Source organism: Streptomyces sp. SP18BB07 (genome assembly GCF_036322545.1).
Lineage (GTDB): Bacteria > Actinomycetota > Actinomycetes > Streptomycetales > Streptomycetaceae > Streptomyces > Streptomyces deccanensis.
Genome location: NZ_JAQYWT010000226.1, coordinates 56,850 through 113,504, shown reverse-complemented (window position 1 = coordinate 113,504; position 56,655 = coordinate 56,850). Strand labels below are relative to the sequence as shown.

Below are 56,655 nucleotides of genomic sequence, written 5' to 3'. Positions count from 1 at the left end.
TGCGTCTCCTGCTCCACGACCGTGGGGTCACGGTCCCTGACGGTGCGCCGACGGAGACCGTCCACGGCGACCTGTGCGATCCGGACTCCCTCCGAGGCCTGTGCGACGGCGTGGACACGCTGGTCCACCTCGCCGCGCAGGTCGGCGGCGACATGGAACGGTGCCTCGCCGTCAACGTCGGGGGCACCGAGGCGTTGCTCGCCGAGGCGACCCGGGCAGGCGTCCGGCGAATCATCCAGTTGGGCACCGCCGCCGTCTACGGCGACGGCCCCCACCGGGGCGAGGCGGAGTCCGTGCTGCCGACCGCCCCGGTCTCCCCCACCAGCGTGACGCGGCTCGCCGCCGAGAAAAGCGTGCTGGCGGCGGGCGGTCTGGTACTCCGCCCTCATCTGGTCTACGGGGAGGGGGACACCTGGGTGATCCCCTCCCTGGTAGCCCTGCTGCGCCGCGTCCCCCACTGGGTGAACGCCGGGCGGGCGCGCACGTCCGTGATCGCCGTGGAGGATCTGGCCGCCGCCGTGGCCGCGCTGGTGCGCAGCCGGGCGCCCCTGCCGTCCGGTCGGGTCCTGCACGCGAACCAGCCCGAGCCGGTGCGGGTCCGGGACCTGATCACCACCGTGACACAGGCGCTGGACCTGCCCCTGCCCCGGGGCGAGATCTCGACGCACCGGGCGCTGGAACTGCTCGACGCCCTCGGCGATCCCGCCGGGGCGCGCCGGTTGTCGCTTCTCGCGGTCGACCACTGGTACGACGGTTCGGCGCTGTGGCGGCTGACCGGCACCGACCCGGGCCCGGGATTCGCGGCACGATTCGCGCACCACGCCCCCTGGTACCGGGCCGCCCTGGCGGCGGCCGCGTCTACCACGAAGACCCGGCCGGCGTCCTGAGCCGTCGGACCGGGGCGGCCGACGGCTCAGGACTACCGTCAGACGAAGGCCGCCTGACGGCTCAGGACGACCATCAGATTCTGGTGGCCGTTGGAGATGAACGACCGCTGCGGCTCGGCCTGCCGTTCGGGATGGGCGAGCGCCAGGTCCGGGAACCGCTCGAAGAGGGAGCTCAGCGCGATCGACGCCTCCAGCCTGGCCAGCGGTGCGCCCAGGCAGTGGTGGACGCCGTGGCCGAAGGAGATGTGCTCCCGCCGAGTGGGCCTGGTGATGTCGAAGCGGTCCGCGCTGTCACCGTGCCGTGACGGGTCCCGTCCCGCCGCGGCGTAGGAGATCATGATCGCGTCCCCCTTCGGGATCACCACGTCACCGAGGTCGATGTCCTCGACGGCGTAGCGCAGGATCGCGTGGGCGCCCGGCGGTTCGTGGCGCAGCGTCTCCTCGATCACGTCGTCCCAGTCGGCCTGCCCCAGCCGGACCAGCTCGAGTTGCTCCGGGTGACGCAGCAAGGCGTGGACAGCGTGGTCGAGGAGGTTGACGGTGGTCTCGTAACCAGCCGTGTACAGCAGGATGAGATTGTCCGCCAGTTCCTTCTCGGTGAGGCTGGCGCCGTCCTCGTCGCGCACGGCGATCAGATCGCAGGTGAGGTCGTCACCCGGGTTCTGGCGCTTGTGGACGAGGAACTCGGAGATCGTGGTGTAGAGGGCGTATCCGTTGGCCTGCGCCTCCTGCGCGGAGGCAGAGGTACGGAAGAAGCCCTTGATGATCCCGTGGAGTCCGGCGCGGTACTCCTCGGGGATTCCGAACAACTCGCACATCACGTCGTTCGGCAGTGGGTGCGCGAACTTTTCACGCAAGTCCAGCGGTCGGCCGGGCGGCTCGGCGGCCAGAGCGTCGAGGAGGTCGTCGGCGATGCGCTGGATGCGCGGTCTCAGGGCGGCGATCCGGCGCTGGGTGAAGGCCGCGGCCACCGGCTTGCGCTGCCGGGTGTGGTCGGCGCCGTAGGCGGTGACCACGTTCTGGACGGACACCCAGATGCCCAGGGGCCAGTCCCCGGGGATCTCACCGTTGATCCAGGCCGGCCAGTGCCGGTAGGCGTCCTTGGACACCCGCGGGTCCAGGAGGAGGCTCCGGATCAGTTCGCCGTCGGTGACCGACCAGACGACCACGCCGCCCGGGAGCTCCACCTGTGCCGCCGGCCCCCGAGCGCGTATCCGGGTGATCTCGCCATGGATGTCGCTCCCGTCGGCATCGATGACGAAGGGGCACTGCCCTCTGCGGTCCATGTGTCGTCTCCAGGTCCTGCCGGGTCGGTCCGACCGCCCGGGTGATCCAACTCTGCCGGAACGGATGACCGCCATCACCACGAATCCGGCTTTCCGTGGCGGAGGACCGGCGTCCCACCGCTCCCGGACGGGGGTGGGGCGGGACGCCGATCGGCTCACCAGGCGGGCGGGGTGTCTACGAGGTGGTCGCAGCCGTCTCCGCGCGGCGCCGCGACGAGGCACGGAGCGCCGCGACGAGCGTGAGCACCATGGTGGCGACGGAGATGGCGGTGACCACGTAGAGGCCGGAGTGGTAGTCGGACAGCGTCGCGGACGTCTCCTTCCCCTCGCCGTCGGCCGCCATGGTGGCGGTGACGATGGCGAGGACGATCGCCGCGCCGACCTGGTAACCCGTCTGCAGCACACCGGCCGCCAGGCCCTGTTCGGAGTCCTGCACGCCGTTGGTCGCCTGGACGTTGGCGGCGGGGAAGGAGAAGGGGAAGGCGATACCGATGAGCACGATGCTGGGCAGGATGACCCAGAGGTACGAGGAGGTCTCGTCGATGCGCAGGAAGAGCAGGTACGACGCGGTGTAGGCGACGAAGCCTGCGAAGATCATCCACTGGATGCCGAACCGGGCGATCAGCTTTCCGGCGCGGGGGGCGATCGTCATGATCAGCAGGCCGATGGGCAGGAAGGCCAGGGCCATCTCCATCGGCGACCATGCGCGCAGCGACTGCAGGTACAGACCGCCGATGAACTGGAAGCTCATGTAGGTCCCGAGGATGGCCGCAGCGACCAGGCTCGCGCCGACCAGGGCGCGGTTGCGCAGCAGGCCCAGGCGGAGCAGAGGCTGGGCGGCACGGCGCTCGACGACGACGAAGAGGCAGAGCAGGACGATCGCGGCGGCGAAGGTGCCCAGGGTGCGGGGGGAGGTCCAGCCGGCGTTGGGCGCCTCGACGATGCTGTACACGAACAGCAGCATCGCGGCGGTGACGCTGACGGCGCCGGTGACGTCGAACTTGCTGCCGCTGAGGTTCGTGCGCGGGTCACGCGGCACCAGCACCAGCGCGCCGACGAAGGCGAGGATCGCCACGGCGACCGGAAGCAGGAAGGTCCAGCGCCAACTGATCTCGGTGAGGGCACCGCCGACGATGACACCGGTGGAGTAACCGACTGCGCCGCACGCGGTGTAGATGCCGACCGCACGGTTGCGCTGAGGGCCCTCGGCGAAGTTGGTGATGATGATGGACAGGCTGGCCGGTGCGGTGAACGCGGCACCGATACCCATGACGAACCGGGCGATGATCACCACGAGTCCCTCATTGGTCAGACCGCCGACCAGGGATCCCACGGCGAAGATGGCCACACCCATCAGGAACATGCGGCGTCGGCCCAGCAGGTCCGCCATACGTCCGCCGAGCAGCAGGAATCCGCCGAAGCCCAGGACGTAGGAACTGACCACCCACTGCACGGACTCGGTGCTCATTCCCAGGTCCGACTGGATCGGCGGAACCGCGATGCCGACCATGATGTTGTCGAGGGCGTCCAGGAAGAATGCCGCACACACGCTGACGAGCAGACCCCACTCGCGAACGCCCCACTTCCCTCCGTCCGTTCGTCCTCCGCCGGTGGGTGTTGCGTCGACTTCTACTTCACTGGAAGTTGCCATGAGATGTCCTCATCTAGTCAATGGCCGGTCATTTTGCATCCGATGCCGGCGGTGCGGTCGATGAGCGGAGCGCGCCCCGGGTCATCGACCGCCGTTCACCGTGCCCGGGTTATCCCTTGAGCCCGAGGGGGAAGGGAGCCTGCGGCGTTCCGCCGAGGAGATGGGCCCCCGCCGACTGCACGATCTGCTCCTGGGCGAGGATGTGCTGGCACATCGTGTGGAGGTCGCGGAGCCAGCGGTCGAGCGGGGAGGTCTGGTAGATCGAGGCCGTTCCGACGAGGTCGGAGAGCCGGGAGACGATGGAGCGGGCCGTCCGGAAGGCGTTGACGCGGGCGAGCGCGGACGAGACCTGCTGGTCAGGGGTCGGCTGGACACCCGACTCCAGTCGCTCCCACAGCTCCTCGAGCGTGCCGTAGACCGCGTAGCGGGCCGCGGACAGCTCCATCTCGGCCTGCCCGATGGTGGTCTGCACCCGGTAACTCTCCGACCACGGTGTGCCGGTGGCCCGCTCCACGCGGTCGACGGCCAGCTCGCGCACATGGTCGAGCGCGGCGCGGGCGACGCCGAGCGGCACACCTGGCACATTGCCCAGGAACGCGTCCGGGGCGGACAGCGGTCCGGAACCGCGCGGGGTGGTGAAGTCGAACGACCGCTCTTCGGGCACGAACAGGTCGGTGGCCTGGTAGTCCATGCTGCCGCTGCCGGCCAGGCCGGTGGTGTGCCAGGTGTCGACGGTCTCGAACTCCTCGCGACGGGCCATCACCAGCCGCCAGTTCACGGGGGCGCCGCCCACGCCCGGCTCGGGCTTGCCGTCGGAGTGCACCACACAGCCGCCGACGACCCAGTCCGCGTGTGTGACACCGCTGCCGAAGGGCCAGCGGCCGTTGACCCGGTAGCCGCCCGGAACCCGGTCGGCGCGGCCGACCGGGAAGATCAGGCCGGCGGTGATCGCGTCCGGGTTGGCGAGCATCTCCTTGACGACCGCCTCGTCCAGGTAGCCCGCGTAGATCCAGGTGTCCATGCCGATCATCGCGCACCAACCGGCGGCCGAGTCGCCGTAGGAGAGCGCCTCGATGACCTCGGTCTGCTCCGCGAAGGTCAGTTCGGGACCGCCCCATTCCTTCGGCATTCCGATGCGGAAGACGCCGGTGCCGCGCACCAGTTGGACCACGTCCTCCGGCAGGCGCCGGTTGCGCGCTATCTCCTCGGAACGCTCGCGCAGCAGCGGGGCCACGGCCCGTGCCCTCGCCAGGATCTCCGCCGCGGAGGCAGGGGCGTGCTCGCCACCCGTCATGGGATCGAGAGTCTCCGTCACAGTCATTGAAACCCCTCCTGTACCTGCGTGCTCGTCATCTCTACGGGCGCGACGACCGGCCGCCGTCCGCACGGGCCGCCGGTCAGGCGGTACCCGGGCAGCGCCGCGACGGACGATCCGGACGGTCTCGCGTCGTCCTCACGCTAGGGACGGTGGCCTCTCGTCTCTCGTGTGAACGCGCACGCAATGTGGTACGTCCGCACACGATCGAGCTAACCAACGAAAGCGACTTTAAGGGTTAGTCGCGACTGCTGCAACCAGTCACGTAGGCTTTAGGGGTTAGAACTGGATCGGATGGAGGATGTTGCGATGACCGAGGTCGACCCTCGTCCGTTCGTCGGCGAACCCCTCGCCCTCGATCTGCTGAACACCAGATGGCAGGAGGACGGACGGCAGAAGGATCTGCTGGACACGCCAGGCGGCCTGCGAGTGTGGCTGGGCGGCCACGGACTGGCCGAACACTTCCCCGCGGACGCCGCGTCACTGGAGGCGGTCCGCGCCACCCGAAGCGCGCTGGCCGCGGCCGTCACCGAACCGGACTCGCCCGAGGCGGCCCGGCAGGTCGACGAGATCCTGGACCACGGCCGTATCCGGCCGACCCTGACTGCCGAAGGGCCCGGTGAGCACGCCGAGTTCGCGGATCCGGTCTGGGGTGCGGCGTGGACGGTCGCCCACGACTATCTGCGCCTGTTGGCCACGGTCCCGGATCGGATCAGGCTCTGCGACCAGCCGGACTGCATCCGGTACTTCCTCGACACATCCCGCAACGGCACCCGGCGTTGGTGCTCCATGGCCCTGTGCGGGAATCGTGCCAAGGTGGCCCGCCACTACGCCCGGAACCGCGAGTCTCGTGCGTGACCGGGGCGACACCGCTGCCGGACCACGCCCCGACCGACACCACGCTCGGAGTCCACGACCACATCGCCGACCCGAAGTCGGCGGCGCGGACCACCAGTTGCTTCGCCCCCGAGGGCGCGCACGCCATCCCCCCCGGGGCGAGGTGGGGACGCGGAGGGCACGGCCCGCGTTCCTGCGGACCGGCGGTGCCGGGCGGGTATCCGTCCGGCACCGCCGCCGATGTTCCGGTCCGCGACGTCAGGCGCGCGTGGCCGACATGTCGGTGTGCTCGGCCTCCCGTGACTCCTCGAACCGCTGCCGCAGTTGCGCCCTGCGGAGCTTGCCGATGCCGGTCTTGGGCACGTCTTCCTTGGTCACCGGCACGACGTGCGCGAGACCGACCCCAAAGGCCTCCGCCACCCGGCCCCGCACCAGCCCCTCGGCCTCGGCGGAGTCCACACCCTCGCGCGGATGGAAGAAGACCGCGAGCTCCTCCCCCTTCCCGCCCGCCGCGCTCACCGCGCACGCCACGGTGTACGAAGGCGCGACGCAGTCGAGTTCTTCCACCACAGCCTCGATCTCGTGACCGTGATAGGTGACGCCGTCGAGCTGGATGACGTCGTCGGCCCGCCCGGTCACCGTCAGGATCCCGTTCTGGACGTAGGCGAGATCGCCGGACTTGAACCAGCCGTCGGAGGTGAACGACTGCCGGTTCTGCTCGTCGTTGCGGTAGTAGCCGGAGGTCACGGTGGCGCCGGCGACCTGGAGCCGACCCGTGACACCGGGCGGCACCAGTTCGTTGCGCTCGTCCACCACCCGCAGCGAGGTGCCGGGCTGCGGCCGCCCCACGGGAACATAACGCTCGTCCCCGGCGTCGACAGCGGAGAACTCGCAGTCGGCCACCCCGGCGGAGGTCTCCGACATTCCCCAGCCCGGGTACATGGCGTCCGGCCGCAGTCCGAAGGGCGCGAGCACCTCCATGAAGCGGCGGACCACGCCGCTGCGGACAGCCTCACCGCCATTCATGATGTAGCGCACGCAGGACAGGTCCCAGGACTGCTCCTCGACCCTGTTCGCCTGGTCGTTGATGAGCCCGAAGGCGAAGTTCGGCGCCCAGGTGGTGTCCGAGCGGTGTCTGTCCATGGCGGTGAGCCAGCGCAGCGGGTCGTCGAGGACCCACTCGAAGCGGGCGTGCACCTGGTGGCAGCCGAGGTAGACGTCGCGGGCGTGGAACATGACCAGGCCGCCCACATGGTCCAGGGGCATCCAGTTGAAGGTGCGTGTCCGGTCGTTCAGCCGGTTCACCCGGGCAGTAGCCGCGGTGCGGCTGAGCACGTTGCGGTGGGTGAGCACCACGACCTTCGGCACGCCGGTGCTCCCCGAGGTCAACAGCCGCACGGCCGGATCATCGGCGTCGGCCCGGTGCCGGTTCCGATCGGGAGCGTGCGTGAGCAGGTCGCGGGTGGTCCCGAGCCACGCACCCTCCCAGCGCGGATCGGCCGTGACCTCCGGAGCCAGCCGCTGGTCGACTCCGGTGACGACCCGGGGCGCGCCGTAGCCGTCCCACACACGCCGCAGCAGTTCGGGGGCCGCCGCGCGTTGGTCGGCGGTGGCACCGGCGTTGACGGGCATCGGGACGAATCCACCCAGGACGCAGGCCCAGAAGGCGGTCAGCAGCTCGGGGTCGTCGGCCACCTGGAGGACGACGGTCTCCCCTGCGCGGACGCCCGCCGCGCGGAGGCCGGCGAGCATGCGCGCGGCGTCGTCCAGCAGCCGCCGGTACGTCGTTCCCTCCTCCCTGCCGTCCACGCCGATGAACCGGATGCTCTGCTCGGTGTCATCGTCGCGCTCCGCCGCCCGCACGAGCGCCTCGCCGAGGTCGGCCACCTCGGCGGGAACGGCGGGCCCGCCGTCGAGGAACGACGTGCCGCTCGCGGTCATCGCGATGTCGGAGGTCGTCATTTGGACTCGTCCCCCTTCGCGGTCGCCACGATCACCAAGGGGCCGCGCCCGTGGAACGGCACCGGTTCCTTGCGGAAGCCGCCGTACTCCGCGATGATCCGGAGCCCGGCGTCGGCCAGCAGCTCCCGCACCTCCGGACCGGTGAGGACCGCCTGGTCGAAGAAGTTGTCGTACATGGACACCTGGCCGTCGCGCTCGCGGACGAGCAGGGTCTCCTCGTTGCGCCAGTTCGCCGCGTGCGGGTTGATCGACTGACGGGCGAGCCGGGTGATCAGCACTCCGTCGTCACTGCGGTGGTGGGCCACCGTGTGCTGCTGAAAACCTTCCACGAAGTTCAGCAAATGGCCGAACTCCAGCACCACATGGCCGCCGGGCAGGAGTAGATCCCGCACCTTCCGCAGCACGTCGCGCAGCTCTGCGCGCGGCAGATAGTTGAGCGTCATGAAGATGCTGTAGATGAGATCGAAGCGGTCGTCGGTGGTGAAGGTCTCGGCCCGCTCGTGCACATACTCGACGCCCTCACCACCGACACCGCGTGCGTACGCGGTGAAACGGGCACTCTGGTCTGCTCCAAGGCACGTGAACCCCCGCGCGCCGAGCTCCCGGAGGTTGGTCCCCGTCCCGCAGCCCAGATCGAGGACGCGTCCGCCCGCCGGCGCGAGGGAGGACAGGAATTCCGTTTCCGCAGCAAGGTTGCGAAAATCGCCCCGCATGATCTCGTAGTACTCTCCGGGAAATTCGAAGCTGGTCAATGCATTGCCTTCCCGTAAGGGTTTGAATTAACTGAATGGAAACAGTGCATCGCACATCAGTCGGCGAGGGCCATCCCCCGGCTCTTGCGGAATTCCCGAGGCGTGATGCCGTACCGGTCCCTGAAGAGTCGGCTGAAGTGCGAGGCCCCGTAGAAACCCGAACGTTCACCGATCGCCGCGATGGAAAGATGGTCGAATCGTGGATCGGCCATCTCGGACCGGCAGCGTGCGAGCCTTTCGTCCCGGATCCAGCGGGCCGGGCTGGTGTTGTGCTCGTGGAAGATCTTCTGCAGGTAGCGCAGCGAGACGTTGTGCCGCTGGGCGACGACCGACGGGCAGAGGTCGGGATCGGCGAGCCGCTCCCTGATGAAGGCCTGGATGCTGAGCATCAGCGTCGGTCGGCCGGTCCCGGACTCCTCGACCATCGAGCGCAGTCGCTCCGAGAAGAGTGCCGCCGCGAGCCCGGCCACACTGCCGCCGAGCAGGTCGATGCCGGTGTCGACGTACTCTCCGTGCTGTTCGAGACCGATGAGCAGATCGGACAGCAGAGCCCCGAGGCCGTGCGACCCGTCCCACACCCTGGCGGTGAGCATCTCGGTGCCCTTCGCCGTCAGACCCAACAGGCGGCGCGGCATCATCAGCGTCACCACACGGAAGTTCTCCGTCATGATGACCTTGTACGGACGCGAACTGTCATAGCAGACGAGTTGCGCCCCGCGGGCCGTCGCGTGCTTCCCGTCCTGGAACACAGCTATCTCACCGACCAGGGGGCGGCATATGCTCAGATACCCTTCCTTGTGCGTGTCCAGCAGTCGGCCGGGTCTGATCATTTCGCGTGGACCCCCCTCGACAAGAAGGATCCGCACTTCGCCGAAGCGATTGCTGACCAGGGTTCCGCGTGGTTCTTCGTCATGGTCTCGGACGATCTGCACACAGTCATGGGACCGTGCGGTCACGTTGAATCGGATAACGGTCTTGGTTTCCGTACGAACGCCGACGCCTGCCATCGACCAATCCCCCGTCTAATAAGAATTCAGGGGCTTTCCTCACCACCCGACCGCGCCGCTACGACGCCGCAGCCACGAGGGATGTGGAGGTACCCCGTGCATCCGTTAGGCGAGCCCATTGGAACATACCCGGATGCTGGTTTTCTACAGCCCTTTCGAACACACGGTGTCGCTCACGACACACACCGTGGCGCCCATGTCCCGCGCTGGCTGCGCCGACGTGCCCGGGGCCGCCTCCCCGACCGGCCCGGTCGGGCCCCGGACAGAACGCAACTCAGCCATGGCTCGTGCGTGATTCGTCAATCGGGGTGGCCCCGGGCTCCCTAACGTCGGGCCGTGGTGGGCCGGTGGTGCGGTGGCCGACCCATGACGAGAGAACCGAGGCCGCACGCGACCGTGGCACTTCACAAGGAGAGCGATGACGAGGACGCCGTACCACGAGGGTGAGCAGGCCGTACAGCGGCGGGCGGGCGAAGGGCACCCGGGCTGGGGCACCCCCATGTTCGGCGATGTGATCGAGCCGCCGTTCGCCCGCTTCCTGGAGAGGCAGCAGATGCTCTTCCTGGGAGGTACCGACGCCGAGGGCGCCGTCTGGGCGTCCGTCGTCACCGGAGACGCCGGCTTCGTCGCCCCGGTCGACCGGCACCGCCTGGTGGTCGACGCCGTACCGGCTCCCGGTGACCCGCTGGACGACGTCTACACGACGGAGCAGGACATCGGCATCGTGGCGGTGGACCCGCACACCGCCCGCCGGATCAGGCTGAACGGAACAGCACGGCGGCACGGGGACGCGCTGCACTTCCGGGCCGGGCAGGTCCTGGGCAACTGTCCCAAGTACATCCAGCGCCGCGTCCTCGTGGACTCCCCCGGCGGCCGGGCCGCCGGTCCGGCCCCCGCCGAGACCCGCGACAGTCTCACCCCTGAGCAACAGCACCGGACAGCGCGGGCGGACACCTTCTTCATAGCCAGCCACTCCCCCGACCACGGCGCGGACGTCTCACACCGCGGCGGCACACCGGGCTTCGTGACGGCCGGCCCGCGTCGGCTCTCCTGGCCGGACTACGTCGGCAACTCCTTCTACATGACCCTGGGAAACATTCACCTCAACCCCGCCTGCGGCCTGCTCTTCCTGGACTGGGAACAGGGCCACACCCTCCAGCTCACCGGCACAGCCCGCGTCGACTGGGACCCGGGGCGCACCGCGGCACTGCCGGGCGCGCTGAGGTTCGTCGACTTCGACATCGAGCGGGTGGTCGAGATCCCTCACGCGACCCCGCTCCGCTGGGCCCTCGCCGCCCCCTCCCCCTTCAACCCTCCGCTCACTCGGACCCGCCCTTCCCATTGATCGCGTTCTCTTTCCCTCCCCACCACCCGCCGCGCTCTCGGCGGTGGTCGAGCTGGGTTCGGGCGCCCGCTCAGGCTTCTTGAAGGTGAGGTTGCAGGGCTGCTGCGGAGCCGCTGCAGGCATGCTGAAGGGCCGCGCCGGAGGCTGTGGCCATGACCACAACAACGGGCCCGAAGCCCGCTCCCGTACTCGCAACCACACCCGCACCCACACCCACCGCCCTGATCGCCCGCACAGCCCGACTGGTCGTCAACCTGGCGATCGCACTCGCCGTGATGACCGCAGCCCTCGTCATGGGTACCGGCACCAGTCACGCCGCCACCCGGGCCCAGATCGCCGCCATTGCCGAAGCGGAGGTCGGCAATGCGGAGAGCAACGGCTCGTGCCTGAAGTACGGGCCCTGCACCACCACACCCTGGTGTGCCTACTTCGCCTCCTGGGTGTGGAGATCCGCGGGCGTGTCCCCCGTGCCCACCACGGCTGTGGCCCGCGGAGTCGGGCTCTGGGGCCAGCAGCAAGGCCTCTTCAGCAGCCGGCCCGCGGGCGGAGTCGGCAACCCCGAGCCCGGTGACATCGCCGTCTACGGCGCACCCGCCAACGCCAGTGGCGGGCACGTCTCCATCGTCACGGCCGTCCACGCCGACGGCACGATCACCACCGTCGACGGCAACTACGGCGACAAGGTCGCCCGTCGCGTCATCGACCCGCGCACCGCGCGTTCGGGCGCCGACAGTCTGCTGATCTCCGGGTATGTGAAGCCCAAGGGAGCGGAGGCGCCGGGCGGTGATCTCCATGTGACGACGACGGTCGGCGGCCGGCCGTTCCACAACATGCGGTACGCGAACGGCTCCTGGAGCGGGGCGAACGTCTCCGACCCCAGTGGCGGCATCACCGACACGGCGGAGGCCGGCGCGTCCAACGGTGACATGCATGTGCTGACGGTGGCCGGCGGACAGCTGTTGCACACCCTCCGGTACGCCAACGGCTCCTGGAGCGGGGCCCAGGTGGCCGACGGCAACGGCGCCATCAGCAAGGTCGCCGCAGCCACCACCCCGGGCGGCGACCTCCACGTACTCACCCTCGTCCAGGGCAAGGTCTTCCACAACATCCGCTACGCGAACGGCTCCTGGAACGGCGCCCAGCTGGCCGACGGCAACGGCGCCATCAGCGAGATCGCGGCCGCCACCACCCCGGGCGGCGACCTCCACGTACTCACCCTCGTCCAGGGCAAGGTCTTCCACAACCTCCGGTACGCGAACGGCTCCTGGAGCGGAGCCGGGTTGGCCGACGGCAACGGCGCCGTCACCGACATCGCCGCCGCCGGGGTGTTCAACGGTGACGTACATGTCCTGACGCTGGTCGGCGGCCAGGTGTTCCACAACGCCCGGTACGCGAACGGTTCGTGGATCGGAGCGCAGCTGGCCGATGGCAGGGGCCTGGTCAGCAGGGTCGCGGCCGCCACCGCCCCGAACGGGGACCTGCACGTGCTGACGCTGGTCAGTGGCAAGGTGTTCCACGACATGCGGTACGTGAGCGGTGCGTGGAACGGGCCGCAGGTGGCCGACGGCAACGGCGCCGTCGACACGATCGCGGCCGCTGTCACCCCGCAGCGCTGACCTCCGCCGGGCGGTTCCAGCCCGCTGATCACTGACTCCCGCGGTGGCGGGCCGGTCCCTGACCGGCCCGCCACCGGGGCATGCGCGCGAGAGGGTACGGAAACTCTCGGCGCGAGCGGGGCCTATGCGTCGAGGTACCGGTGTCTGATGTCGGCAGGTGTGATGAGGAGTCGACCGTCGCGGACCTGCCATTCGGCCGTCCCCTCGACTTCGTGGCCGACCAGGAACAGGCCCTGGACGAGATCTCCGTCGGCGTCGGATGCGGGTATCCGGGCGATCGCCCTGATCTGGTCGGTGAACCAGTCCAGCGCCGAGTCCCGGATGTCGGCGCCGTAGAAGAGGTAGTGGGTCCAGTTCACATGCCGGCGCGGTGCACCCCATCCGTGGGTGTAGTGGTTGTCGTCGTGTCTGGCGATGATCTCCTGGACGGCGGCGAGTTGTGTCTCGTCGCACTCCAACCACCCTCTGACCGACACGTAGGCACCCATGAGCCTGTCCCCTCTCTCATCTCTCTCGTCTCTCTCGTCCTCAGGTCTTACTCCATCCGAGCGAACCGTGCCGTCGTCGGTGCACGGGGGTGGAAGGGCTGTCGTGCCGGTGGCGCATGGCTCCGGTGCGTCGAGGTTCCGCCCAGGGGCTGCCCGCCGTCGACGGCCCACCAGTCGTCGCCTGTTCGGGCAGGACGAAGCGACCGTCGAGGCGCAGGCCCGGGGGTGGGGATGCGACACCGTCCGCCACCACGAGACCCGGTTCACGCCGCCGTTCCCGTTGCAGGACACGCAGGCCTACACCATGGCCGGCGACGACATGATCGTCATTGAAGAGGACCCACGCCGAGCTACGCACCAACGGGCAGACCGTGTGGTTCACCGGCCACAGCCTGGGCGGTGCGCTCGCCATGCTCGCCGGTGCCCGTATGTGTACCGGTTCGTGAACAACAACGACATCGTCCCCGAGATGCCGCCCGCCCCCGCCTACGCGCACGTCGAGGCGCTGCGCTACATCGACTCCCGCGGCAAGGTCCGCGACACGATGCCGCTGATCGGCGGTCTCACCGACCGGGCCGCCGGTCTCCTGGCCGACCCGCTGGCGCCCGCGAGCGACGGGTCCGCGACCACTTCATGCAGAGCTACCTGACCGCGCTGGAGAAGAACCTCACCTGAGCCCCTGGGCGCTGCCTTACGGGGGGCTTGCGCGGTCGTGAGGACCGCGCAAGCCATCCGCGCAGGGACCGGCGGTCAGGACGACTGCGCGGTCTGGTAGAGGTTCTGCGCGTCGGCGCCGAAGTACGGCCCGTACATCCGGTTGGGCAGGAAGTTGTACTTGAAGCTGTTCACCGACGACAACAGGCCGGTGCCCGTGGACTCGTTGAACTGGGTGAACCAGGGGCCTCCGCTGGAGCCGCCGGTCATGTTGCAGTTCATGCCGTGGTCGTTGGAGAGCAGGAAGTCACGGTTGGTCGTTCCGCTGCAGTAGATGAACTTCTCCCCGTCGTACGGGGCGGCGGCGGGGAAGCCGAAGGCGTACATCGCCTTGTTGTAGCCGGTGTTGAAGGCCAGCCCCTGCCCGCCGACGACGTCCGTCAGCAGCTTCCCGTCCAGCGGGGCGACGACGGCCGCGCCGATGTCGTAGTTGATGTCCTCGCTCGCGGTCCACTGCGGAGTGGACAGTGTCTTCGTGGCACTCCACCTGCCGTACGGCGCCTGTCCGTCGTGGTATCCGGGCACGAAGACCCAGTTGGTGTGCCAGGAGCCCTCCAGCTTCACGCAGTGCCCGGCGGTGATGACGGTGCTCTTGTTGGAGCTGGTGACGGCGTTGCCGGAACACGAGGCCGTACGCCCCTGGTAGGTGAAGAAGACGCGTCCGGCCGTGGACACCACGGCCCCGCCGCCGCTCCAGGCTCCACCGCTGTGGGGGAAGGCCAGCACTCCCACGTCGTTCAGGGCGCCCGGAAGGGTCGGGGCGACCGTCTTCTCCTTGCCCTTGCCGACGGAGGGAGCCTTCACCCGGGATCGGTCCACGGTCGGCAGATCGAGCGGGGTGGCCTGACGCATCCGCTCGGCGGTCCAGAACGAGGCGGGGTCGGCCGCGGCCGTGGCAGCCCCGGCGGGCGACGCGAACACACCGGTGCCGAGCAACGCGGCGGCACCCAGCAGGGCGGCGAAGACGGGGCGGGACTTGCGCGGGGAGCGGGACGAGCGGCGTATGTCTCTCACGCGTACTCCTTGTGCGGTGGGGGACGAGGACGATCTCGCGCAACGCAGCGTGCCACCCCACCCGCGACTTGGACAGGTACACGTCACAATGGGCGCAAAATCTACCCCTTGAAGCCCGGGCCCGACCGCCCGCCCGTGGACCGCCCGTCGATCACCCCTACGTCGCGACGATCGGGGAAGTCGGGGCGATGGGGGCGATGGGGCACGTCCGTTGGAACTCACGTGGCGCCTTCCCGGGGATCTTAGCCCGCGGTCGGGAGATCGCCCGCAGGCGTCGCGGTCACCCGCCGATCACACAGGGAGGAGATATTGCTCCCTATATGCGAACAAGGAACTGCTCAGTGTCCCGTCGACGCCCCGCCCAACGCGCCGCCACCTGCTGGTGCGCGGTGTGACCGATGCGGCTGTCCTTACCGCCACGCCCGCGTCACGCCCCCCTGATCTCCCACGAAAAAAAGGGGGGGAGGGGCCGCTTCGACCTCCCCAGGTGTCACGGCCCCTCCCCGGCGGAATCCGCCTACCCGGAGACTCGCCCTTCATGCTCACGGAAACGGTCCACGCCCCTCGGTCGTCGCCCCCTGCCGCTCACTCGCTGTCGGGGAACTCGCCCGCGAACGCGCCGGCCATCCGCAGCCAGGGCTCCGCCTCGCCCGGACGCCCCTGACGCTGCAGGGTGCGCCCGAGCATCAGATGCGCGTAGTGCTCCACCGGATCACGCTGGACGATCACCCGCAACTGGTCCTCCGCGCGGCGCAGTTGCGCGGAGTGGTAGTAGGCGCGGGCCAGCAGCAGCCGGGGGCCCGTCTGCTCCGGGACCTCCTCGACCACGTCGACGAGGAGCTTCGCGGCACCGATGTAGTCCCGCGCGCCGAACAGCAGTTGGGCCCGCTCCCAGCGCTCGGCGGTGGTCTCCTCGTGCGGCACTCCGACGCCGTTGTCGAACAGGTGCAGCGCGCTGGCCCAACGGTCGGGCGCGACCCCGTCGGTGGCCGGGTACGCGTTGAAGTCGCCGGTCATGGTTCCCTACCTCCTTCTCCCGGACGCGTCTTCACACGGTCCGGAGTACGGCGTGCCGATGCTCGAACGGCACGCCGGACGCCGCCTGCCCACCGGCACATGCCGGGAGCCCTCGTGCAGCACACTGCCGCGCCCGGTTATTCCACATGGACGAGCACCCGGTAAGTCGGCTGGGACAGACAACACACCCTCCAGCCGGCGCAGCACGTCAGGCGTCACCGGGTGGGTGATGTCGGCGAATTCGTCGTGCCGCTCGTAGGAGGACCGGGGCGGCTCGTGGCGGTGGCGGACTGAGGGCCGCGTTCGGTGCGTCCGGCGGTGAGTCGGATGAGCAGGCATCGCGAGTGAGCCGGTATCTCCGGTGAGCCGGCGGTACGTGATGGCGCATCCGGCGCTCAGGACGCCTGAACCTCGTCGAAGAGGGCGAGGGCCTGGGCGGGGTCCGGGCTCACCAGGCGTTCCAGACCTGCCGTCGTGATCTTCGCCCACCTGGTGGCCCGCGTCCACATCCGTTCCTCGAAGGCGCGGACGGCCTCGTCCAGATCTCCGGGGCCGGCAGCGGCGGCGATGGCCTCGGCGAGTTCCGCGCCCTCCAGCATCGCGAGGTTGGCGCCCGCCCCCAGTGGGGGCATGAGATGCGCGGCGTCGCCCAGGAGCGTCACCCCGGGGACATGGGTCCAGGTGTGGGAGACGGGCAGGGTGTACAGGGGGCGGTGGACGAAGGCGGTGCCGTGCCGGAGGAGGTCGAGAACGGGATCGGCCCAGCCGTCGAACAGAGCCAGCAGGTCCGACCGTACGGCCTCGACGTCGGCCGGGTCCGGGTGCGCGTGCCGGTCCAGCGGCGCGCGGAACTGGGCGTACACCTTGACGTGGCCGCCGCTGTTGCGCTGGGCGACGAGGGCTCGGTTCGCACCGTGGACGGCCAGGGAACCGTCGCCGATCAACCGGGCGAGGTGGGGGTGGCGGGTGTCGACGTCGTCCAGGGAGGTCTCGACCGTGGTGACGCCCGTGTGGTGCGGGGTCACTGACGAGAGTGCCGGGCGGACCCGGGACCAGGCACCGTCCGCGCCGACCACGAGGTCGAACGTCTCCTGCCGCCCGTCTTCGAACGAGACCACGGCGCCGTCACCCGTCCCCGCGGCCACCTGCGTCACACCCCGCCCCCACCGGACGTCGAGAGGGCCGAGCAGCAGGTCACGCAGTTGCCCGCGGTCGATCTCGGGGTTGGCGCGGTCGTCCGGGCGGGGCCGCCAGTCACGCAGCACGGTCCCTGCCGGGTCCAGGATGCGCATGGCCTGCCCTTCGGGGCGGGACAGCGCCTCGAACTCCGCCAGCAACCCGGCCTTGTCCAGAGCGAGTTGGCCCAGCCCTTCGTGCAGGTCCAGCGTGCCGCCCGGCGGCCGGGCGTCGGGGCCGGGGTCGCGTTCGAAGAGGGCGACGGGATGATCATGGCGATGGAGGACGCGGGCGAGGGTCAGGCCGGCGGGACCGCTTCCGACCACTGCGATGCGATGTCTCATGTCGATACACTGTATTGACACGATGCAATGTATCGCAACAGTACGATGTGGCCATGACTGTGTGGGACCGACCGGAGCCGCCGACCCGCCCCGTGCCGCTCGACCGGGAGCGGATCGTCGCCGCCGCCGTCGCGCTGGCCGACGAGGGTGGGCTGGAGGCGGTGTCGTTGCGCAAGGTCGCCGGCCGGCTGGGCGCCGGGCCGATGCGGCTGTACGGGTTCATCTCCACCAAGGAGGAGCTGTTCGACCTCATGGTGGACGAGGTCCACGCCGAGATCCTCCCCGAGGAGCAGCCCGGCGACTGGCGGGAGGCGCTGAGCGTGCTCGCTCACCGCACCCGGCGGACCGCGCTGCGGCACGAATGGCTGGCCGACCTGCTCGGCGGCCGCCCGGCCCTGGGCCCGAACAGCCTCGCCGTGACCGAGGCCACGCTGGCCCCCCTCGACGGTCTCGCCGACATCGACACCGTCATGCGCGCCGTGGAGACGGTCAGCGCCTACTTCACCGGCGCGATCAGGCGCGAGGTGGCGAACCTGCGGGCCGAGCGCGCCACCGGCCTGTCCGAGCTCGACTGGCAGCGCGCCTCCGGCCCGCACGTGACGAAAATGCTGGCCACGGGCCGCTTCCCGGCGCTGGCCAAGGCCGTGTACGACGGCACGGACGTGGACGCCGAGACCTCCTTCGCGACCGGCCTCGACTGGGTCCTCGACGCCGTGGCCACCAAGCTCACCCCGCCCCCGGCGTGACGCCCGGCGCTCCGCACCGCTAGAAGTTGCCGCGCTTCTCCTGCTCGCGCTCGATCGCCTCGAAGAGGGCCTGGAAGTTGCCCTTGCCGAAGCCGAGGGAGCCGTGGCGTTCGATGAACTCGAAGAACACGGTGGGCCGGTCGCCGATCGGCTTGGTGAAGATCTGCAGCAGGTAGCCGTCCTCGTCGCGGTCGACGAGGATGCCGCGCGAGGCCAACTCCTCGATGGGGACGCGGACATGGCCGATGCGGGCGCGCAGCTCCGGGTCGGTGTAGTAGCTCTCCGGCGTGGCGAGGAACTCGATGCCCTTGGCCCGCAGCACATCGACGGTCCTGATGATGTCGTTGGTGGCGAGGGCGAGGTGCTGGGCGCCGGGGCCGCGGTAGAAGTCGAGGTACTCGTCGATCTGGGAGCGCTTCTTCGCGATCGCCGGCTCGTTGAGCGGGAACTTCACCCGGTGGTTCCCGCTGGCGACGACCTTGCTCATCAGCGCCGAGTACTCGGTGGCGATGTCGTCGCCGATGAACTCGGCCATGTTGGTGAAGCCCATGACGCGGTTGTAGAAGTCGACCCACTCGTCCATGTGCCCGAGTTCCACGTTGCCCACGACGTGGTCGAGTGCCTGGAAGACGCGCTTGGGCTCGTTCTCGGGCTTCACGTAGCCCGAGGTCCGGGCCACGTATCCGGGCAGATAGGGGCCGGTGTAGCGGGAGCGGTCCACCAGGGTGTGGCGGGTCTCGCCGTACGTGGCGATGGCCGCCGTCCGGACGGTGCCGTGTTCGTCGGTGCTGTCGTGCGGTTCCTCCAGCACGGTCGCGCCCTGTGCGCGGGCGTGCTCGACGCACTTGTCGACGTCGGGCACCTCCAGCGCGATGTCGATCACGCCGTCGCCGTGGCGGCGGTGGTGGTCCAGCAGCGGGCTGTCGGGGTCGACGCCGCCCTTGAGCACGAAGCGGATCGCCCCGGAGCGGAGCACGAACGCGTGGTGGTCGCGGTTGCCGGTCTCCGGGCCGGAGTAGGCGACCAGCTCCATCCCGAAGACCGTCTGGAAGTACAGCGCGGACTGTGTCGCGTTGCCCACCGCCCAGACCACCGCGTCCCATCCGGTCACCGGGAAGGGGTCGCCCGCGGCGTCGTACTCGACGAGCCCGACCAGCTGCTTGAGCTGCTGCAGGTCGAGGTCCGCAAGCCGTTCCTGGCTCGTGAGGGTCTGATCGATGCTCATGCGTCATCCCTTTCGGTGTGCCTGCCTGCCGGCGCGTGGCGGTAGAACACACCGGCTCCCCCGGCCTGCACAAGAGTCACCTTCCGAGCTGCTCAAGCTGCTCAGTTTGTCTCCCTTCTGCGGGCTTCACCTGGACAATCTGTCCAGTCGCGTGGCCGCCTCCTTCACCTGTGCGGCGACCGAGCCGATGTCGAACGTGTGCATGGCCACCACGCCGACCGAGGCGCCCACCGCGCCGGGCACCTCGAACCCCACCGCGATGCCGGTGGCGCCCTGCTGCAGTTGTCCCGAGGTGACGCTGTAGCCCGACTCCCTGGCGCGCGCGACCTCTTCGGGCTCGTCGGGCCGGGGCGGCTGCAACGCGAGGATGGCGATCCCGTTCGCCCCTCGCTCCAGCGGATGCCGGACGCCGATGCGGTAGCCCACCTGGACGGGACCGTGCTGCACGGCCGGCTGCGCACCCGCCACGGGAACGCACTCCCCCGCCCCGTGCGCCACCGTCAGGAAAGCGGAGGTGCCGGTGCCGTCGGCGAGTTCCTGCAGAACCGGCTGGGCCGCCAGGACCAGCTGCTGCTGGAACCGCCCCGCCAGCGTCGCGGCTCCGGCACCGAGCCGCACGCGCTTGCCCTGCCGGGAGACCAGCGCGTGCTCCTCCAGCGTCCGCACGATCCGGTACGCGATGGCCCGGTCGATCCCCAACCGCGCCGCCAGGTCCGCCACCGTCAGACCGTCGGCCGTCAGCGAGATCAGGTCCAGAGCCCGAAGCCCACGATCCAGGCCTTGCAGGGTGGCCATCGACACCTCCGAGAGAACCGACAGAGCTTCTTCGGGCGCCACGTTAGGGCACGTCAGACGCGCAGGCGGTGCCCGGGAGCGCGGGCGGAACCTTGACTGGGCCGTCGCCCCGGACCTACCGTCCGCTTGTCGCTTCGAACGCACAAACATGTGCGCTGAGCGCACAAAGGAGAGGGACTTGCCGTACTACCACCGGGCGGGCGCGGTTCCGCCGAAACGCCACACCCAGCACCGGGACCCGGACGGGAACCTCTACTACGAGGAGCTGATGGGCGAGGAGGGTTTCTCCTCGGACTCCTCGCTGCTCTACCACCGGCACATTCCGTCGGCGGTGCGGGAGTTCCGCGTGTGGGACCTCGGCGACCAGTCCCTGACCCCCAACCACCCCTTGATCCCCCGCCACCTCTCCACGCACAAGCTGTTCGCGGACGGCGGGTCCGGCATCGACGCGGTGACCGGTCGCAGGCTGCTGCTGGGCAACGAGGACGTACGGCTGGCGTACGTCGTGGCCGACACGGTCAGCCCCTACTACCGCAACGCCATCGGCGACGAGTGCCTCTACGTCGAGGACGGCCGGGCCCGCGTGGAGACGGTCTTCGGTGACCTGGAGATCGGAGACGGGGACTATGTGATCGTCCCCCGGGCGACCACGTACCGGATCGTCCCGGACGGGCCCGTACGGATCTACGCGATCGAGGCCAACTCGCACATGGGGCCCGCGCGGCGCTACCTGTCCAGGCACGGCCAGCTCCTGGAGCACGCGCCCTACTGCGAGCGCGACCTCCGCCTCCCGGATGGGCCCAAGCCCGTCGACGGCGAGAACGTCGAGGTGTACATCAAGCATCGGGGACCGGGCGGCGTCGTGGGCACCGTCCACACGCTGCCGCACCACCCCTTCGACGTCGTCGGCTGGGACGGTTGTCTGTACCCGTACGTGTTCAACATCCGTGACTTCGAACCGATCACGGGCCGGGTCCACCAGCCCCCGCCGGCGCACCAGGTCTTCGAGGGCCACAACTTCGTGATCTGCAACTTCGTCCCGCGCAAGGTGGACTACCACCCGCTGTCCGTGCCGGTGCCGTACTACCACTCCAACGTCGACTCCGACGAGGTGATGTTCTACTGCGGCGGGGACTACGAGGCCCGCAAGGGCTCCGGGATCGGACAGGGCTCGATCTCCCTGCACCCCGGCGGCCATCCCCACGGCCCCCAACCGGGCGCGATGGAACGGTCGATCGGGGCGGAGTTCTTCGACGAACTCGCGGTCATGGTCGACACCTTCCGTCCCCTCCAGCTCGGGGAGGCCGCCCGCGCGACGGACGACGGAACGTACGTCTACTCCTGGGAGCAGAACCGATGAGCGCCCCACGCCCACCGGAGATCCCCCCGCTACTCGCCGGCCTGTTCGACGACGCGGCGGTCTTCCCGCCCGGCAACCTGCCCCTTGAGGAGGCCGTCCAGGCCCACGTGGCGCACAAGCAGAGCGCCCATGCCCGGCTGGTCGGCGCGTTCGTCCTCGCCGCGCAGGACCTCGACCGGCTGGCCGGGCTGACCGCAGGCCTCCCCGCGGGCTCGTTCGACCTCTCCGTGACCGTGCCGCTGTCGGGTGTCTCCGACGCCCTCACCGCCGCGCGCCGGATCCCGGCCGTACGGCTCGTCGGGGTGGAGGTCGCCGTCCCGGACGGAGTCGCCGCCGGCACGGTCGTACCCGCCCTGACCGAGGCGATCGACGACGACACCGATCTCACCGTCCACGTCGAAGTGCCGCGCGACGCCCGGCGCGAGGCGCTGCTCGCCGCACTCGCCGGGACCCCTTACCTGGCCAAGTTCCGCACTGGAGGCATACGCGCCGACCTCCACCCCGACGAGCGCGAACTCGCCGCGTCCGTCCTGGCCGCGACACGGTCCGGGGTGGCGTTCAAGGCGACCGCGGGGCTGCACCACGCGCTGCGCAACACCGACCCGAAGACCGGCTTCGAACAACACGGGTTCCTCAACCTGCTCGTCACCACCGACGCCGCCCTCCGGGGCGCCGAGGAGGCGGAGCTGGTCCGGCTGCTGGCCGACCGTGACAGCGACCGGGTCGCCGCGCGGGTGCGCTCCCTGTCGCCCCGGGTCCGTGACCTGTTCCGCTCCTTCGGCACCTGCTCCCTCGCCGAACCCGCCGTCGAGGCGGCCCAGTTGGGTCTGCTGCCCGCCACGACGACCGCCGACCTGACCGAGGTGTCCGCATGACCAGCACCACCCAGTTGACCGTCCCGGCCGAGTCGCTGTTCGGCCTGGCCAATCTGCCCTACGGCGTCTACTCGGTGCCCGGCCACGCACCCCGCGTGGCGACCCGCTACGGCGACCATGTCATCGATCTGGCCCTGCTACTGGACGACGACGTCTTCGCCCGACCGAGCCTCAACGCCTTCATGGCGCGGGGCCACGCCGACTGGATGGAGACCCGGGCCGAGATCACCGAGCGGCTCCGGGGCGAGATCCCCGCCGAGGCCGTCCATGGGCTGGGCTCGGTGACCCTGCACCTGCCGTTCGAGGTCGCCGACTACGTCGACTTCTACGCCTCCGAACACCACGCCTCGAACCTGGGCCGGCTCTTCCGGCCCGACAACCCCGACCCGCTGATGCCGAACTGGAAGCACCTTCCGGTCGGTTACCACGGCCGGGCCGCCTCCGTCGTCGTCTCAGGCACCGACATCGTCCGGCCCTTCGGGCAGCGCAAGGGCCCCCAGGACCCCGCTCCGGTCTTCGGGCCCTCGACCCGCCTCGACATCGAGGCCGAGCTCGGCTTCGTCCTCGGGACCGGCAACGCCATGGGCGAGTCCATCGCCGCCGAGGACGCCGAGCGGCACATCTTCGGGGTGGTGCTCTTCAACGACTGGTCCGCGCGCGACATCCAGGCCTGGGAGTACGTCCCGCTCGGCCCCAACCTGGGCAAGTCGTTCGCCTCGACGATCTCGCCGTGGGTGGTGCCGCTGCTCGCGCTGGACGCCGCCCGGGTCCCGGTCCCGCCGCAGGAGCCGGCCGTGCTGCCGTATCTGCGGATGGAGCGGCCGTGGGGCCTCGATGTCGACCTCACCGTCGCCTGGAACGGTCAGGTGGTCTCCCGGCCGCCGTACTCCGCCATGTACTGGTCGCCCGCCCAGATGCTGGCGCACCAGACCGTCAACGGCGCCCCCTCACGAACCGGCGACCTGTTCGCCTCCGGCACCGTCTCGGGCCCGGAGAAGGAGCAGCGCGGTGCCTTCATCGAACTGACCTGGGGCGGCCGGGAGCCCGTCACCGTCAACGGTCGGCAGCGCACGTTTCTGGAGGACGGGGACGAGGTCGTCCTGACCGCCACCGCCCCGGGTGCCGACGGAACCCGGATCGGCTTCGGCAAGGCCCGCGGCCGGATCACCGGCGGAAAACGCAAGGGGTACTGAGCAGGACTGCGGAAAGGAGGGAATTCCTCGCACGTTTGTCATGCGAGGGGCGCCCTGCGTGTTTCGTGGCGGTGCCGTCCGCGGTGCGCGACCATACGGACGCCGAGATCACCTTCATCGGCATGGTGCGCGGAAACACCGAGACAGAAAGTAGGACGACGTGTCCGGCAGCGAAAGCGAAAACCCGGCAATCGCCTCCCCCACCCCCACGCCGACTCGGCCCAGGACGAACCGGGACTGGTGGCCGAATCAGCTGGACCTTCAAATTCTCCACCAGCACTCGTCCCGCTCGAACCCCCTGGACGAGGACTTCGACTACGCGGCCGAGTTCGCGACCCTCGACGTCGACGCGCTGAAGCAGGACGTCTTCGACGTGATGACGACGTCGCAGGACTGGTGGCCCGCCGACTACGGCCACTACGGACCGCTCTTCATCCGGATGAGCTGGCACGCCGCGGGCACGTACCGCATCGCCGACGGCCGGGGCGGAGGCGGCAGCGGCGCCCAGCGCTTCGCCCCCCTCAACAGTTGGCCGGACAACGCGAGTCTCGACAAGGCACGCCGTTTGCTGTGGCCGGTGAAACAGAAGTACGGACTGAAAATCTCCTGGGCCGACCTTCTGGTTTTCGCCGGTAACTGCGCCATGGAATCGATGGGGTTCAAGACGTTCGGGTTCGGATTCGGGCGAGAGGACATCTGGGAACCCGAGGAAATCTTCTGGGGGCCCGAGGACATCTGGCTCGGGGACGAGCGTTACAGCGGCGACAGGGAACTCGCCGCTCCCTTCGGTGCCGTGCAGATGGGACTGATCTACGTCAATCCGGAGGGGCCGAACGGAAATCCGGATCCGCTGGCCGCCGCGCGGGACATTCGTGAGACGTTCGGGCGCATGGCGATGAACGACGAGGAGACGGTCGCACTCATCGTCGGCGGCCACACGTTCGGCAAGTGCCACGGCGCGGTCGATCCCGAGCACATCGGCCCCGAACCCGAGGCCGCGCCCGTCGAGCAGCAGGGTCTCGGCTGGCGGAACAGATACGGCACCGGCAAGGGCTCCGACACGCTCACCAGTGGCCTCGAAGGCGCGTGGACGTCCGCGCCGACCCGGTGGGACAACGGCTACTTGGACAACCTGTTCGGGTACGAATGGGAGCTGACGACGAGCCCGGCGGGTGCCAAGCAGTGGACGCCCACGGATCCCGCGGCCCGGGGCACGGTGCCCGACGCCCATGATCCGTCGCGCAGTCACGCTCCCATGATGCTGACGACGGACCTCGCACTGAAGGTGGATCCCGTCTACGGCCCGATCTCCAAGAGCTTCCACGAGAACCCGGAGAGGCTCGCGGACGCCTTCGCCAAGGCGTGGTACAAGCTGTTGCACCGTGACATGGGGCCCGTCGCGCGGTACCTCGGCCCGTGGGTCCCCGAGCCGCAGCTGTGGCAGGACCCCGCCCCCGAGGTCGATCACGAACTGGTCGGAGACGCGGACATCGCCGCGCTGAAGAGCGTGATCCTCGCCTCGGGGCTGTCCGTCTCCCAACTGGTCGCCACCGCCTGGGCGTCCGCGGCGAGCTTCCGCGGCACCGACAAGCGGGGCGGGGCCAACGGGGCACGGATCCGGCTCGCGCCGCAACGGGACTGGGAGGTCAACCAACTGCCCGAGGTGGCGGAGGTGTTGCAGAGGCTGGAGCGAATCCGGGAGGACTTCGCCCGCTCGCAGACCGGCGGTACCAGGATCTCGCTCGCCGATCTGATCGTCCTCGGCGGATGCGCGGCCGTCGAGCAGGCCGCGAGGAATGCCGGGCACGCCGTCACCGTCCCGTTCGCGCCGGGGCGCACGGACGCCTCGCAGGAACAGACCGACGTGGAGGCGTTCGCCGTGCTCGAACCCCGGGCCGACGGGTTCCGGAACTACCTCCGGGCGGGAGAGAAGCTGTCGCCGGAGACCCTGCTGCTGGACCGCGCCAACCTGTTGACGCTGACGGCTCCCGAGATGACGGTGCTGATCGGCGGCATGCGGGTCCTCGACACGGGCTTCGCGCGATCCCCGCACGGTGTCTTCACCCACCGGCCGGAGACGTTGACCAACGACTTCTTCGTCAACCTGCTGGACATGGGCACCGAGTGGAAGGCGTCGACTTCGGACGAGAACGTGTTCGAGGGCCGGGACAGCGCCACGGGCGAACCCAAGTGGACCGCCACCGCGGTCGACCTGGTCTTCGGTTCGCACTCCCAGCTCCGAGCGCTGTCGGAGGTCTACGCGGCGCAGGACGCGGGCCGCAAGTTCGTACGGGACTTCGTGGCCGCGTGGGACAAGGTGATGAACCTCGACCGGTTCGACCTGGCCTGAGCGGAGGTCCCGGGGGGGGTGAGGCCCCCCGGGACGCCCTCAAGCCCCGCCCGTCAGTTCTCCTGGAGCACGGAGAGGACGTTCCCGGCGGGGTCGGTGAACCAGGCGATCGCCGCGGGACCTCCGTCGCCGACCCGGACGATGCCCTTCTCGTCGTGGTCGAACTCGGGATAGCGCTCCAGGCTCACGCCGCGCCGCTCCAGTTCGTCGACGGCGGACTCGATGTCGTCGACGGGGAAGTTGAGCAGCGTGAAGGTCGCGGGGGTGTGCGTCTCCTTCGGGTAGACGAAGACCCGCGCGCCGCTGCCCAGTGTGAGGGTCAGCATCCGCATGTCGCCCTGCCCGCTCTCCTCCACCCGCAGACCGAGCGTCTCACCGTAGAACCGGCGGGCCTCGCCGAGGTCGTCGACCGCGAAGCCGCTGAACGCCTGAGTCTGTCCGAACATGTTGTGTGCCTCCTTCATGCGTGGGCCGTCCCGAGAACGTCAGGGCACACCACGCCGGCCAAGGTCGCGGGCGCGCCACGCGATCGGCGTCCGGATGGTCGCGCGCCCTTCACCCGCGCGAAGCGACGGTCGACCACCGGCGGCGCACAAGGGCACCGGCCGTCCTTACGCAACACGAGTGAATCCGCTGACTTCCCCGCTCGGTTCGGGCGTGAGTTTCGTACGGTCTGTGTCGGGATCCGGCGGCCGTGGGGAGGGTGGATGCTGTTGTCCCTCGGACCGTCCGTCGGCTGCTTGGTGCTGACCCTCTCCCTCGCGCTCCGGGCCTGGGGCACGTGCGGGCGGGTGCGGACCCGTCTGCTTCTGGTGGCGGGTTCCGCGATCGCCGGAGGCGTCTACCGGGCCTCCCTCGTCGCGCTGTCGACCCCACCGCAACCGGCCCCGGACGCACCGGGGTTGACCGATCTGGCGGTGACCGCCGGGGTGACGGTCACGGTCGGGCTGGGGATGGCCGGTCTGGTGATGGCGGCCGATGCCGGTACGGGGTGGCAGGCGTGGCTGCGGCGCGTGCTCGACGGGGCCGTCATGGCGGGGGCGGTGTTCATGGCGGGGTGGGTGCTTTGGGGCCGGTCCGGTGACGGCTGGCGGCCGGAGACGGGGATGCTCGGCGTCCTGTGGGCCTCGGAGGTCGTGTTCCTCGGTTTTCTGCTCGCCCTGCGACGTCTCGTCCGGGGCGACCAGCAGGCCACCTTGTGGACGGCGATCGTCGGGGTCTTCCTCATGCTGATCGGCGACACCCTGCGCCTGTCGCGGGTCGGTGCACCCGGCGACGAGGCGCTTTCCTCCCTGGCCGACGTCTGCGACACCGTGGGCCTGCTGGTCGTCGCTGTCGGCCCCTGGGTGCCCGGCGGGGCCAGCGTCCTGGGAGCAGGCCGGCCGATGTTGCGATCGGGCATGGAGGGCACCGCGGCGTTCATCCCGCTGACCGTCTGCACGGTGTCGGCGCTGGGTTACGCGCTGGCGCCGCTGGCCGACGACCCGGTACCGCTGTTGGTGGGCGGCATGGCACTCCTGGGCCTCTGGGCCCGCCGGATCTGCCTGCCGAGCGAGACCACCGGCAAGGACGACTGAGCGGTGCGGCGGTGCCGTTCCGTGCCCGGACGACGTACCGTCCGGGACACGGAACGCACCTCGCGTTTCAGCGCGACGTGGTGGCCATGGCCTGGGTCGGTGTGTCGAGGGAGTCGAGGCCACGCAGGATGTCCTCGACCCGCTGCTTGGCGTCGCCGAAGAGCATCCGGGTGTTCTCACGGAAGAACAGCGGGTTCTGCACGCCCGCGTAACCGACGGCCATGGACCGCTTGAAGACCACCACCTGGCCCGCCTCCCACACGTGCAACACCGGCATGCCGGCGATGGGGCTCGCCGGATTGTCGATCGCGGCCGGGTTGACGGTGTCGTTGGCGCCGATGACCAGGACCACCGAGGTGGCGGGGAAGTCGTCGTTGATCTCGTCCATTTCGAGGACGATGTCGTAGGGCACGTTGGCCTCGGCCAGCAGCACGTTCATGTGGCCGGGCAGCCGGCCCGCGACCGGATGGATACCGAAGCGCACCTCCACACCGCGCTCACGCAGCCTGCGCGCCAGCTCGGCCACCGGGTACTGGGCCTGCGCGACCGCCATGCCGTAGCCGGGCGCGATGATCACCGAGGTGGCGTCCCGCAGCAGTGCGGCGGTCTCCTCGGCGTCGATCTCCCGGTGCTCGCCCTGCTCACCATGCTCGCCGTCCTCGGCGGGGGTGCCGAAGCCGCCGGCGATCACCGAGAGGAACGAGCGGTTCATCGCCTTGCACATGATGTACGAGAGATAGGCGCCGGAGGAGCCGACCAGCGCGCCGGTGACGATGAGCAGGTCGTTGGCGAGCAGGAACCCCGAGGCCGCCGCGGCCCAGCCGGAGTAGCTGTTGAGCATGGAGACCACCACCGGCATGTCACCGCCGCCGATGGAGGCGACCAGGTGTGCACCCAGGGCGAGGGCGACCACGGTGACCGCGATGAGCAGGCCCATGCCGGGCCGGGCCACGAAGGCGATGGTGAGCCCGACGAAGGCGACGAGCGCGCCGATGTTGAGGATGTGTTTGCCGGGCAGCGTCAGGGGGCGGGAGTCGATGCGGGCCGCGAGTTTGAGGTAGGCGACGACGGAGCCGGTGAAGGTGACGGCGCCGATGAACACGCCGATGAACACCTCGGCGTGGTGGATGCCGAGCAGGGATCCGGTGAGTTCGGCGTCGACGTCGAGGTAGCCGTTCCAGCCGACGAACACGGCGGCGAGGCCGACGAGGCTGTGCATGATGGCGATCAGCTCGGGCATGCCGGTCATCTCCACGACCCGGGCGCGCCACAGTCCGATGCCCGCGCCGAGCGCGGTGGCGACGGCGATCAGGACGAGACCGGTGGCGGTGATGCTGCGGGAGGCGAGCCCGATGGTGGCGGCCAGGGCGATGACCATGCCCGTGATGCCCCAGACGACTCCTGAGCGGGACGTCCGGTGCTGGGAGAGACCCGCGAGGCTGAGGATGAACAGCAGCGCGGCGACGACGTAGGCGGCCTGGGCGGCCGTGACGGTGGTCATCCCTGATCAGCCCTTCGAGAACATGCCGAGCATGCGGCGCGTGACGGCGAATCCGCCGAAGATGTTGATGCTCGCCAGCAGGATCGCCGCGAACGACAGCACGGTCACCGCCGTGTTCCCGTGCCCGATCTGCAGCAGCGCTCCGACCACGACGATCCCGGAGATGGCGTTCGTGACCGACATCAGCGGCGTGTGCAGCGCGTGGTGCACCTGACCGATGACGTAGAAACCGATGACGATCGCCAGCACGAACACCGTGAAGTGGCCGATGAGTTCGCTCGGTGAGAACGCGGACACCAGGAACAGGGCGAGCGCTCCGGAGCCGACGAGGGCGTAGGCGGACCAGGCCGGGCGCGCCGGCTTCGCCGCCGTCCCGGAGGAGGACGGCGTCACGGGGTTCGGTCCTTCGTCAGGGGCCGTGGCGGGCGCGGCCGACACCTGGACCGGGGGCGGGGGCCAGGTCTTCTCCCCGTCGCGGACCACGGTCATCGACCGCTGCACCACGTCGTCGAAGTCGAGGACGAGGCGGCCGTCCTTGCCAGGGGTGAGCAGCGTCATCAGGTTGACGAGATTGGTGCCGTACAGCTGTGAGGCCTGGGCGGGAAGCCGACCGGGCAGGTCCGTATAGCCGATGATCGTCACATCGTTGTCCGTGACGACGGCCTTGCCCGCGACCGTCCCCTCGACATTGCCGCCCTGCGCCGCCGCCATGTCGACGATCACACTGCCGGGCTTCATGCGCGCGACATCGGCAGCCTTGATCAGCCTCGGTGCGGGCCGGCCCGGGATGAGCGCGGTGGTGATGATGATGTCGACGTCGGCCACCTGCTCGGCATACAGCCGCTCGGCCAGCCGGTTGTAGTCGTCCGAGGTGGCCCTGGCGTAGCCGTCGGTGCTCACCTCCTGCGCGGCGGAGACGGTGAGGAACTCGCCGCCCAGGGAGCGGACCTGCTCGGCGACCTCGGGTCGGGGGTCGGTGGCGCGGACCACCGCACCGAGACTGCGGGCCGCGCCGATCGCCGCCAGTCCGGCGACCCCGGCACCGGCCACCAGCACCTTGGCGGGCGGCACCTTCCCGGCGGCGGTCACCTGCCCGGTGAAGAAGCGGCCGAAGGCGTGCGCCGCCTCGAGCACGGCCCGGTAACCGGCGATGTTCGCCATCGAACTGAGGACGTCCAGCGACTGGGCCCGGGAGATGCGGGGCACGGCATCCATGGCGAGCACGGTGATCGGCCGCCGGGCCAGCTCCTCGACCAGTGCCGGGTTGAGCGCCGGGCTGATCAGCGCGATCAGCGTGGCCCCGTCACGCAGGCGGCCGATCTCCTCGCCGGAGGGGCCGTTCACCTTGAGCACGATCTCCGCCGCCCAGGGGTCGCCGAGCCGGGCACCGGCCTCCTCGTATGCGGCGTCGGAGAACCGGGACGACTCCCCCGCCCCCGGCTCGACCACCACGTCGTACCCGAGCGCGACGAGTCGGCCCACGGTCGTCGGGGTCGCCGCCACCCTGGTCTCGCCCGCGGTGGACTCGGCCGGGACGCCGATGCTCTGGGGTTCGGGTTCCTCTTGGACCATCCTGTGTCTCTCTTCCCGTGGACGTCGTGGTGTCGGGCCTCTCCGCCCGGCGCTGGGTCTGCTTGTCCGTTCATCGGTGCTCATGCCTGGGCGCCCGCCCCTGTGGTTCCTGTTCCCCCTCGCGGACCCCACTTGTTGACCCATGCCCCGTGAGTACGAGGTGGATACGAGGCGGGGGCACTCAATCGCCGCTCGGCAGCCGAGGCCGATGCCGCCGTGGGGCGGGGCGGGGTGGCGGGACGGGGGCGGGGGCGGGGGCGTGAGGACGCTGTGGAGGAGGACGAGGAGTGCCATGGCCCAGGCCGGTCCGCCAGGGGCTCCACCAGGCGTAAGCCGTCCGAGGACCCGCGAGGATTATCCCGCTCCCGCTCCCGCGTGCGGTGGCAGCCGTACATCCCGGGGCCAGCCGTTCAGGCGGGTGAACTGGCGCATGAAGCGCTCGCAGCGTGCGGGGAAGTCGTCGCCCCGGTCGCGCAGCCGAGTGAGCTCGATCATCCGCGCGGGGTCGGACTCGGCCGATTCGAGCATGGAGATCTCGGCACCGAACTCGCCACCGCCCAGGCTGCCCGCGGCCAGCGCGAGGGCCGTCGCGGTCACGACGCCGACGCATGTCCTCGTGGGACTGAACACCGCGTGCACCGGTTCGCGATGCTCCTGCCGGGCTTCCTGGTCCGCCGGCTCGCAGGGGTCCCACATGATCAGTCCGACCGTGTCCTGCGCACCGGCGACGCGGAAGGCGAGGTCCCGTTCGGTCGGGGAGCCGGCGCCGCATGCGCCGACCAGCACGGCGCCCAGTTCCCGGGGCCCGAGACGCCGACCCTCGTCGACGAGACACCCCTGATCGAAAACGCGGTCGGCGATCACGTGGATGACGGGGAGCGTTCCCATACCGAGCAACCGCGCCAACGTCTCCCGAGCGGTGGCGACGAGCCCGTCCACGGGCACGGGAACGCGCATCGTTGCCACGAGGTCGACAGACATGCCGACGAAGATAGCCGCTCGCGCCGGACTCGACGGGCGTCGAAGCCCGCCCGGTCACTCGTGCGGGACGACCGCGACGGGGCAGCGTACGTGGTGGATGGCCGCGTGGGCCACGTGATCCAGATGGTGGGTCATACCGTGCTGGTGCACACGCCGTCCGACCACCAGCAACGCGGCACCCTCGGCGGCGTGCACGACGGCCTTGGCGGGGCTCGCGAGACGGATGCTGTCCTCCACCTCCACCTGCGGGTACTTCTCGCGCCATGGCTTGAGCGCCTTGCCCAGCTTCTCCCGCGCGTCCTTGGTCAGCTCCTCGCTGACTCCGTGGTCCACCCCCCAGGGCATGCGCGCGTGGAACGGCACGCTGCGCCCGTGGACGGCGAGCAGGGGGAGGTCCCGGGCGGCGGCGCTGTGGAACGCGAAGTCGAGCAGGTCGTCACCGGATCCGTGCAGATCCATCGCCACGACGACCCTGTCGCCCGGGGTGGCGACCGGCTGCTCCTTGGTCGGGTCCGCGCGGACCAGGGTCACGGGCCGCCGGGCCCGTGCCACGACCGCCATGCTGACGTCACCCATGAAATAGCTCTCGGTGGATCCCAGCCGCCGTGAACCCAGCACCAGCATCTCGGAGTCCGAGGCGGCCCGGAGCAGCGCCTCCTGCGCGTCGTCGGCCACCAGACTGCCGACGACGGAGAGTCCCGGATGGCGTGCGCTCAGCTCTGTCTGCGCGGTGTGCACCAGGCGCTTCGCCCAGTAGTTCTGGTCGACCTCGGTTGGGGCGCCGGGCGGTTCCGGCGCCAGCAGCGGCCACGCGTGCAGCAGCCGCAGGGTGAGCCTGCGCTTCTCGGCCTCCTCGGCGGCCCACCGGGCCGCGGCGAGGCTCTCGGGTGAGCCGTCCAGGCCCACGGTGACTACTTGTTCCATGGCGGCGGCCTCCGTCTCGTACGAAGCTCGGTGCGCCGGTGACGGGCGGCGAGGGCGCCCGTCGGTCCTCTGGCCCGGACCTCGCCGACGTGCCGGGCGGCTGCTGCGTTCCCTCCTTCGAGAACTACCCCAATCCGCTCGGCCTCGCATGTGGACCGGATGGCGTACGAGGCCGGTACCTGATCGTGCTCGCCCTCACCGGGGTCGCGGCGGAGTTCACCGAGGACGCCACCCAGGGTCGGTCCGACGGGGTCAGTGGGATCGTGTCCGGTAGCGGCTGCGGAACTCGGCCAGTAGTTCGTCGGTCACCTGTGCCCCGGCGCTGACCGCGGCGTGGACGTCGCGGAAGTAGTTCTCGTACCCGGCGGGGGTGTAGAGGCACAGGGCGCGGACGCGGGCCGGGCCCGCGTTGCGGAAGCCGTGCGGTGTGCCGCGGGTCGCGGCCAGCAGATGCCCGGGGCCCACGGTGACCTCGCCGTCACCGGTGTGCAGTGTCAGCTCGCCCTCCAGGACGTAGAAGTACTCGTCGTGCCCGTCGTGCACGTGCGGTCGGGCGCCCACGGTGCCCGCCTCGAGGCTGAACTCCTCGAAGGCGAAGCGTCCTTCGGTGTGTTCACCGGTGAGCCGGAAGAAGTGGGTCACCCCGGCCACGTCGAGGCGCTCCCCCTCTTCCGGCCGGCGCAGCAGCGGCTGGGAGGTGGCGGCATTTTCATGATCAGTCATGGGGACATCCTGTCCCCATCTTGGAGGGCCGCCTCGGTCAGGGGGTCACCGCGTCGGCGCCGACACCCCCGGCCGCATCAACTCGTCACGCGGAACGTGGCGTCGGCGCGCCCTGTCGCGGTGGTGATCGGGTCGAGCCGCAGTTGGAATCCGTAGTGCCGGAGGTAGCGGTCGGGGTGGTTGTACGACTGGAACGACGACCATGCCGCGTCGGCCAGGCCGGCGACCTGACGGAAGCTCGCGTCCCCGGCGAACTGAGCGGTGCCGTCGTTGTGGGCCAGTTGGAAGTCGAACCCGGCGTGTCTCAGGAAGTGGCCCGGGAAGTTCACCGACTCGAAGGAGACGGTCCCGGAGCCCGCCAGACCGGTCCGCAGCCGGAACTGGGCGTCCGGCCCGGTGATGTTCGGGTCGATGCGCACGTCGAAGTTGGCGTGCCGCACGTACCGGTCCTGGAAGTTGTACGACTGGAGCCGGTTGACGGCGGTGCCGGGCCAGCGTGCGAGGACGCGGCTCTCCTCGGCCGCCGTCAGGTTCAGGATCCAGCCGTGGCGCTTCTTCGTGCCGCCCATGCCGTAGCTTCCCGACGCCTGCCCCTGGTACGCGGCCGGGTCGGCGGGGTCGGTCGTCAGGACCGGCATGTAGCCGCCGCCCGAAGCGTACTGGTCGAGAGGTTGCCGAGGGTGGTCCAGGTGCCGAGGATCGAGTCGCTGCCTTCGAGGGTGATCTGCCCGTCGCCGGAGGCCCGCACATTGCGGTGGGTGCCGACGCCGTCCGGCACCTCGATGATCTGGGTGTCGATGATGCCCTGGGTGCCGGGACGGTCGATAGAGCCGCGGGGTGGTGACGGTGCGGAAGTCCGATGTGCGGGCGTAGTAGATGCGGTGCTTGAGCACACCGTTCAGGGTCGCGTTGGTCGCCCAGTACAGGACGTAGTCATTGGTCTGGGGGTCCCAGATCGCCTCGGGGGCCCAAGCGTTGCGCCCGTCGGGGATCGCGCCCGCGACGTTCAGCAGCCACGGCTGCGACCACGTGACCAGGTCCGTGGACTCCCAGACGACGAGGTTGCGGCTGCCGTTGTTCTGGGCGGTGCCCCAGTTCTGCCCGCAGCCGATGCACAGGTCGGTCGCGACGATCCAGTACTTGTCGCCGCCGGGGGCGCGGACCAGGGCGGGGTCGCGCACCCCGCGCGCTGGGCATGCGGGTTTCCTGTCGCTGCGCGGGTGCGTACGTACAGGAGACGCACGGGCGGCCCGCCCATAACGGGAAACGGGGAACGGAATTCTTCTGAGCGACCCCCGGGGAGTCCGTCGGTTTCATCCCTGACACACTGTCGCCGCTCGGCACATCAGAGGGGCGACGGGACAGGTGGGGCGGGGTGCGTTCGCGGGACACACGGGAACAGCCGGACGTGGCCGTCGTGGTGGCGGCGCGAGCCGGGGACCCCCATGCCTCGGACCAGTTGCTACGGGCTTGTCTGCCGTTGGTCTACAACATCGTCGGGCGGGCGCTGGACGGACACGGCGACGTCGACGACGTGGTCCAGGAGACCATGGTGCGGGTCCTGGACGGTCTGCCCGGACTGGAGCACCCGGACCGGTTCCGGTCCTGGCTCGTCGCCATCACCGTGCGTCAGATCCGCGACCGATGGCGCGGCGGGCGTACCCGGTTCACCGCGGTTCCCCTGGAGGAGACCGCCCAAGAGGCGGACCCGCAGGCCGACTTCGTCGATCTGGCGATCCTTCGACTGGCGCTCTCGGGGCAGCGCCGCGAAGCGGTGGAGGCGACCCGCTGGCTGGAGGACGAGGAACGCGAGGTGCTCGCGCTGTGGTGGATGGAGACCGCCGGTGAACTGACCCGCGGCGAGCTCTCGGCGGCCTGCGGCCTCACACCGCAGCACACCGCGGTCCGGGTGCAGCGGGTCAAGGAACGGCTGGAGAGCGCACGCACCGTGGTACGGGCCGTGACCGCCTCGCCGCGCTGCCCGGTACTGGCCACCGTCCTCACCTCGTGGGGCGGGCGGCCGTCCGCGCTGTGGCGCAAACGGCTCGCACGCCATGTCCGCGACTGCGCGCGGTGCCGGTCCAGCACGTCCGACCTGATCCCCGCGGAGGGACTGCTGGGCGGCCTCGCGCTGGTACCGGTACCCGTCGGCCTGACCGGCCTGGTGCTGACCAGGGTTTCGGAGGCGGGCTCGGCGGCGGAGACCGTCGAGGCGGGCGTGCGTACGACGAGCGGCGCGGGAGGAACGACGAGCGGCGCGGGCCGTACGGCGCATACGTTCGGCGGACTGGCCGCCAAGCCCGTGGTGGTGGCGGTCGTGGGTGCCGTGACGCTCGCGGCTGCCGGCGTGGCCTGGTACACCGCGACGCGGTCCCCCGATCCGGCTCCGCGCCCCGCCGCCGTGGCCCCGTCCTCGCCCGCCGCCCCGTCCGTGTCACCGTCCTCGACGACGCCCGCCTCACCGAAACCCACCCCCACACCGACGCGGACGCCCACACCCACGCCGACTCCGACGCGGACAACAGCTCCGACGACAGCGCCGACCGCGGCTGCGGCACGCTTCTCGGGGCCGCAGGCCCTGCGGTCGGTCGACGTGCCCGGCTCCTACGTCAGCCGGTCCGGTCGATTCGGCGCCCTGAACCCGGTCGGTGCCACCAGCTCCGCGGCCGCCCGGCGGGCGGCCACCTTCACCTTCGTGCCGGGCCTCGCCGACCCCCGCTGCTACTCGCTCAGGGACGGTACGGGGAGGTATCTGCGGCACTACGCGTTCCGTATCCGACTGGACACCGACGACGGATCCGCCATCTTCCGGGAGGACGCCACCTTCTGCGCCCGCTCCGGCTCCACCGGCGGTTCGGTCTCCCTGGAGTCGTACAACTACCCCGGCCGCTACCTCCGCCACCGGGAGGACCTCCAGCTCTGGCTGGACCCGGCCGAGGACACCGCCGCGTACCGGACGAGCCGCTCCTTCAGCGTCGTCGCGCCGTGGGTCTGACGGTGACCGAGCGCGTCACCGACGCGTGGTCAGCGGGTCGAGGAACGTCAGTACGGAGGCGTCCTCCTCGATCAGCGGAGTGAGGGCGGCGTTGAACGGGGCGCCGTAGGGGGCGTTCAGGTGGGTCCGGAAGGCGTTCTCGTCCCGGTAGACCTCGAAGATCCAGTAGGCGCGGGGGGCGGCGGCCTTGGTGTAGACGTCGAAGGCGAGGTTGCCTTCTTCGGCGCGCACCTTCAGGGCGTAGTCCCCGATCAGGCGGGCGACCTCGTCCTCCGCTCCCTCTCGTGCGGTGAACTCGGCCAGCAGGGTCTTCGTCATGGTTCCGTGTCCTTGTCCGTGGGAGGTGGGAGGCGGGGCGCTGTACGGCCCCGTCAGGCGTCGGCGGCGATCGCCGGCTGTGCCAACTGCTCGTGCCAGGGCGGGTTGGGGCCGGCGACCGAGCAGGTCAGCGCGGCCACCCGGGCGGCGAAACGACAGGCTTCGGTCACGTCGTCGAGGGTGAGGCCGTCCAGTCGGCCGCCGAGGAGGCCACGTTCCGCGAGGTGGTGCAGCAGTCCGGCGGTGAACGAGTCCCCCGCGCCCACCGTGTCGACGACCTGGGTGGTCACCCCGGGCACCCGCACCCGTTCGCCGTCGAGGGAGGCGAGGGCGCCGTCGGCGCCGAGTGTGATCACGACCAGGCGTGCCCCCGCGGCGTGCCAGAGGTCGCACGCCCGCTCCGGCGAGGTGCCCGGCAGCAGCAGTTCCAGGTCGTCCTCGCTCAGCCGCAGGATGTCGGCGAGACGGCACCACCGGGCGAGCCGGTCCCGGTAGACGTCGGGGTGGACCAGCAGCGGCCGGACGTTGGGGTCGATGCTGATGGTGGCCCGGGGCGCGGCCCGGTCGAGGAACTCCTCCACCGCGCTCGCGCCCGGCGCGCGGACCAGCGCCAGTGATCCGGTGTGCACGCAGGCCGCGTCCGAGAGGTCCACCGGCCCCAGTTCCTCCGGGGTCCATTGCCAGTCGGCGGTGTTCTGGGCGTGGAAGGAGAACGCGGCCTGACCCCGTGCGTCCAGTTCCGCCACGGCCAGCGTGCTGGGTTCGGCGGCGTCGACGGCGTACGACAGGTCCACTCCGGAGGCCTCCAGGTGGGTCCGGAAGAGACGTCCGAACAGGTCGCCGGAGAGCCGGGCGAGGAAGCGTGCCGGGGTGCCCAGGCGGGCCAGGGCCACCGCCGTGTTCGCGGGTCCGCCGCCGGGCAGTACGCGCAGCGCGAGCTCGTTCGCGGCGGCCGGGGGTTCGGTGAAGGCGTCCGCTACGCACTCCCCCAGGACGGTGATCTGGCGCGGGCTCATGGGCTGCTCTTCTCTCCGGTAGGAACCGGGACAGCGGGGCGCTTCGTGACGCGGTCACCGACCGGGCGGCGGGGACGGCGGTCGTGGACGTTGCCGATTTGTGACGGGTGCAAGGCATTGACGTTGCCGCGACACGGAGTCCATCATCCTCGCCATGCAGTGTCAACGATGACATAAGTCAGCGATGACACATCGGGGCGGCATGCTCCGAACTCCCGGCCCCGTGCCGCTCGTCATCCCACAGGAGTGTTCATGTCTCGCACCACTCGCCTGTCCTCCGCCGTCCTCAGAGCCGCCGCCGTCACCGGCGTCGCGGCCCTCGCCCTGACGGCCTGCGGCCCCGGTTCCGGCTCCGACACGGGCTCGGGTTCGTCCAGTGCCGGTTCGGGTGACGTCAAGGTCGGTCTGATCACCAAGACCGACACCAACCCGTTCTTCGTGAAGATGAAGGAGGGCGCGGAGAAGACCGCGAAGGCCGAGGGCGTCGAGCTGATGACCGCGGCCGGCAAGTTCGACGGGGACAACGCCGGTCAGGTCACCGCCATCGAGAACATGGTGGCCGCCGGGGTGAAGGGCATCCTGATCACCCCCAGCGACTCCAAGGCGATCGTCCCCGCGATCGAGAAGGCGAAGGCCAAGGGTGTCCTGGTCATCGCCCTGGACACCCCGACCGAGCCGGAGAGCGCGGTCGACGCCCTCTTCGCCACCGACAACGTCAAGGCCGGCGAGCTGATCGGCGAGTACGCCAAGGCCGTGATGAAGGGCAAGGAGGCGAAGATAGCCACCCTCGACCTCGCGCCCGGCGTCTCCGTCGGCGTGCAGCGCCACGAAGGCTTCCTCAAGGGCTTCGGCGCCGCCGACAAGGACGTCCTGTGCGCCCAGGACACCGGCGGCGACCAGGCCAAGGGGCAGACGGCGATGGAGAACTGCCTCCAGAAGGAGCCGGACATCAACGTCGTCTACACCATCAACGAACCGGCCGCCCTCGGCGCGTACACCGCGCTGAAGGCCAAGGGCCGGGAGAAGGACGTCCTGATCGTCTCCGTCGACGGCGGCTGCACCGGCACCCAGGCCGTCAAGGACGGGAAGATCGCGGCGACCTCGCAGCAGTACCCGCTGAAGATGGCGGCCGAGGGCGTCAAGGCCGTGGTGACGTACGCGAAGGACGGCAAGAAGGCGTCCGGTTACACCGACACCGGGGTCACGCTGATCTCCGACAAGGCCCAGGACGGCGTCGCGTCGAAGGACACCGCCTACGGCCTGGAGAACTGCTGGGGCTGAGCCGCTCCCGAGGGCCTGTCGTTCGGATCACGCCTGGGCCGCGGGGCTTGGCACGCACATCTGCGGTCACCAGGCGCCGCAGCCCGAAGCCGACATGATCCGAACGACAGGCCCGAGGACCGTACGAGACTGCCACCTCCCTGAGCGGGGCGGTCCGCCCGCCACCTCCCCGACCGGTGGGAGCGGCCGCCCCCCTTGTCCTGGCGACAAGGAAACTCTGTCTTCCGACAAGGACTTCGCATGACAGCCACGTCCACGCCCCCGAGCACATCCTCGCCGTACGCGGAGCTGAAAGCGCCGACGACGGCCCGCAGACTGCTCACGGCGCCGACCACCGGCCCCCTGGCCGCGCTCCTCCTGGCCTGTGCCTTCTTCTCCCTCTCGACCGACCAGTTCCTCACCGGCGGCAACTTCTCCCTGATCATCCAGCAGGTGATGGTCGTCGGCACCCTCGCCATCGGCCAGACCCTGATCATCCTCACGGCCGGCATCGACCTGTCGTGCGGTGCAGTGATGGCGTTCGGCAGCATCGTGATCGCCAGGATGGCGGCCGAGGGCACCCTGCCGCCGCTGGCCGCCATCGCCCTGGGCCTGGTCGTCTGCGGCGGATTCGGCCTGCTCAACGGGGTGTTGGTGCAGAAGATCCCGCTGCCGCCGTTCATCGTCACCCTCGGCATGCTGAACGTGGCGTTCGCGCTGACCCACATCTACTCCGAGGAGCAGACGGTCACCAACCTGCCCGGTCCGCTGACGGCGCTCGGGGAGACCTTCCCGCTCGGCTACACCGACGTGACCTACGGCTCGCTGGTCACCATCGCCCTGTTCCTCCTGCTCGCCTACGCGTTGAGCAGCACCGGCTGGGGCCGGCACGTCTACGCGCTGGGCAACAGCCCGGAGGCGGCCCGGCTGAACGGCATCCGCACCTCCCGGCTGACCATCGGCGTCTACACCGTGGCGGGCGTGCTGTACGGCATCGCCGCCCTGCTGCTCATCTCCCGTACCGGCGTGGGCGATCCGCAGGCCGGGCAGACCGACAACCTCGACAGCATCACCGCCGTGGTGCTCGGCGGCACCAGCCTCTTCGGCGGACGCGGTTCGGTCCTGGGCACCTTCATCGGCGTCCTGATCGTCGGTGTCTTCCGCAACGGCCTGCAGCTGATGGGCGTCGCCTCGATCTACCAGACCCTGATCACCGGTGTCCTGGTGATCCTCGCGGTGACCGTCGACCAGATCTCCCGGAAGAAGGCCCGATGACCGCCAACGCCTCTCCCACCCCCGTTCTGCAGGCCCGCGGTCTGGTCAAGCGGTACGGCCATGTCACCGCCATCGACGGCGCCGACTTCGACCTCATGCCGGGCGAGGTGCTGGCCGTCATCGGTGACAACGGCGCCGGCAAGACCAGTCTGATCAAGGCCCTCACCGGCGCGGTGACCCCGGACGCGGGCGAGATCCGCCTCAACGGGAAGCCCATCACCTTCTCCGGGCCGCAGAGCGCACGCGCCCACGGCATCGAGACGGTGTACCAGGACCTCGCCGTGGCCGCGTCCATGGACATCGCCTCGAACATGTTCCTCGGCCGCGAGCTGCGCCGCCCCGGTGTGCTGGGCAGTGCCTTCCGCATGCTGGACAAGAAGCGCATGCGTCAGGAGGCCGCCGAGCACATGGCCGACCTGAAGATCGGTCTGCGCTCGCTCACCCAGTCCGTCGAGACCCTCTCCGGCGGCCAGCGGCAGGCCGTCGCGGTCGCCCGTGCCGTCGCCTGGGCCCGCAGTGTCGTCGTCATGGACGAACCGACGGCCGCCCTCGGCGTCAAGGAGTCCGGTCAGGTCCTCGACCTCATCCGCAGGGTCCGCGACAAGGGCATGCCGGTCGTCCTGATCAGCCACAACATGCCCCATGTCTTCGAGATCGCCGACCGGATCCACGTCCACCGACTCGGCCGGCGCGCCGCCGTGATCAAGCCGTCCGACTACTCGATGGCGGAGGTCGTCGCGATCATGACCGGCGCGCTCACCGTGGACGCGGCCGGCGCTACTGTCGTAGCGGATTCGGAGGCCGCGAAGGCCGCCGGAGTACAGGCCACCTGACAGCACGACACCGCTCTCGCAGTTCCGGCCGAAGGCCGCGGCCGGGACCGAGAGCCCACAGGAGACGGTTTCCTCCATGGCAGCGAACCGCCGCCCCACGCTGGCCGACGTCGCCCGAGAAGTCGGCGTCAGCGCCAAGACAGTCTCACGGGTCCTGAACGAGGACGGACCGGTCTCGGCGCGGACCCGGGAACAGGTGCTCGCCGCAGTGGCCGCGCTGGGTTTCCAGCCGAACCTCATGGCACGCAACATGCGCGTCGGCGGTCCGGACACCACCGTCGGACTGGTCGTCCCCGACCTCGGCAACCCCTTCTTCGGAGCCGTCGCCCGGGGCATCGAGGACAGCGTCCGCGAACGCGGGCTGACGCTGCTCATGGGGTCGTCCGCGGACGACCCCGACCGTGAACGCGCCCTGACGGCCAAGTTCCTGGCCCGGCGCGTCAGCATCCTGATCGTCGTGCCGTCGGTCGGAGCCGACCACGCCCACCTGCGGGCGCAGCGCACGGCGGGCCTGCCCGTGGTCTTCCTCGACCGCCCGGGAGTCGGACTCACCACGGACAGCATCGTCAGCTCCAACCGGGAAGGCGCCCAGGACGGCGTCGCCCACCTGATCGCCCACGGACACCGGCGCATCGGATTCGTCGGCGACCTGCCCGCCAAGCTGTACACCCGCCGCGAGCGGTTCGCCGGATACCGCGCGGCCCTGCGGGACGCCGACCTCCCGCACGACCCCGCACTGGTCGCGGGCGCACACGACCAGCAGGGGGCCGAGGCCGCGACCGCCCAGCTCCTCGATCTGCCCGATCCGCCGACCGCCCTGTTCGCCGGGAACAACATCATGGCGCTCGGGATCGTCGCCGAACTCGCCCGCAGCAAGCGCAAGGAGGTGGCGGTCGTCGCCTTCGACGACGTGTCGCTCGCCGAGGCGCTGGAGCCCGCCCTGACCGTCGTCGCGCAGGACCCCGAGGAGATCGGCCGGGCCGCCGCGACCACCGCTCTGGCCCGACTCGACGGCGACCGTTCCCGCGCCCGTACGCTCACCGTCCCGACCCGGCTGATCGTCCGGGGTTCGGGGGAGCAACCGGCGCCCACCGCGTAGCGGGCTCCCGCCGGGGCCGTCCGCCGTCGCAGTCCGCCGCGGCGGCGGAATCGCGACCCCAGGGCCTCGGGGGGCGCGGTGTCAGGCCGCCGGGACGGCGACGACGTCGTGGCGGGGCCCGCCGAGCACGACCTTGAGCGCGCCGGTGTCGGCCGCGCGGGCGAAGACGTCGTACGCCTCCTCCATGTCGTCCAGCGCGAAGGTGTGCGTGACCAGGGACGACGTGGGCAGCCGGCCGACGGCCGCCATCCGCAGCAGGGTGGGGGTGGAGCGGGTGTCCACCAGGCCCGTGGTGATGGTCACGTTCTTGATCCACAGGTCTTCCAGGTGCAGCGTCACCGGCTTGCCGTGCACGCCGACGTTGGCGACGTGCCCGCCGGGGCGCACCATGCGGGTGCAGAGCTCGAAGCTCTCTGGTACCCCGACCGCCTCGATCACGACGTCCGCGCCGAGCCCGTCCGTGAGGTCCGCGACCAGTTGCGCCGGATCCTCCCGGGCGTCGGCCACGGCGTCCGCGCCGAGCTGCCTGGCGGCCTCCAGGCGGGCCGGGGCCAGGTCCACGGCGACGATCCGCTCGGGCGAGAACAGCCGGGCGGTGGCGATCGCCGCGAGTCCGATGGGGCCGGCGCCCACGACGGCGACGGTGTCGCCGGGGCGGACGCACCCGTTGACCACGCCCACCTCGTACGAGGTGGGGAAGATGTCCGCCAGCAGCACGGCGTCCTCGGCATCCAGGGTGCTCGGCAGCGGGTGGACGGACAGGTCGGCGTACGGGACCCGGACGTACTCGGCCTGGGTTCCGTCGACCAGATGGCCGAGGATCCAGCCCCCGCCGCCCAGGCACTGGCCGTACGCCCCCTCGCGGCAGAAGCGGCAGCGGCCGCAGGCGGTGATGCAGGAGACGAGGACCCGGTCGCCCGGGCGCACGGTCCGTACGTCACCGCCGATCTCGACGACCTCTCCGACGGCCTCGTGGCCCAGGACCGTGCCGGGGCGCACCTCGGGCACGTCGCCCTTGAGGATGTGCAGGTCCGTGCCGCAGATGGTGACGGTGTCGACACGGACGATCGCGTCGGTGGGGTCCTTGATCCCCGGGTCGGGCACCTCCTGCCACGACGACTGTCCGGGGCCGTGGAAGACCAAGCCCTTCATGACGATCCCTGCCTCTCTTCGACTGGCCGGGTCCGTGGACCGGTGGTACACCTGCGGGCCGGTGCGTCCGGACGCCGGTACGGTGCCGTGCTTCCCGTACCTCCAGCTTGTCCCGCCCGGCCGGACCGCGCACGGGCCGGGCTCCGGTGTCAGGCCCGGTGCCACCGGGAGCAGCGGCTCGGTGAGCACGGGGCGGCGAATGCTGTCGGTTGGGGCCACTATGCTCCCGCCCATGAACGAGGACGACAGAGGCCCCGTAAGACGAGTCGTCGACGGGCGCTTCGAGTTGGAGACCCGCCTCGGCGGGGGTGGGATGGGGACCGTCTGGCGGGCCAGGGACCTGGTGCTGCACAGGCTCGTGGCCGTCAAGGAGGTCCGCCCGCCCGACCGGGACCTCGCCGAGTACGACCCCGACGGCGCGCGGACCCTGCGGGAGCGGGTCCTGCGCGAGGCCAGGGCACTGGCCCGCATCGACCATCCGAACGTCGTCACCATCCACCACATCGTCGACGGCGGCGACGGCACCTACCCGTGGATCGTGATGGAACTGGTCAGCGGCGGCTCGCTGGCCGACCGGCTGGCCGAGGGCCCGATGCCGCCGGCCGAGGCGGCACGGCTCGGGCGACAGGTACTGGGCGCGCTGACCGCCGCGCACGACGCCGGTATCCAGCACCGGGACGTCAAGCCGGCCAACGTCCTGCTGCGCCCCGACGGACGTCCCGTCCTCACCGACTTCGGCATCGCGGCCATCCGCGAGACGAGCGGCCTCACCGCCACCGGCTCCGTCATCGGGACGCCCGACTTCATGGCACCGGAGCGCATATCGGGTCAGGAGGGCGGGTCCGCCTCCGACCTGTGGTCGCTGGCGATGATGCTGTACGCCGCCGTGGAGGGCCACCACCCGCTGCGCCGGGGCTCCACCCTGGCCACCCTCGCCGCGGTCCTCAACGACGACGTGGCGCCTCCGCAGCGTGCCGGTGCCCTGGGCGACGTCCTGATGAGCGTGCTCGTACGGGATCCGGCGGCACGGCCGTCGGCGGCCGTACTGGACCGGCGACTCGCCGAGGTCGAAGCCGGGCCGAAGACCACGGCCGTGCGGGACGAACCCACGTCGTACGCGCTGAATCCGCCGACGCCCGCCACCGGGGCCGGCCCGGGCACTGCCGGTACGACGCGTGTCACCGCCGCCGGGTTCGGCCCGCCGCCGCCCTTCCATTCACCACCCCTCCCTTCACCGCCCTTCCAGTCGCCGCCCGTCGACTCGCCGCTGGTCCAGTCCCTGCCAGGGGCGTCTCCGTACCAGCCGTCGACCACGCCCATGCACCCCGCGAACGGGGCACGGCGTCGACGCGGGGCTCGTCTGGCCGTCCTGTGGAGCGTGTCGGGAGTGTCGCTCGCCGGTGCCCTGGTCCTGCTGTGGTGGCTGCTGCCCTTGGACGACGCCCGCGACACGAACGCCAACGTCTTGCCGACCACCTCGACCTCGGAGTCGAAGTCGACCGCCTCACCGACCGGCGGCGCGTCACCGACCGACGCCGACGAGGAGACGCAGGAGCCGAAGGACGTGGAGGCCGGCGGCATGCTGACTCCGGACGGCATCCGCACGGCGATCAAGGCGTTCGAGGAGGAGACGGGCCGCGACCGGTACGGGGACTTCTCGGTCTACCCGGACTACGTGTCGGCCCAGCTCATGGTCGACGGCAGTGACACGAAGTACGACACCTACACCTACCGCCCGGGGCGGGGCGTGGAGAAGGGCATCATCAAGGGCACACTGGCCGGCGGCGAACAGCCCGTCAGCCTCGACGACTTCGACTGGGACAAGGTTCCCGCCCTCCTGAAGGAGGCTGCGAAGAAGCTCAACGTCCCTGACCCGCAGAACCGTTATCTGCTGGTGAGGCAGCCCAACGACATCTTCGACACCCCGGCCGGAATGGCCGTCTACCTGAGCGACGAGTACAACCAGTCCGGCTATCTGGAGGCCGACACCGACGGCAAGGTGACCCGCGTGTACCCCGCGGCGGACTGACCTCGCACGCAGGGGCGTGGGGGCGGTGGTGTCCCCCGCCCCCACGCCCCGCGTGTCATGCTTCCGGCCGACTCGCCCGCCGTCAGTCGCGCTTCGGCATGGGCGCGCCGCCGGCGTCCCGCATCCGCTCGGGCGACCAGTACTCCCGGACCTCCGCCGGGTCCCGTCCTGGCTCGTGGGTCGTGGTGGCCGGGTCCGGCCGCGACTCGGGGTCCGGGGCGCCGGCCGCGGCGCGCCATGCGGTCACCGCTCCCGCAGCCACGGGCCGCCGCTGGAGCCGCCACCGAAGTTGCACTGGAGCTCGATGCCGTTGTCACTGGCCGCGCGGGTCGTTCCCGTGCACGCCCACTGGATCTCCCCGCTGTCGAGGTTCCCCCGGGTAGCCGAGAATGGTGACGGGCTGTGTGCGCGAGAAGTTCCAGCTCATCCCGTGACCACCGGTGACATTGACGATCTTGTTGCCGTTGAGGGGCCAGGTGGTCACCATGGCCACGTCCCGCCTGAGGTCGCTGCTGTTGATCCAGGCGTTGAACGTGCGCATCTGCTTGGTGGCGAAGGTGCCGAAGGGCCGGACCCCGGAGCGGTAACGCGGCACATAGACCCAGTTCGTCATCCACGTGCCGCCGCTGCCGCCGTGCACACAGTGCCCGGCGGTGACGACCATCTGTTTCGAGTCGCTGTTGAGGGCGCTCGCCGAACACGCGTAGGTGCCGCCGTTGCTGGGGTTGGTGAAGAACACCTTGCCCACCGCGGCGGATTCGTTGATGCGCGGGGCCGGGGCCTCGGAACGGGCGGGGGCGGACGGAGTCGTGCCGGGTTTCCCGGTGGGGCCGGGTTTCCCGGTGGGGCTGGCCTTCTCGGTGGCGTCGGGCCGCGGCGCGGCGGGCCGTTCGTCGAGCGAGACGGCGTTCGCCATGCGCTCCGGCGTCCAGTAGCGCTCCAGCGCGGCGATGCCCTGGGCCGAGTCGACCGGGGCACCGCTCGACAGACGACCGCGGCCAGCGGGAGTATCGCGTGTCTGAGACTGCGCACGGAGTTTGTCCTTCGGCTGTCGTTGGAGTGCGTACGTCCGAGGGCATGACCGATCGTTGTGCGGAGCACAGCGAACCTAGGGGGTCGAGGACATGCCAAACAGCCCCGGATCAGCCGCACTGAACTTCGCTCGGGGTAACCCTTTTATTCGGCCGGTCCGGATTCCCGCTTGCCTGAGGGGCCGCGTAGGGGCCGCTGACACCCGGGACCCGGCCGACACCTGTCAACGGGACGCCCGCGCACACGGGACCACCGCGAACCAGCCGGTCAACAAGGGCCGCTGGTACGGCAGTTGGGCGCAATCTGGTGGGTCAGTGCCCGCACCGGAAGGAACAGGAGATGCGGAAGTAGATGCTCGGGGCAGGGCTGACGAGACGCAGAGGCCGCTCGTCCGTGTGACGCCCTGTGCGATCTGGCCGACGGCGTCGAGAACGGCCGCGCCGAACGCGGTGGAGCCGGCGGCAGTGCTCGTGCATGCGTCGGACTGGGCACTCCCCGTGAGGCGACGCGGGGAGTGCCCCGGAGGTCAGCTGTCCAGGGCCGTGAGCACCACCGACCTGGCCTCGTCCTGGACCTGACGCAGGTGGTCGGGGCCCAGGAAGGACTCGCCGTAGATCTTGTACACGTCCTCGGTGCCCGAAGGGCGGGCCGCGAACCAGGCGTTGGCGGTGGCGACCTTGATGCCGCCGAGGGCGGCGCCGTTGCCGGGGGCCTCGGTGAGGACCGAGGTCACCGGATCACCGGCGAGGGTGTCGGCGGTGACCTGGCGCGGGGACAACTTGGCGAGCAGCGCCTTCTCCTCGCGCGACGCCGGGGCGTCGACGCGCGCGTAGGCGGGGGCGCCGAAGCGGTCGGTCAGCGCGGTGTAGTGCTGCGAGGGTGTCCTGCCGGTGACCGCCGTGATCTCGGAGGCGAGCAGCGCCAGAATGATGCCGTCCTTGTCGGTGGTCCACACCGAGCCGTCACGGCGCAGGAAGGACGCGCCGGCCGACTCCTCGCCACCGAAGCCGAGCGTGCCGTCGGACAGTCCGTCCACGAACCACTTGAAGCCGACCGGGACTTCGACCAACTGCCGGCCGACGTCCGCGGCGACCCGGTCGATCATGCTGGACGACACCAGGGTCTTGCCGATCCCGGCGGTCGCGGGCCACCGCTCCCGGTGCGAGAAGAGGTACGAGATCGCCACGGCCAGATAGTGGTTGGGGTTCATCAGGCCCCCGTCCGGTGTGACGATGCCGTGCCGGTCGGCGTCGGCGTCGTTGCCGGTCGCGATGTCGAAGCGGTCGCGCCGCTCGATGAGCGAGGCCATGGCGTACGGCGAGGAGCAGTCCATGCGGATCTTGCCGTCCCAGTCCAGCGTCATGAAGCGCCAGGTGGGGTCGGTGAGCGGGTTCACCACCGTGAGGTCGAGCCGGTGCTGTTCGGCGATGCGGCCCCAGTAGGCGACCGAGGCGCCGCCGAGCGGGTCGGCGCCGATCCGTACGCCGGCGGCCCGGATCGCCTCCAGGTCCAGCACGCTCGGCAGGTCCGCCACGTAGGCCCCGAGAAAGTCGTGGCGGCCGGTGCCGGGAGCGGCCAGGGCACGGGCGTACGGGATGCGCCGTACGTCCTTGAGGCCGCTCGCGATGATGTCGTTGGCCCGGTCCTGGATCCAGGAGGTCGCCTCGGAACCGGCCGGTCCGCCGTTCGGCGGGTTGTACTTGAAGCCGCCGTCGGCGGGCGGGTTGTGCGAGGGGGTGACCACCACGCCGTCGGCGAGACTGGACGTGCGGCCGCGGTTGTGGGTGAGGATGGCGTGCGAGACCGCCGGAGTGGGCGTGTAGCCGTCGGCCTGGTCGATGAGGACGGTCACGTCGTTGGCGGCGAACACCTCGAGGGCCGTGACCCGCGCGGGTTCGGACAGGGCGTGGGTGTCGGCGCCGAGGAAGAGGGGGCCGTCGGTGCCCTGGGCGGCGCGGTACTCGCAGATCGCCTGGCTGGTGGCCGCGATGTGGTCGTCGTTGAACGCCGTCGCGAGGGACGAGCCGCGATGTCCCGAGGTGCCGAAGGCCACCCGCTGCCCGGGGTCGGCCGGGTCCGGACGCAGGGCGTAGTACGCCGTGACCAGACGGGCCACGTCGATGAGGTCCTCGTGCCCGGCGACCTGGCCCGCTCGCGCGTTCTGCATGTCCCCGCTCCTCCGCAAAGGTCGACCGTTGAGTACGGTGCCCATTCTCCCCCGCCCGGCACCTCGGGACGCACGCGCACCGGGAGCCCGTTGTGGCCGGTGTGCGGTGGGTGCGACGATACGGGCCGGTGAGCGAAGGGACGTCGACGTGAGTCATGAGGACCAACGGCCGCCCGCCGCCGTGCTGTTCGACGCGCTGGGCCCCGTCTACGAGAAGGCGTTCGCCCACGCTCCCGCCCAACTGTCCGCCCTGGAGTGGCTGGTCGAACGGCTGCCGCCGACCGCGCGGACGCTGGACGTGGGCAGCGGTACGGGGCGGCCCACGGCGGCCGCGCTGGTCGAGGCGGGCCACCGGGTGCTGGGCGTCGACATCTCCCCCGTCATGGTCGAACTCGCCGCCCGCCAGGTCCCCGAGGCCGAGTTCCGCTGCGGCGACATCCGCGATCTCCCCCTCGACGCCGAGTCGTTCGACGGTGTGTGCGTGTTCTTCTCGCTGCTGCAGATGCCCCGTGCCGAGCAGTCGGCGCTGACGCGGCGCCTTGCCCTCGCCCTCAGGCCCGGTGGGCATCTGGTGCTGGCCACCGTGCCCGCGGACGTGGAGGACGTCGAGGTGGTCTTCATGGGCCGGCCGGTCCGCGCGACCAGCTTCGCCGAGGAGGGGGTCGTCGGCATGGTGGAGGCGGCGGGGCTGACCGTCCTGTCCCGGCACAGCGCCGTCTTCGCCCCGGACCATCCGGACGCCGGGCCCGAGCCCCATCTCTTCCTGTACTGCCGCCGCGACGAGCCCGGACACTGAGGCTCGACCTCCGGGCTGTCCGCCTCCCTGCGCTCTCGGCCGCCCCTGTCACGGTCGTGTCGCAGCGGAGAGCGGGACGAGTGTGGTGACCGCGTCGTGCAGTCCGGACGGCCGCAGCAGTCCCTCCGGGGTGCGGCGGCCCCACCCGGGGCCGCACAGCAGGACGGGGCTCTGTCTGCGCGCGCCGCGGATCCCCCAGCGGGCGGTGGCGATGTGCTGGGCCAGCGGCAGGCCGACGGTCGACCGCGACTGGGCCCACAGGGCGACGGCGGCCGGGGCGACGCGTCGTACGGCTCCGTCCAGCGCTTCGGCCGGGACCGCTCCGCCGAGCATCAGCACCGGCACGTGCCGCTCCGCCAGTGCGGCACCCAGCGCTTCCAGCGGCAGCGTGTGGTGCTCGTCGGGCAGACAGGCCAGCAGCACGGGCGCGGCGTCCTCCGCCGGCCGTGGCGCCGACAGGTGCGCGTGCCGCAGCGTGGTGGAGATGTGCCAGGACAACAGGTGCTCGACCTCCACGTACCGGTCGCCGGAGGACTCCCACTTGCGGCCGACCGCCCGCAGGGTGGGCGCCATCACCTCTTGCCACGCGACGACGAGCCCGTAGTCGCGCACCACCGCCGACAGTTGTTCCTGCACGGCCACCGCGTCCAGCCGGACGGCGGCACGGGCCAGACCGCGGCATTCCTGGCGTACGTCCCCGAGGGGCAAGGCGGAGGCCGGGGGGTGACCGCGCGGTGCCCGGAGGGGCGGGGCAGGGAGCGCGGCCGTGTCGACGTCACCGCGACGCGCGCCCTGGCCCACGGCGGTCCCCTCGACTCCTCCTCCTCGTGCCCGCTCGATGGCGGCGCGGGCGGCCTCCGCCGGAGGCACTCCCGCAGCCGTCAGCCGGCACATCTCCTGCAGCATCGCCACGTCGTCGGGCGACCAGCGCCGCTGACGGCCCTCGGCGCGTACGGCGGGTCCCAGGCCGTAGCGGCGGTCCCAGGAACGCAGCGTCGTCGGTGACACCCCCAGCCTGCGCGCGAGGAAGCCCGTGGTCACCCCGTGGCGGGGCAGTTCCGCGGCCGGCTCCGCCGTGGGCCGGTCCGACATGGTTCCTCTCTCCTTCCGCTCCCTGCGTGGGCCCCGCCGGTTCACCCCGGAAAGCGGCCCGTCGAGCGGAGGTGCCAGCGCCGCTCCGCGTACGCGAGGTCGTCGCGCCACAGGCGGCCCGCGGCAGCCCGTACGAGCGGTCGCAGGAGCGGCGCCGCCCTGCGGGCCAGGGCGAAGCCGGGCCGGTCCGACGCGGCCACGACGGCCTCCACCACAGCTGTCCTGGGCCTGCCCCGGTCGTCGGGCGCGAGCGGGGTCGCATGGGTCTCCACCACCGAGCCCGCTCCCTCGCCCTCGGTGATGCGCATGACGACCGTGCGCGGCTCGGGCGCGGTGAACACCGCCCGTACCGGCACGACGAGTCGCCCGGTGAGCCTGAAGGACACGTCGACCGTGAAGCCGTCATCCTCCCCGGCGGGCGCGTCGACGACGGTCAGGTCGACGAAGGAGTAGGGGTGGAACCAGGCGCCGTGCCACGGATCCAGCCGGTTGGCGACCACGTCCTCCGGCTCACAGACACCGACGCCGACGTAGACCGCCGACAGCGACTCCGCGCGGGCCGGCCGCACCGGCACCACGGGTGCTTCGAGGGGCGACTCGCCGCCCACGTCGTCCAGACGCACCCACACCAGCACACCGTCGTCGTACGCGGGCAGCGGCTCCCATCCCGCGAACGGGCCGCCGGACAGGGCGAGTCCGTGCCAGTGGCAGAGGAGGGTGCCGCAGCGCACCGGACTGTCCTTCAGCGGCGCGCCCAGATGGGGGCAGATGCCGGGCCCGGCGACCAGACGGCCGTCGGCGGCACGCCAGACCACGACCTCCCGGCCGGCGATCGTCCTGGCCAGCGGGCGGTCGTCCCGGATGTCCCGGGTGGCACCGACGACGTACCAGTTGCCCGACGGGCGGGCCTGCGCGCGTTTGAGGGCGCCGGCGATCACGGCCGGGCGCGCCTCGCGCCAAGTGGGCCGCTGTCGTTCCCAGGGCACCGGGTCGCGGTGCAGGGACAGGGGGTACCGGCGGCGGCGGACGGGGCGTCGGGGGTTCACGCGACCTCCTCGTGGAGCGGCCCGGACGAGGCGGTGTGGGCGGCCGGTGCGTGTCCGACGGCCGGTGCGTGTCCGGCCGTGGTCAGTTCGTGTCCGACGGCAGGCGGTGCGTCCGGCGCCGACGGTCCCGTCCGCCGGGCCCCGGCGCGCGCCGACGGTCCCGTCCGCCGGGCCCCGGCGCGCGCCGGCGTCCGTGCCGCCGCCCTCCGTGCCGATGTCCGTGCCGCAGTCAGGCGTACGAGCCCGTCGACGGCCACCGCGGCGCGCCGCCGCCGGGGCACCACGGCACGGCGGTGCAGCACGGCGTACCCGTCGCGGGCGACGGCGTCCAGGATGCCCCCGTACAGCACGAACGCGGTGCGGATGCAGGGGCGTGCGACGGGGTCGAGCATGGTGAGGCCCGGGGCGGCCTCTCGGTAGACGCCACGGGTGAGGTCCTCGAAGGCCCGCAGTGCCTCGGTGATCCGCCGGTCGCGGTGGCCGGTGCGGCGGCTCCACGACAGCAGCTCCCGGTCCACTCCGTGTGCGCCCAGCAGGTCGGCGGGCAGATAGATCCGGCCTCGGTCCAGGTCCTCGCCGACGTCCCGGAGGAAGTTGGTCAGCTGGAAGGCCAGCCCGAGGGCGGCGGCGTGCGGGGCGGCCTCCTCGCGCGGGACCACCGTTCCGAGGATGGGCAGCATCTGCAGCCCGATCACGGCGGCGGAACCGTGCGTGTAGGTGCGCAGGTCGTCGTAGGTCGGGTAGTCGGTGACCTCCAGGTCGCTGCGCATGGACGCCATGAAGTCGCTGAAGTGCCGGTGGTCGATGGCGTACCGGCGGGCCGTGTCGGCGAGCGCGAGGACGACCGGCTCGACGCCGCCACCGTCGCCACCGTCGTCATGGACATGGGTGTGGGCGTGGGTGTCGGCGTGGCTGTCACGCAGGCCGCGTTCCAGGCGCTCGTGGAGGAGCGCGAGGTCCGCCGCGCGGCGGTGCGCCGGCGCGTCGGTGTCCAGGGAGTCGACGATGTCGTCGGCCCAGCGGGCGAAGCCGTAGAGCGCGTGCACGGCCGGGCGGCGTTCCACGGGCAGCAGCCGGGTGGCGAGGAAGTAGGTCCTGCCGTGGCGGGCGTTGAGGCGGCGGCAGTGCGTGTAGGCGTCGCGCAGCACCGGCTCGGTGATGCCCGCCGCGTCGAGTTCGCGGGCGGTCATGAGGGGGTTCCTTCCGGTGCGGCCGACGCGGTGCGCCGGCGCCTGGGGACGGGGGTCGCGTGCCGGCCGGTGATCCGGGCGGCGGCGAGCTTGCCGGACAGCAGGACGGTCGGCACGCCGACGCCGGGAGTGGTGCCGCAGCCGGCTAGTACGGCGTTGGCGGTGCCGCGGACGAGGTTGCGCGGCCGGAACGGGCCGGTCTGCGCGAACGTGTGGGCGGCCGAGAACGGGGTGCCGGCGGCGTGCCCCTGGGCGTGCCAGTCGGCCGGGGTGACGAGGGCCTGCTCCTCGACGGCGTCGGCGATGCCGTGGAAGCCGCGTCGTTCCAGCTCCCGCAGGACGCTGTCGCGGTAGCGGGGGGCCAGCTCGCCCCACGCGGCGGCGTCGGGTCCGATGTCGGTGTTGGGGCAGGGCGCGAGGATGTAGTGCAGGTGGTGGCCGGGCGGGGCGAGCGTCGGGTCGGTGGCGGTGGGGCGGGTGATCAGCAGGGAGGGGTCGCTCATCAGGCTGCCGGTGCGGGTGAGTTCGTCGAAGGTGCGTCGCCACGCGGTGCCGAAGGACAGGGTGTGGTGGGCGAGTTCGGGCCAGGTCCGGTCGGTGCCGGCGTGCAGGACGACGGCCGACGGCGCGTGTCTGATCCGCAGCGGCCGGCGGGGCGGTCGGCCGAGGAGGGCGTAGGCGACGGGCAGGTCGGGCGTGAGGACGACGGCGTCGCACGGAATGCGCTCGTGGGCGGTGATCACGGCGGTGACGCGCTCGCCGGAGCGTTCCAGCCGGACGACGTCCTGCCCGAACCGCAGGTCGGCGCCCGCCTCTGCGGCGGCGTCCGCCATGGCCCGCGGCAGGGCGTGCATCCCGCCGCGGGGGAAGTACACCCCGGCCACGGTGTCCATGTAGGCGATCACGGCGTAGGCGGCGAGGGCCCGGGCCGGCGGGACGCCCGCGTACAGCGCCTGGAAGGAGAAGACCCGGCGCAGGCGTTCGTCGCGCAGATGGCGGCCGATCCCCGCGTCCAGCCGTCCGAAGCCGCCGAGCGCGGCGAGCCGTGCGAGGTCCGGGGTGAGCAGTTGGAACGGGGAGTCGAAGTTGGTGTCGATGAAGCGACCCATCTGGGCCCGGTAGAGCCGCTCCAGCCAGCCGCGCAGCCGCCGGTAGCCCGCCGCCTCCTCGGCGCCCGCGAAGCGTTCGACCTCCGCCTCCATCGCGTCGGCGTCGGTGTGGACGTCGATGCCGCTGCCGTCCGCGAACAGGGCCCGGTAGGCGGGGTGCAGGGGGATGAGGTCGACCCGCTCGCGCAGAGTCGTGCCCACGGCGGCGAAGGCCTCGTCGGCGAGGTCGGGCATGGTCAGCACGGTGGGGCCGGTGTCGATGCGGTAGCCGCCGCGCTCCAGGCGTCCGGCGCGACCGCCGGGCCCCGCGTCGCGCTCGACGAGGGTGACCCGGCGGCTGGCTCCGAGCAGATGCAGGGCGGCCGCCAGGCCGGAGAGTCCGGCACCGACGACCACGACGTGATCGGTGCGCCCGGGAACGGTCCTGGTCATCGGGTGGCTCCCTCGGCGGCGCCCAGCAGCAGCGGGACCGGCAGGCCGTCCGGGGCACCGTGCGGGGCACGGGAGGGAGGCGGTGGTGGTGTGCCGCCGGCCGTGGTGTGCAGCAGCTCCCGCAGGTGCCGTCGGCCCTCCGCCTCCAGCGGGGCGGACTCCAGATGGCGCAGGCCCTGGGCGACCAGACGGTCGATCTTCGCCTCGACGATGTCGCGCGCTCCGGTGCGGACCAGGACGTCACGGACCTCGGCGAGACGGTGCTCCGGCAGATCGGTTCGGCCGAGGGACCGCCGCAGCAGGGCGAGGGCGGGCCGGTCGTCGGCGGCCTCGGCCCGGGCCTGCGCCACGGCGACCAGATAGGTGGGCTTGCCGGCCCGGATGTCGCCCCCGGTGGGTTTGCCGGCGTGCCGGGGGCCCCCGAAGACGTCGCCGAGGTCGTCCCGGAGCTGGAAGGCGATGCCGACGCACCGGCCCGCCGAGCACAGCGCCCGGCTCCGTGCGGCGTCCGCGCCCGCCAGCGCCGCCCCGAGGGCGAGGGGGCGCTCCACCGAGTACAGGGCGCTCTTCAGACAGGCGGCGCGGATCGCGCGGGCCAGGGACCTGGAGGAGGTGGCCTGGCCCTGGATGTCCAGGTACTGCCCGGCCACCATCTCGGTGCGCATGGTGCTCCAGAGCTCGCGGACGGCGTGGTCGGCGGCCGGTGCCGCCGTCCTGGTCGCGGCGACGATGTCGTCCGCCCAGGCCAGGGCCAGATCGCCGGCGAGGATCGCCGCGGCCTCGCCGAACCGGGCCCCGTGGGCCGGCTCCGTGACGTCGGCGTACTGCGCGGCGATGTCCGCGTGCAGAGCGAGTCGTCCGCGGCGCAGCCGGGAGCCATCCATGACGTCGTCGTGCACCAGCGCGCAGGTCTGGATCAGTTCCAGCGCGGCGCCGATCCGCAGGGCGGCCTCCGTCTCGGCGGCCCCTCCCCCGCACGCGCGCAGGGCCCACCAGACGAAGCGCGGACGCATGAGCTTGCCTCCGTCCAGGGCGAACCGCGCGACGCGCTCGGCCAGATCCTCCGCGAACACCGGGTCGAGCGCGGCGGCCCGTTCGGTGCGCTCCGCCAGCAGTCCCCGCAGCACGCCTCGCACGGCCCCGGGGACGTCGCGGTCGACGGCGTGCGGCTCGTACGCGACCGCCGGCGCGTGTGACGGGACTTCCTCGGACGGGACCTCCTCGGACGAGACCTTTTTGGACGGGACCTCGTCGGATGAGCTCTCGCCGGACGACGTCTCGTCGGACGGGACCCCTTCAGGAGATCCGGGCGGTGACGCTGCCGCAGGGTGATCCTTCGCGTCGCTGGGGCCCATCAGGGTTCCTTCCGTCGCCGGCACAGCGGTGTCTGCTTCAACGCCTTCCGTGGCGGAGGCCCGCACGGATGCGCCGGAGGAGTGAAAAGGAGCGGCCGGTTCGCGCTGCGCGCCGTCGCGCGCGACGGCGCGCTGTGACGCGGCACGACACGATGCGACGCAAAGCGCTGCACAGACGATGCAAGTTGTCTCCCTCGGGCCCGTCCTCGCAGGGTGGAGGAGCTGCGGGAGCCCGGCGCCGGCAACCCGGCTCGACGGGACGGGTGCCCCGCAGCTCGCCCGGCACCCCATGGGGCGCGACGGACCACAGCCCGCACAAGGAGCAGACGCCATGACTGCACAGCAGGCCACCAGGCACCGTCACGACGCCGTCCCGCCAGGGACCCCGGCGGAGGACTCCCCGGCGTGCGACGACCTGGCCGCCGGTTTCGTCGCCGGGGACGAGGGCAGCCTGACCGCCGCCTACCACCGCTGGGGCCCGCTCGTGTTCACCCTGGCCCGGCGCTCCCTCGGCGACGCCCGGGAGGCGGAGGACGTCAGGCAGTCGGTGTTCCTCGCCGCGTGGCGCGGTCGCGCCGGATACGCCCCCGAGCGCGGCCCTCTCGGCGCCTGGCTCGTCGGCATCACCCGACGCAAGATCGCCGACGCCCTGACGGCACGCACGCAGCGGGCCCAACTCGTGGCGGCGGCCGGAGCGCGCATGACCGAGGCACCCGCGAACCCCGACTCACTGCCCGACGCCGTACTGGACCGGGTCCTGATCGGCCGCGAGTTCACCCGGATCCCGGCCCCGCAGCGCCTGGTGCTCACCCTCGCCTTCTACGACGACCTGACGCAGACACAGATCGCCGAGGTCACCGGCTGGCCGCTGGGAACCGTCAAGAGCCACGCGCGGCGCGGGCTGCGACGACTGGGCCATCGTCTGCGAGAGGAAGGCATCCGGGAGCACCCCGCGTGACACGGGAGTCGCGCCTGCCGCCGAGGCCGCCCCCGACGCGGAAGACTTCCCCGAAGCACACGACCATCCCGGGACGCCACCGCACCCGGCACGACACCGAACCCGCAACGACGCCGAGCCCGGGAACACCACCGAGCACGCAACGACAAGGACGGAGCCGCAGGTGCTGGAAGCCGACGTGGCCATCGTGGGCGCGGGAGCGGCCGGCCTGTCCCTGGCACACCGGCTGTCACGACGCGCCCCCGGCGCCCCCCGCCTGTCGGTGATC

General features: G+C 71.1%; 50 protein-coding genes and 1 pseudogene (2 of these 51 running past the window's edge). 21 read left to right on the top strand and 30 right to left on the bottom strand.

The features are described 5' to 3' along the window. A protein-coding gene (locus PUR53_RS06720; protein ID WP_329907712.1) for an NAD-dependent epimerase/dehydratase family protein crosses the window boundary here: on the top strand, positions 1-887 show its 3' portion. 103 nt of this gene lie to the left of the window's left edge; only the last 887 of its 990 coding nucleotides appear in the window; its start codon lies off the left edge, out of view; the stop codon is at positions 885-887. 38 nt (positions 888-925) lie between these two features. Here PUR53_RS06720 and PUR53_RS06715 read toward each other — a convergent pair whose 3' ends face one another. The 3 genes from PUR53_RS06715 to PUR53_RS06705 all read right to left on the bottom strand — a co-directional run bounded on the left by PUR53_RS06715 (position 926) and on the right by PUR53_RS06705 (position 5,145). Beyond that, positions 926-2,173: a cytochrome P450 family protein gene (locus PUR53_RS06715; RefSeq protein WP_329907711.1), complete on the bottom strand. Its 1,248-nt coding sequence runs from the start codon at positions 2,171-2,173 to the stop codon at positions 926-928. A gap of 175 nt (positions 2,174-2,348) precedes the next feature. Beyond that, the gene (locus PUR53_RS06710) at positions 2,349-3,722 is read right to left on the bottom strand and encodes an MFS transporter (protein ID WP_329896484.1); all 1,374 of its coding nucleotides are present in this window, start codon (positions 3,720-3,722) and stop codon (positions 2,349-2,351) included. A 211-nt stretch (positions 3,723-3,933) separates the two neighbouring features. Further along, a complete protein-coding gene (locus PUR53_RS06705) occupies positions 3,934-5,145 on the bottom strand; it encodes an acyl-CoA dehydrogenase family protein (RefSeq protein ID WP_329896483.1) in 1,212 nt (403 codons plus the stop codon). 303 nt (positions 5,146-5,448) lie between these two features. Between PUR53_RS06705 and PUR53_RS06700 the strand changes: the two genes are divergently transcribed. Further along, positions 5,449-5,997, top strand: coding sequence for a CGNR zinc finger domain-containing protein (locus tag PUR53_RS06700; protein ID WP_329896482.1), 549 nt, complete (start codon positions 5,449-5,451; stop codon positions 5,995-5,997). Positions 5,998-6,234: 237 nt separating this feature from the next. Here PUR53_RS06700 and PUR53_RS06695 read toward each other — a convergent pair whose 3' ends face one another. Genes PUR53_RS06695 through PUR53_RS06685 form a run of 3 tightly spaced genes read right to left on the bottom strand, consistent with a single transcriptional unit; the run spans position 6,235 to position 9,697 of the window. Continuing rightward, a complete protein-coding gene (locus PUR53_RS06695; protein ID WP_329907709.1) occupies positions 6,235-7,938 on the bottom strand; it encodes an AMP-binding protein in 1,704 nt (567 codons plus the stop codon). Beyond that, positions 7,935-8,690 (bottom strand): class I SAM-dependent methyltransferase, encoded by a 756-nt coding sequence (locus PUR53_RS06690; RefSeq protein ID WP_329896480.1) that lies wholly within the window; start codon positions 8,688-8,690, stop codon positions 7,935-7,937. Before PUR53_RS06690 ends, PUR53_RS06695 begins: the two co-directional genes overlap by 4 nt. Positions 8,691-8,746: 56 nt before the next feature. Then, a complete protein-coding gene (locus PUR53_RS06685; protein WP_329896479.1) occupies positions 8,747-9,697 on the bottom strand; it encodes a helix-turn-helix domain-containing protein in 951 nt (316 codons plus the stop codon). Positions 9,698-10,115: 418 nt separating this feature from the next. On the opposite strand from PUR53_RS06685, the gene PUR53_RS06680 reads away from it, so the two are divergent. After that, positions 10,116-11,042 (top strand): pyridoxamine 5'-phosphate oxidase family protein, encoded by a 927-nt coding sequence (locus PUR53_RS06680; protein ID WP_329896478.1) that lies wholly within the window; start codon positions 10,116-10,118, stop codon positions 11,040-11,042. A 152-nt stretch (positions 11,043-11,194) separates the two neighbouring features. Further along, positions 11,195-12,658: a CHAP domain-containing protein gene (locus tag PUR53_RS06675; RefSeq protein ID WP_329907708.1), complete on the top strand. Its 1,464-nt coding sequence runs from the start codon at positions 11,195-11,197 to the stop codon at positions 12,656-12,658. Positions 12,659-12,780: 122 nt separating this feature from the next. On the opposite strand, the gene PUR53_RS06670 is transcribed toward PUR53_RS06675, so the two are convergent. Then, entirely contained in the window at positions 12,781-13,146 is a 366-nt protein-coding gene (locus PUR53_RS06670) for a hypothetical protein (RefSeq protein ID WP_329896476.1), read from the bottom strand. A 329-nt stretch (positions 13,147-13,475) separates the two neighbouring features. Here PUR53_RS06670 and PUR53_RS48090 point away from each other — a divergent pair, with 329 nt between their 5' ends. Both PUR53_RS48090 and PUR53_RS48085 read left to right on the top strand, forming a co-directional pair. Next, the gene (locus PUR53_RS48090; RefSeq protein WP_443078088.1) at positions 13,476-13,592 is read left to right on the top strand and encodes a lipase family protein; all 117 of its coding nucleotides are present in this window, start codon (positions 13,476-13,478) and stop codon (positions 13,590-13,592) included. Further along, positions 13,589-13,795, top strand: coding sequence for a hypothetical protein (locus PUR53_RS48085; protein WP_443078087.1), 207 nt, complete (start codon positions 13,589-13,591; stop codon positions 13,793-13,795). Before PUR53_RS48090 ends, PUR53_RS48085 begins: the two co-directional genes overlap by 4 nt. A 101-nt stretch (positions 13,796-13,896) precedes the next feature. On the opposite strand, the gene PUR53_RS06660 is transcribed toward PUR53_RS48085, so the two are convergent. The 3 genes from PUR53_RS06660 to PUR53_RS06650 form a co-directional block, all read right to left on the bottom strand. Further along, positions 13,897-14,874 carry a trypsin-like serine peptidase gene (locus tag PUR53_RS06660; RefSeq protein ID WP_329907706.1) on the bottom strand — a complete coding sequence of 326 codons (978 nt, stop codon included), beginning with the start codon at positions 14,872-14,874 and terminating at the stop codon, positions 13,897-13,899. Positions 14,875-15,459: 585 nt separating this feature from the next. Next, positions 15,460-15,891, bottom strand: a complete 432-nt coding sequence (locus PUR53_RS06655; protein ID WP_329896475.1) for a tetratricopeptide repeat protein — start codon at positions 15,889-15,891, stop codon at positions 15,460-15,462. A 395-nt stretch (positions 15,892-16,286) separates the two neighbouring features. Then, complete coding sequence (locus PUR53_RS06650; RefSeq protein ID WP_329896474.1) at positions 16,287-17,411, bottom strand: FAD-dependent oxidoreductase; 1,125 nt, start codon at positions 17,409-17,411, stop codon at positions 16,287-16,289. Positions 17,412-17,464: 53 nt separating this feature from the next. On the opposite strand from PUR53_RS06650, the gene PUR53_RS06645 reads away from it, so the two are divergent. After that, positions 17,465-18,157, top strand: a complete 693-nt coding sequence (locus PUR53_RS06645) for a TetR/AcrR family transcriptional regulator (protein ID WP_329896473.1) — start codon at positions 17,465-17,467, stop codon at positions 18,155-18,157. Positions 18,158-18,176: 19 nt separating this feature from the next. Here the strand turns inward: PUR53_RS06645 and hppD are convergent, their stop codons facing one another. Both hppD and PUR53_RS06635 read right to left on the bottom strand, forming a co-directional pair. Beyond that, positions 18,177-19,382, bottom strand: a complete 1,206-nt coding sequence (gene hppD, locus PUR53_RS06640) for a 4-hydroxyphenylpyruvate dioxygenase (RefSeq protein ID WP_329907704.1) — start codon at positions 19,380-19,382, stop codon at positions 18,177-18,179. Positions 19,383-19,508: 126 nt separating this feature from the next. Then, positions 19,509-20,177, bottom strand: a complete 669-nt coding sequence (locus tag PUR53_RS06635) for an IclR family transcriptional regulator (protein ID WP_329896472.1) — start codon at positions 20,175-20,177, stop codon at positions 19,509-19,511. Between the two features lie 178 nt (positions 20,178-20,355). On the opposite strand from PUR53_RS06635, the gene PUR53_RS06630 reads away from it, so the two are divergent. The 4 genes from PUR53_RS06630 to katG all read left to right on the top strand — a co-directional run bounded on the left by PUR53_RS06630 (position 20,356) and on the right by katG (position 25,955). Beyond that, entirely contained in the window at positions 20,356-21,537 is a 1,182-nt protein-coding gene (locus PUR53_RS06630) for a homogentisate 1,2-dioxygenase (RefSeq protein ID WP_329896471.1), read from the top strand. Then, positions 21,534-22,412 carry a hypothetical protein gene (locus PUR53_RS06625; RefSeq protein WP_329896470.1) on the top strand — a complete coding sequence of 293 codons (879 nt, stop codon included), beginning with the start codon at positions 21,534-21,536 and terminating at the stop codon, positions 22,410-22,412. The genes PUR53_RS06630 and PUR53_RS06625 overlap by 4 nt, the downstream gene beginning before the upstream one ends. Then, entirely contained in the window at positions 22,409-23,605 is a 1,197-nt protein-coding gene (gene fahA / locus PUR53_RS06620) for a fumarylacetoacetase (protein WP_329896469.1), read from the top strand. Before PUR53_RS06625 ends, fahA begins: the two co-directional genes overlap by 4 nt. Positions 23,606-23,765: 160 nt before the next feature. Then, on the top strand, positions 23,766-25,955 hold the full coding sequence (gene katG / locus PUR53_RS06615) for a catalase/peroxidase HPI (RefSeq protein ID WP_329907703.1): 2,190 nt from the start codon (positions 23,766-23,768) through the stop codon (positions 25,953-25,955). A gap of 53 nt (positions 25,956-26,008) precedes the next feature. Here katG and PUR53_RS06610 read toward each other — a convergent pair whose 3' ends face one another. After that, positions 26,009-26,401 carry a VOC family protein gene (locus PUR53_RS06610; RefSeq protein ID WP_329896467.1) on the bottom strand — a complete coding sequence of 131 codons (393 nt, stop codon included), beginning with the start codon at positions 26,399-26,401 and terminating at the stop codon, positions 26,009-26,011. Positions 26,402-26,662: 261 nt separating this feature from the next. Between PUR53_RS06610 and PUR53_RS06605 the strand changes: the two genes are divergently transcribed. Beyond that, complete coding sequence (locus PUR53_RS06605) at positions 26,663-27,532, top strand: hypothetical protein (protein ID WP_329907702.1); 870 nt, start codon at positions 26,663-26,665, stop codon at positions 27,530-27,532. Between the two features lie 67 nt (positions 27,533-27,599). Here the strand turns inward: PUR53_RS06605 and pntB are convergent, their stop codons facing one another. From pntB to PUR53_RS06575, 6 genes and pseudogenes are all read right to left on the bottom strand, one after another. Continuing rightward, complete coding sequence (gene pntB / locus PUR53_RS06600; RefSeq protein ID WP_329907700.1) at positions 27,600-29,033, bottom strand: Re/Si-specific NAD(P)(+) transhydrogenase subunit beta; 1,434 nt, start codon at positions 29,031-29,033, stop codon at positions 27,600-27,602. Between the two features lie 6 nt (positions 29,034-29,039). After that, positions 29,040-30,605 carry a Re/Si-specific NAD(P)(+) transhydrogenase subunit alpha gene (locus tag PUR53_RS06595; protein ID WP_329907699.1) on the bottom strand — a complete coding sequence of 522 codons (1,566 nt, stop codon included), beginning with the start codon at positions 30,603-30,605 and terminating at the stop codon, positions 29,040-29,042. 354 nt (positions 30,606-30,959) lie between these two features. Further along, on the bottom strand, positions 30,960-31,586 hold the full coding sequence (locus PUR53_RS06590) for a hypothetical protein (RefSeq protein ID WP_329907698.1): 627 nt from the start codon (positions 31,584-31,586) through the stop codon (positions 30,960-30,962). Positions 31,587-31,640: 54 nt separating this feature from the next. Further along, a complete protein-coding gene (locus PUR53_RS06585; RefSeq protein ID WP_329896462.1) occupies positions 31,641-32,510 on the bottom strand; it encodes a universal stress protein in 870 nt (289 codons plus the stop codon). A 252-nt stretch (positions 32,511-32,762) separates the two neighbouring features. Continuing rightward, positions 32,763-33,233 carry a cupin domain-containing protein gene (locus PUR53_RS06580; RefSeq protein ID WP_329896461.1) on the bottom strand — a complete coding sequence of 157 codons (471 nt, stop codon included), beginning with the start codon at positions 33,231-33,233 and terminating at the stop codon, positions 32,763-32,765. A 77-nt stretch (positions 33,234-33,310) separates the two neighbouring features. Next, positions 33,311-34,420: pseudogene (locus tag PUR53_RS06575) on the bottom strand (glycoside hydrolase family 43 protein); the annotation flags it as partial. 188 nt (positions 34,421-34,608) lie between these two features. On the opposite strand from PUR53_RS06575, the gene PUR53_RS06570 reads away from it, so the two are divergent. Then, positions 34,609-36,228, top strand: coding sequence for a sigma-70 family RNA polymerase sigma factor (locus tag PUR53_RS06570; protein WP_329907697.1), 1,620 nt, complete (start codon positions 34,609-34,611; stop codon positions 36,226-36,228). Between the two features lie 15 nt (positions 36,229-36,243). On the opposite strand, the gene PUR53_RS06565 is transcribed toward PUR53_RS06570, so the two are convergent. Both PUR53_RS06565 and PUR53_RS06560 read right to left on the bottom strand, forming a co-directional pair. Then, positions 36,244-36,546, bottom strand: a complete 303-nt coding sequence (locus tag PUR53_RS06565; protein WP_329896459.1) for a putative quinol monooxygenase — start codon at positions 36,544-36,546, stop codon at positions 36,244-36,246. 53 nt (positions 36,547-36,599) lie between these two features. Further along, a complete protein-coding gene (locus PUR53_RS06560) occupies positions 36,600-37,562 on the bottom strand; it encodes a carbohydrate kinase family protein (protein ID WP_329896458.1) in 963 nt (320 codons plus the stop codon). Between the two features lie 252 nt (positions 37,563-37,814). Between PUR53_RS06560 and PUR53_RS06555 the strand changes: the two genes are divergently transcribed. The 4 genes from PUR53_RS06555 to PUR53_RS06540 all read left to right on the top strand — a co-directional run bounded on the left by PUR53_RS06555 (position 37,815) and on the right by PUR53_RS06540 (position 42,029). Then, positions 37,815-38,843, top strand: a complete 1,029-nt coding sequence (locus PUR53_RS06555) for a sugar ABC transporter substrate-binding protein (RefSeq protein ID WP_329907696.1) — start codon at positions 37,815-37,817, stop codon at positions 38,841-38,843. A 240-nt stretch (positions 38,844-39,083) separates the two neighbouring features. Continuing rightward, positions 39,084-40,097, top strand: a complete 1,014-nt coding sequence (locus tag PUR53_RS06550) for an ABC transporter permease (RefSeq protein WP_239759771.1) — start codon at positions 39,084-39,086, stop codon at positions 40,095-40,097. Continuing rightward, on the top strand, positions 40,094-40,930 hold the full coding sequence (locus tag PUR53_RS06545; protein WP_329907694.1) for an ATP-binding cassette domain-containing protein: 837 nt from the start codon (positions 40,094-40,096) through the stop codon (positions 40,928-40,930). The genes PUR53_RS06550 and PUR53_RS06545 overlap by 4 nt, the downstream gene beginning before the upstream one ends. Before the next feature lie 76 nt (positions 40,931-41,006). Further along, entirely contained in the window at positions 41,007-42,029 is a 1,023-nt protein-coding gene (locus tag PUR53_RS06540; RefSeq protein ID WP_329896455.1) for a LacI family DNA-binding transcriptional regulator, read from the top strand. Positions 42,030-42,110: 81 nt separating this feature from the next. Here the strand turns inward: PUR53_RS06540 and PUR53_RS06535 are convergent, their stop codons facing one another. Beyond that, positions 42,111-43,181: a zinc-dependent alcohol dehydrogenase family protein gene (locus PUR53_RS06535; RefSeq protein ID WP_329907692.1), complete on the bottom strand. Its 1,071-nt coding sequence runs from the start codon at positions 43,179-43,181 to the stop codon at positions 42,111-42,113. Positions 43,182-43,413: 232 nt separating this feature from the next. On the opposite strand from PUR53_RS06535, the gene PUR53_RS06530 reads away from it, so the two are divergent. Continuing rightward, positions 43,414-45,210, top strand: coding sequence for a serine/threonine-protein kinase (locus tag PUR53_RS06530; RefSeq protein ID WP_329907690.1), 1,797 nt, complete (start codon positions 43,414-43,416; stop codon positions 45,208-45,210). A gap of 82 nt (positions 45,211-45,292) precedes the next feature. On the opposite strand, the gene PUR53_RS06525 is transcribed toward PUR53_RS06530, so the two are convergent. The 3 genes from PUR53_RS06525 to pgm all read right to left on the bottom strand — a co-directional run bounded on the left by PUR53_RS06525 (position 45,293) and on the right by pgm (position 48,409). Further along, positions 45,293-45,457: a hypothetical protein gene (locus PUR53_RS06525; RefSeq protein WP_329907689.1), complete on the bottom strand. Its 165-nt coding sequence runs from the start codon at positions 45,455-45,457 to the stop codon at positions 45,293-45,295. Between the two features lie 66 nt (positions 45,458-45,523). Further along, positions 45,524-46,126, bottom strand: a complete 603-nt coding sequence (locus PUR53_RS06520) for a trypsin-like serine peptidase (RefSeq protein WP_329907687.1) — start codon at positions 46,124-46,126, stop codon at positions 45,524-45,526. 642 nt (positions 46,127-46,768) lie between these two features. After that, positions 46,769-48,409, bottom strand: a complete 1,641-nt coding sequence (pgm, locus tag PUR53_RS06515) for a phosphoglucomutase (alpha-D-glucose-1,6-bisphosphate-dependent) (protein WP_329907686.1) — start codon at positions 48,407-48,409, stop codon at positions 46,769-46,771. Between the two features lie 148 nt (positions 48,410-48,557). On the opposite strand from pgm, the gene PUR53_RS06510 reads away from it, so the two are divergent. Further along, positions 48,558-49,205 carry a class I SAM-dependent methyltransferase gene (locus tag PUR53_RS06510; RefSeq protein WP_329896449.1) on the top strand — a complete coding sequence of 216 codons (648 nt, stop codon included), beginning with the start codon at positions 48,558-48,560 and terminating at the stop codon, positions 49,203-49,205. Positions 49,206-49,253: 48 nt separating this feature from the next. Here PUR53_RS06510 and PUR53_RS06505 read toward each other — a convergent pair whose 3' ends face one another. Genes PUR53_RS06505 through PUR53_RS06485 form a run of 5 tightly spaced genes read right to left on the bottom strand, consistent with a single transcriptional unit; the run spans position 49,254 to position 55,429 of the window. After that, positions 49,254-50,297, bottom strand: coding sequence for a MerR family transcriptional regulator (locus tag PUR53_RS06505; RefSeq protein ID WP_329907685.1), 1,044 nt, complete (start codon positions 50,295-50,297; stop codon positions 49,254-49,256). A 41-nt stretch (positions 50,298-50,338) separates the two neighbouring features. Then, positions 50,339-51,343, bottom strand: a complete 1,005-nt coding sequence (locus tag PUR53_RS06500) for a DUF5914 domain-containing protein (RefSeq protein ID WP_329907684.1) — start codon at positions 51,341-51,343, stop codon at positions 50,339-50,341. Continuing rightward, entirely contained in the window at positions 51,340-52,533 is a 1,194-nt protein-coding gene (locus PUR53_RS06495; RefSeq protein ID WP_329907683.1) for a phytoene/squalene synthase family protein, read from the bottom strand. Before PUR53_RS06495 ends, PUR53_RS06500 begins: the two co-directional genes overlap by 4 nt. After that, positions 52,530-54,074 (bottom strand): phytoene desaturase family protein, encoded by a 1,545-nt coding sequence (gene crtI, locus PUR53_RS06490; protein WP_329907682.1) that lies wholly within the window; start codon positions 54,072-54,074, stop codon positions 52,530-52,532. The genes PUR53_RS06495 and crtI overlap by 4 nt, the downstream gene beginning before the upstream one ends. Next, positions 54,071-55,429: a polyprenyl synthetase family protein gene (locus PUR53_RS06485; RefSeq protein ID WP_329907681.1), complete on the bottom strand. Its 1,359-nt coding sequence runs from the start codon at positions 55,427-55,429 to the stop codon at positions 54,071-54,073. The genes crtI and PUR53_RS06485 overlap by 4 nt, the downstream gene beginning before the upstream one ends. 331 nt (positions 55,430-55,760) lie before the next feature. Here PUR53_RS06485 and PUR53_RS06480 point away from each other — a divergent pair, with 331 nt between their 5' ends. Next, complete coding sequence (locus tag PUR53_RS06480; protein ID WP_329907680.1) at positions 55,761-56,387, top strand: RNA polymerase sigma factor; 627 nt, start codon at positions 55,761-55,763, stop codon at positions 56,385-56,387. Between the two features lie 163 nt (positions 56,388-56,550). After that, positions 56,551-56,655, top strand: partial view of a lycopene cyclase family protein gene (locus tag PUR53_RS06475; RefSeq protein ID WP_329907679.1) — the start only. The gene runs 1,131 nt beyond the window's last position; the window shows 105 of its 1,236 coding nt (coding positions 1-105); its start codon is at positions 56,551-56,553; its stop codon lies off the right edge, out of view.

Bases quoted from the DNA above. Each gene is read 5' to 3' on its own strand.
- PUR53_RS06715 (WP_329907711.1), bottom strand. From the start codon at position 2,173: ATGGACCGCAGAGGGCAGTGCCCCTTCGTCATCGATGCCGACGGGAGC.
- PUR53_RS06705 (WP_329896483.1), bottom strand. From the start codon at position 5,145: ATGACTGTGACGGAGACTCTCGATCCCATGACGGGTGGCGAGCACGCC.
- PUR53_RS06700 (WP_329896482.1), top strand. From the start codon at position 5,449: ATGACCGAGGTCGACCCTCGTCCGTTCGTCGGCGAACCCCTCGCCCTC.
- PUR53_RS06695 (WP_329907709.1), bottom strand. From the start codon at position 7,938: ATGACGACCTCCGACATCGCGATGACCGCGAGCGGCACGTCGTTCCTC.
- PUR53_RS06685 (WP_329896479.1), bottom strand. From the start codon at position 9,697: ATGGCAGGCGTCGGCGTTCGTACGGAAACCAAGACCGTTATCCGATTC.
- PUR53_RS06680 (WP_329896478.1), top strand. From the start codon at position 10,116: ATGACGAGGACGCCGTACCACGAGGGTGAGCAGGCCGTACAGCGGCGG.
- PUR53_RS06675 (WP_329907708.1), top strand. From the start codon at position 11,195: ATGACCACAACAACGGGCCCGAAGCCCGCTCCCGTACTCGCAACCACA.
- PUR53_RS06670 (WP_329896476.1), bottom strand. From the start codon at position 13,146: ATGGGTGCCTACGTGTCGGTCAGAGGGTGGTTGGAGTGCGACGAGACA.
- PUR53_RS06655 (WP_329896475.1), bottom strand. From the start codon at position 15,891: ATGACCGGCGACTTCAACGCGTACCCGGCCACCGACGGGGTCGCGCCC.
- PUR53_RS06650 (WP_329896474.1), bottom strand. From the start codon at position 17,411: ATGAGACATCGCATCGCAGTGGTCGGAAGCGGTCCCGCCGGCCTGACC.
- PUR53_RS06645 (WP_329896473.1), top strand. From the start codon at position 17,465: ATGACTGTGTGGGACCGACCGGAGCCGCCGACCCGCCCCGTGCCGCTC.
- hppD (WP_329907704.1), bottom strand. From the start codon at position 19,382: ATGAGCATCGATCAGACCCTCACGAGCCAGGAACGGCTTGCGGACCTC.
- PUR53_RS06635 (WP_329896472.1), bottom strand. From the start codon at position 20,177: ATGGCCACCCTGCAAGGCCTGGATCGTGGGCTTCGGGCTCTGGACCTG.
- PUR53_RS06625 (WP_329896470.1), top strand. From the start codon at position 21,534: ATGAGCGCCCCACGCCCACCGGAGATCCCCCCGCTACTCGCCGGCCTG.
- fahA (WP_329896469.1), top strand. From the start codon at position 22,409: ATGACCAGCACCACCCAGTTGACCGTCCCGGCCGAGTCGCTGTTCGGC.
- PUR53_RS06610 (WP_329896467.1), bottom strand. From the start codon at position 26,401: ATGTTCGGACAGACTCAGGCGTTCAGCGGCTTCGCGGTCGACGACCTC.
- PUR53_RS06605 (WP_329907702.1), top strand. From the start codon at position 26,663: ATGCTGTTGTCCCTCGGACCGTCCGTCGGCTGCTTGGTGCTGACCCTC.
- pntB (WP_329907700.1), bottom strand. From the start codon at position 29,033: ATGACCACCGTCACGGCCGCCCAGGCCGCCTACGTCGTCGCCGCGCTG.
- PUR53_RS06595 (WP_329907699.1), bottom strand. From the start codon at position 30,605: ATGGTCCAAGAGGAACCCGAACCCCAGAGCATCGGCGTCCCGGCCGAG.
- PUR53_RS06590 (WP_329907698.1), bottom strand. From the start codon at position 31,586: ATGTCTGTCGACCTCGTGGCAACGATGCGCGTTCCCGTGCCCGTGGAC.
- PUR53_RS06585 (WP_329896462.1), bottom strand. From the start codon at position 32,510: ATGGAACAAGTAGTCACCGTGGGCCTGGACGGCTCACCCGAGAGCCTC.
- PUR53_RS06580 (WP_329896461.1), bottom strand. From the start codon at position 33,233: ATGACTGATCATGAAAATGCCGCCACCTCCCAGCCGCTGCTGCGCCGG.
- PUR53_RS06565 (WP_329896459.1), bottom strand. From the start codon at position 36,546: ATGACGAAGACCCTGCTGGCCGAGTTCACCGCACGAGAGGGAGCGGAG.
- PUR53_RS06560 (WP_329896458.1), bottom strand. From the start codon at position 37,562: ATGAGCCCGCGCCAGATCACCGTCCTGGGGGAGTGCGTAGCGGACGCC.
- PUR53_RS06555 (WP_329907696.1), top strand. From the start codon at position 37,815: ATGTCTCGCACCACTCGCCTGTCCTCCGCCGTCCTCAGAGCCGCCGCC.
- PUR53_RS06550 (WP_239759771.1), top strand. From the start codon at position 39,084: ATGACAGCCACGTCCACGCCCCCGAGCACATCCTCGCCGTACGCGGAG.
- PUR53_RS06545 (WP_329907694.1), top strand. From the start codon at position 40,094: ATGACCGCCAACGCCTCTCCCACCCCCGTTCTGCAGGCCCGCGGTCTG.
- PUR53_RS06540 (WP_329896455.1), top strand. From the start codon at position 41,007: ATGGCAGCGAACCGCCGCCCCACGCTGGCCGACGTCGCCCGAGAAGTC.
- PUR53_RS06535 (WP_329907692.1), bottom strand. From the start codon at position 43,181: ATGAAGGGCTTGGTCTTCCACGGCCCCGGACAGTCGTCGTGGCAGGAG.
- PUR53_RS06530 (WP_329907690.1), top strand. From the start codon at position 43,414: ATGAACGAGGACGACAGAGGCCCCGTAAGACGAGTCGTCGACGGGCGC.
- PUR53_RS06520 (WP_329907687.1), bottom strand. From the start codon at position 46,126: ATGGCGAACGCCGTCTCGCTCGACGAACGGCCCGCCGCGCCGCGGCCC.
- pgm (WP_329907686.1), bottom strand. From the start codon at position 48,409: ATGCAGAACGCGCGAGCGGGCCAGGTCGCCGGGCACGAGGACCTCATC.
- PUR53_RS06505 (WP_329907685.1), bottom strand. From the start codon at position 50,297: ATGTCGGACCGGCCCACGGCGGAGCCGGCCGCGGAACTGCCCCGCCAC.
- PUR53_RS06495 (WP_329907683.1), bottom strand. From the start codon at position 52,533: ATGACCGCCCGCGAACTCGACGCGGCGGGCATCACCGAGCCGGTGCTG.
- crtI (WP_329907682.1), bottom strand. From the start codon at position 54,074: ATGACCAGGACCGTTCCCGGGCGCACCGATCACGTCGTGGTCGTCGGT.
- PUR53_RS06485 (WP_329907681.1), bottom strand. From the start codon at position 55,429: ATGGGCCCCAGCGACGCGAAGGATCACCCTGCGGCAGCGTCACCGCCC.
- PUR53_RS06480 (WP_329907680.1), top strand. From the start codon at position 55,761: ATGACTGCACAGCAGGCCACCAGGCACCGTCACGACGCCGTCCCGCCA.